Raw genomic sequence first — 55,786 nt, 5'->3', positions numbered from 1 at the left:
GGAGACATAGGTAACCCGCGGGTTGTTGATGATCTCCATGGTTTGCTCGGAGCGTCGTGAAGCCTCCCCGTCTCCTAGAACGGCCTCACCTAGCGGATTGAGGTTGAGTTGCTGCCCCTTGGAGGCGGCATCCTCCAGCAGCGCGTTGAGCGCGGGGCCCTCCGAGTTCAGCACCAGGTGCGACACCATGTGCTTGAGGCGCTTACGCGCCAGGGGCATGACGACGCCCGGAGCAACGTGGCTGGCCAGCGACCCCAGCCCCATCATCCCGCGGTTCAGCGAGCCGAGGAAAGCCGGCGGGGTTGGCATCTTGCGCAGCTCGGCGGCTGCCACGCCGTTGTCTTCAGGGCGGGCAACCCGGTCGACGAAGTCCATGGTGAAGGCAACGCCTCCGGGCTCGCGCAGGAGGCCGGAAAGCTGCTCTGTGGCTGAATTATTGGCGGAGTCGTCAGTGTGGTTCAGCCATTCGCGGCCCAGGCGGACGGATGGCTCGACAAGGTGATCAAGGGACATGTGTGGATCTCTCCTTCCAGGAACAAGAATGCGGGGCTTAGATCTTTGGTTCCTGGACCGGCGGGCGATCACCATGCGGCCGGGTGCGACGCAGCGCGCCAAACTGAGATTCCTCAACGATGAGCGCTCCCGGTTGGTAGAGCACACACGAACTCAGCATGGTGGGTGAGCTCCTTTACCTAATACATGCACCCCTGTGGTCAGTTACACCCCATACTTTGACTGTAAGACGCATCACATAGCAAGAAGTTTTAGAGGCCCTCTGTACGCAAATACCCCCGATACCGCTTATGAACAGCCAGTATCAGGGGTGTTTAGGGGGTAAATCTTACGGCGTGACAGCACCCACGAGAAGGCTAAGCGGTCGTGATCGAGTCTCCTGCACCCATCCGCTGCGCTAGTCGACGCTTCTGCGGCTCAATCACATACTTAGGATCCTTCGTGGATTCCAGTCCGGCCTCCAGCACTCCGAATCGGGTAAGGCAGGAAGCCCCGAGGAGTGCAGCGCCCGACAGCGCGGCGATCACGCGGTTCTTGCCACCTACCGCAGCTGCCACGCCGCCACCGATGACCAGGTACTCGGCCCAATGGAGAAGTTTGCCGGGTGCGCCCTGCTCATAGGGTTCGTAGGAGACCTCGTCCATCTGGCGCTGCATCGCCTTAGTGGCCGCTACGTCACCCGCTGCCCCAAGAACCGCAAACGCGCGTGCCGGGCCGGCCTGCTCGACCGGGGTCGTCAGCATCGCCAGCCCTCCGGAAGCTGCAGCCGCCGAGGAGACGAAGAGGAACGGTAGGTGACGACGCGCCTCATTCCAGGCCGGCACCGAAGTATCACCGAACAGCACCGCGGTGTAGACCGCGAGCGGGGCGCCCAAAACGCCATTAACGGCTGCCATCGGAGTGGAGGCAGCGTGCACCACCGTACGAACAGCATCCGGCAGGGGGAATCGGCGATCGGTGACCTCGTCAAGCTCGGCTGCGGCAGCGGCCACGGAGGTCGCCCCGAAGGTAGCCAACAGCCAGGAACCCCAGCTCATCGGCGAGGATGCCTTGAGCACGCGGAACATGTTAAGCGCGCGTAGGGGTCGGCCCAAGTCCTTGATCAGTGCCAGAGACCCCACGCCGGCCGCCGCCGCTGCGCTCATGCGGGTATTGCGACGCAGCTCATCTCGTCCCGTGGCCTCTGCACCTACGCTCAGCAAGGCCGATCCACCAGCGACTCCGCCCAAGAACAGGTACACCGCGATGGGCCACTCCCATGGCGGAGCCTTAACCACGGGCTTGCCGTAGTAGGACTCGAACTCGATGTTCGGGACCATCCGCTCTTCCCGGGAGCCATCCTGTGCTCCCGCTCCCCGACGACGACGCTTGGTCTTTGGCTTTGCGTCACGACGCCGCGGTTCCTGCGGTGGACGGTAGGAGTCAAAGTTCTGCGGGGGCATTAGCGACGTCCTCCCAATACAAAGCTGGTTGCTACGGCCGCCACCATTGCGGAAGCTGCCACCCCAGCGGTCTTGAGCATGCCGGGCAAATCCCGTGTGGGTACATGCGGGTCTGGCGGCAACCCGTAGACCTCCGGGTCGTCGAGAAGCAAGAAGATAGAACCGGTTCCGCCCACGCCATCAGCGCTGTTGGCACCGTACAGCCGAGCCTCGGTGCGCCCCTGCGCGTGGAGCTGACGCACGCGCTCGTGAGCACGCGCGAGCATCTCATCACGGTCGCCGAACTGAATCGACTCAGTCGGGCACGCCTTCTGGCAGGAGGGGGTCAGGCCTTCCTGCAGGCGGTCGTAACACATCGTGCACTTCTGAGCGACGCCGATGTTCTTGATCGGGGCGTGCTCGCCCGGGGTGAAGTCTTCGCCTTCGCGAGAGTCCCGCTTGAGCACTCCCCCGTCGCTGCGCCGCTCGATCACTCCGAAGGGGCAACCAGCCACGCACGTGCCACAGCCGTTGCACACGTCATCCTGAACGACGACGGTGCCGTGCTCGGTGCGGAAAAGAGCACCCGTGGGACACACATCCAGGCAACCGGCGTTGGTGCAGTGCTTGCACACGTCCGAGGACATCAACCAGCGGAACTGCTGCGTGTCACCTGGGGTGGCGGGCTCTGCTGCGGAGTCAGTGTGGGGCGTCACGCTCGGCATGCCCAGGCCCACCAGCTGCTTACCCGACTCGCGCGCAGCCGCCAGTCGCTCGGCGTTCTGCTCGATGAAGGCCACATGCCGCCACGTGCTCGCACCCAGAGCGGAGGTGTTGTCGTACGAATCACCGGTCAGACCGAAGTTGTCGGCCGGCAGTCGGTTCCACTCCTTGCAGGCCACCTCGCATGCCTTGCAGCCGATACACACGGAGGTGTCGGTGAAGAAGGCCTTGCGCTTGGTCGGTTGATAGCCAACGTGGCGCGGTGATTCTGTCAATGCATTAGACATCTACAGTTCTCCCGTCTGCTGGTCCTTGGTCTTTTCCACCTGGGCGTCATCATCAGCCGCGGGATCCGTAATCGGGCTTCCCGTCATACTGCGGTGACCGCGAGTTGCGTCTTCAGACAGCACCTGGGGCACACGCAGATTGCCAGACTCCTCGCTCAAGTTCGCGCGCCGCTGGTACTCCTTGACCATCTCCCACCGGTCCTCACCGCGTGGGCGACGACCAGCGATAATCTCGCACGCACCCACCTTGGACGCCTGGATCGAGGTGTTCGGATCCAGCGTGATTCCCAACAGGTCGTTCGGGCTATCGCCCGTGGCCGGAGAGTAAGGGCCATTACCGAAGTGGAAGGGAAGGCCAACGTTGAAGTATTCCTTCCCGTTGATCTTCATGTGCGGCATGCGCTCAGTCACCAGGACGCGCGCTTCGATCAACCCACGCGGGGAGATGATCGTTGCCCATCCAGCGTTCTCCAGACCACGCAGCTGGGCCAGGTCGGGCGAGACCTCACAGAACAGCTCCGGCTGCAGCTCGGCCAGGAATGGCAGCGCGCGCGACATTGCACCCGAGGTGTAGTGCTCAGTCAGGCGATAGGTGGTGAACACGAACGGGTAGACGTCATCACCAGGCTGGCCAGGCTCCGGGCGCGAAAGGTTTGCCGCACCCTTGAAGAACAACCTGGTCGGCGACTGCTGCTGCTCGTACAGCGCGTTGTCTACTGGGGATTCGTGCGGCTCATAGTGCGTCGGCATTGGCCCATCGACCATGCCGGTTGGCGCGAAGAGCCACCCCTTGCCATCGGGCTGCATGATGAAGGGATCGTTTCCGTCCAGAGCATCCGGGCCCACTGCACCCTTCTCCGGGTGCGTACCCGGAGCCAGGGTCGGCGGGAAGTCGACCACGTCGTTGCTCTCCCAGCGGCCTTGTTTTTCGTCCCACCAGGCGAGCTTCTTGCGCTCGGACCACGGCTTACCCTGCGGGTCCGCGGATGCGCGGTTGTACAGGATGCGCCGGTTCATCGGCCACGCCCAACCCCAGTCCAGGGCCATTTCTCCCTGCTCGGTACGCGGGGTCTTCTTGGCAGCACGGTTGATCCCACCGGCATAAACACCGGTGTAGATCCAGCAACCACCGGAGGTCGAACCGTCGCTACGCATCTGCCCGAAGCTATCGAGCAGCTGTCCCTTCTTCTCGCCGGCGAGATGGTAGCCGTTGATCTCCTTGAGCACGTCGGCGGCCAGGACCTCGCCGTGCTCGTCGAGAGCGTAATCCCAGGTCATGTTCTTCAGCGGCAGATCGCGGGGGTCGTCGGAATCCGCCACCTTGGCCTTGATGCGCTGGCCGAGCTCGTAGAAGAAGTCGAGCTCGCTCGTGGCATCGCCCGGGGCGTCCTTGGCCTTAAAGCGCCACTGCAGAAGCCGCTGCGTCTGGGTGAACGTTCCAGACTTTTCCACGTGGTTGGCCGCGGGCATGTAGAAGACCTCGGTCTCGATGTCTTCCGTCTTCAGCGCACCACTGAGGATCTCTGGAGAATCCTTCCAGAAGGTTGCCGTCTCGATCAGCTGGAAGTCGCGCACCACCATCCACTTCAGCTTGGCCAAGGCCGTGCGCTGCAGGTATCCGTGGGACTGGGCGACGGCCGGGTTTTGGCCGAAGACCATGTATCCATCCACACCACCGTCTTGCATGCGCTGGAGCGTGTGATAGGTCGACGCAGGGCCGGTCAGCTTAGGCAGCCACTCATAGCCAAAGTCGTTCTCCGGGGTCGCAGCGTCACCAAAGTAGGCCTTGAGCAGGGACACCGCGTAGGCATCTCCCTTTTGCCAGAAACCGCGCTGGTGCTTATCACCGATAGCGCCGAACCAATCCTCGATCGAGGACTCACCCACCGTAGGCATGGGGATGTAGCCCGGCAGAATGTGGAACAGCGTGGGGATGTCCGTAGAACCCTGGATGGATGCATGACCACGCAAAGCCATGATTCCTGAGCCTGGGCGTCCCACGTTGCCCATCAGCAGCTGCAAGATCGCGCAGGCACGAATGAACTGCGCGCCCAGCGTATGCTGCGTCCACCCCAGGGCGTAGGCAAACTGGGTGGTGCGCTCACGACCAGAGTTCTGGGCGATGGACTGCGCGAGGAATTCAAAGTCCTCGCGGGAGATGCCACAGGTCTCCTCGACCATCTCCGGGGTGTACCGGGAGTAGTGGCGCTTGAGCAGCTGGAACACGCAGTTGGGGTGCTCGAGCGTCTCGTCACGCTCGAACTCCCACTCGTGTGGCTCAGCGCCCTCTGCCTTCTTGTAGCTCCACGAGGACAGGTCGTACGTACCGGTTTCTTCGTTGAATCCCGAGTACAGGCCCGACAGGTCCTCGGTGTCCCGGAACTCGTCGTTCACGATCGTCGAGGCGTTGGTGTAGTTGAGCACGTAGTCCTTGAACCACAGATCGTTTTCGATCATGTACGTGATCAACGCACCGAACAGGACGACGTCGCTACCAGCGCGAATACCGATGTACTTGTCCGCAACTGCGGAGGTACGGGTGAAGCGAGGATCGACGTGAATGATGCGCGCGCCACGCTTCTTGGCTTCCATCACCCACTGGAATCCCACCGGGTGAGCTTCGGCCATGTTAGACCCCTGGATGACAATGCAGTCCGCATTTGCCATATCCTGCAGCGGCTGGGTCGCGCCGCCGCGGCCAAACGAGGACCCCAAACTGGGGACCGTGGCCGAGTGTCATATGCGCGCCTGGTTCTCCAGCTGAATCGCTCCAGCTGCGGTGAACAGCTTCTTGATCAGGTAGTTTTCCTCGTTATCGAGGGTTGCACCACCCAGGCCCGCCACGCCGAGCGTGCGGTTGACCCGGTTGCCGTCGTCGTCGGTGTCCTGCCATCCCTTACGACGTGCCTCGATGAAGCGATCAGTGATCATCTCCATCGCCGTCTCGTGATCGAGCTTGACCCATTCCGTGGACTTCGGCGCACGGTAGAGGATGTCGCTCACACGCGTATCGGAATTCACCAGCTGCTCGGAGGCCGAGCCCTTGGGGCACAGGCGACCACGCGAGATCGGGGAATCCGGATCACCCTCGATCTGGATGACCTTCTCATCCTTGACGTACACCAGCTGACCGCAGCCAACGGCGCAGTACGGGCACACACTCTTGACTACGCGGTCAGCTTCAGCGATGCGCGGGGCGAGCGTGCGAGACTTCTTTGACTTCGTAGACTCACCGCGCGCAAACGGATCCTTATTCTTGAGCTGGCGCAGAACTGGCCAGCCCAGGACGCTGTGACGAGACATACCCGTTAGCTTATAGGATGCTGGCAGCTCCCGCGCTCACTTGCCCGCCACTAGCATAATGCCAGCATAAGAGGCCTAACGCGTCGCGCGAGGCTTACCCTCCGCATAGCCGGCGGCTGACTGAACGCCTACCACGGCTCGCTCAGCGAACTCCGCGATGGAACCAGCTCCGGCGTAGGTGAAGGAAGAACGCACGCCCGACACGATGGAGTCGATGAGGTCCTCCACTCCCCCGCGGCCCGGCTGAAGGTAAATCTTGGCGCTGGAGATGCCCTCCTCGAACATCTCCCGGCGCGCCTTTTCAAAGGCCTCGGTAGCCGAGTTGCGCGACTCAACCGCGCGGTGCGATGCCATGCCAAAGGATTCCTTGTACTCGCGTCCGTCGCTATCGCGCATGAGGTCACCGGGTGACTCGTAGGTGCCGGCGAACCAGGAACCGATCATGACGTTGGAGGCACCGGCTGCCAGAGCCAGGGCCACGTCGCGCGGGTGGCGCACACCTCCGTCGGCCCACACGTGCTTGCCCAGCTTTTTGGCTTCATCGGCGCACTCCAGAACCGCGGAGAACTGCGGACGGCCCACGCCGGTCTGCATACGGGTGGTGCACATTGCGCCAGGTCCCACGCCGACCTTGATGATGTCTGCGCCAGCTTCGATGAGCTCGCGCACGCCTTCTCGGGTGACGATGTTGCCCGCGACAATCGGGACACCGAGCTCCAGAGCACGCACACGCTTGAGGGCGTCGATCATCGCGGCCTGGTGACCGTGGGCGGTGTCAATAACCAGCACGTCTGCCCCGGCCTCCACAAGGGTGCGGGCACGTCCCTCGACGTCGCCGTTGATGCCGATGGCGGCGCCGACGCGCAGGCGGTTTTCAGCGTCGACCGCCGGGGTGTACAGGCTCGAGCGCAGCGCACCGGCGCGGGTGAGAATGCCCAGCAGCGTGCCGTCTTCATCCACCACCGGGGCCAGCTTGCGCGAGGCCTTGGTCAGCCGTTCGAAGGCTTCCTTAGGTTCGAGCCCTGCCGGCAGGGTGGTCAGCTCGGTAGACATGAGCTCGCTGACCTGAGCGAAGTTGTCCACGCTGGTCAGGTCCTTATCAGAGATCATGCCTACCGGGCGATCATTCTCTGGGTTCACCACGATCGCTGCGCCATGCGCGCGCTTGTGCAGCAGGTGACGCGCATAACCGGCGGTGTGGTGAGGCTTGACGGTGATCGGGGTGTCGTACATCAGGTGGGAGCTCTTGACCTTCGCGATGGTCTCGGCCACGATCTCCGCGGGCACGTCCTGCGGGATGATGGTGATGCCGCCACGGCGTGCCACCGTTTCTGCCATGCGGCGACCAGCCACTGCGGTCATGTTGGCAACGACCAGCGGAATCGTCGTTCCGGTTCCGTCGCTAGTGTGCAGATCAACGGCCATGCGAGAGCCCACGGTCGACAACGACGGGGTCATAAAGACGTCGTCATAGGTCAGGTCGTAGGCGGGCCGGGAATCGTTGAAAAAACGCATGAGCACGATTCTACGTTGACCATTAGCATTCTCTTTCATGCTCAGCCTCTTACTCGCGACAACCTTCGGTTGCGGTGTGTTCATCGCCGCTGCGCACGTGGTCAATCGACGCTTTCTAGCTCCGCTTTACGACGTCCTGGCTAACCTCCTTGCGTTCATCTGCGCCACCGTGTCCTCGTACTTGTTGCGCGAATGGATCCCCATGGTCCTGGCTGCCACAGCTGTGGCGTGCTGGCTGCTGCTTGCCGGCAGAACCTATCGGGCCTACCGCGATGGAATTCCCGCAACCGGCCACCGCGCCTAGCTGAATATCTATGCTGGCAGGCATGAAGCTCACCCGCCGTTTTCATTCCTGCATTGAGATTTCCCAGGGAACAGACACCATCGTGATTGACCCGGGCTCCTTTGGGCCTCCCGAAAATCTGAGCTCAGTCGATGCTGTGCTGATCACGCACACTCACCCAGATCACATCGATGCCGATGCCCTGGCCAAGGCTTGCGAGGACAACCCCGAGCTGCAGGTTTATGGACCAACAGACCTCTCTGAGCTCACCTCTGTGCCGTTTACCACGGTTTCTGACGGCATGACTTTCGCGGTTGGCAGCATCTCCGTGCGGGTTGTGGAGCATCCTCACGCAACCGTAACGAGCTCCAAAGCCTTGCCGCCCAACTTTGGGTTCATCTTCGACGAGCGCATTTTCCACCCCGGCGACGCTTTTCCCGCGCTGCCGGGCATGGAGCTGACGTGCGTTCCCGTTAGCGCCCCGTGGCTTCGCATGACGGACGTGGAGGACTTTCTGCAGGCCAACCTTCCTCGGACTTTCGTGGGCGTCCACGATGGCATTGATAATGGGAACGGCAGGAAGCTTCGGCGGGGATTGCTCCAGGCATTGGCCGATGAGTATGGAGTCGCCTATCTACCACTCGAACCCGACCAGGCGGTGGAGGTCTAAATGACCGAACGCACCCCTGATGGTCGTTACATCGTGGTCAATGGGCGTCGATGGCGTGCGAGCGACCCAGACATTCCTCAGAGCCTGAATTCGCAGCTCGTCAAAGAACTCATGCGGGCACGTCGAGCTGTCAAGGACCGCGGGGATGAGGCCCGCTTCCTGGTCAATGATGCCAAGTTTGCCCTTGGCGAGCGCGGGGAACCGTGGTGGGAGGCCACCCCAGATGGGCAACGCACCCGGTTGAGAGCAGCAATTCTGACGCTGCTACGCCACCGGAATCCCAAAACGATCTGCCCGTCCGAGGCAGCCCGAGTGGTGGGCGGGGATGACGGCTTCCGCCCACTTATGGACATGGCCCGGGAAGTAGCAGCCGAACTTGCCGCAGAGTCACTCATTGAGGTCCAGCAGAAGGGCGAGGTAGTGGATGCGTCCGCTGCCAAGGGGCCAATCCGGCTCGCGCCCGGCCCCCAGCTAGAGCGTTAACTCCTCCTTGGCAGGCCCGCGGGTGCGGCGCCACCAGCGGATGGTCAGCGCTGCGACCAGCACCACGAAGATGATGGCGAGCAGTGGCCACCACTGCCCCGCCATCGCAGAAATCAACGCGGCCCACGCAGCAAATCCGATTGTGCTGTAGATAGTGGCCCACGCTGCCACACCAGGCAGTTGAGCAATGGTGAAAACGCTGTAGCGCATCATTGTCAGCCCGGCTGCGACCAAGATCGCTGTTTGCAAGCCCACGGTGAGGTAACACAGTGAGACCGCCAGCGGTCCGACTCGATGGAGAATCTGTCGGCCGCGCGAGTTCCCCTCGGCTTGGAGCCATTCTGCGGTGCGCTGCCACCACTTCGGCCCCTGGGACTTGCGCCCGACCGCGCTTCCCACGGCCAGCCGCGCCAAGCCATAGGTGGCCTGGCCACGGAGGAATCCGACTACAAAGAGCAGACCCCAGGCAGCCCAGAAGGGATAGCCGTTAACCAATTCATCCATAGGCTTACATCTTTACACCGGCAAGCACATGTGCCTGACCGGCGGATCCATCTAGTTGGGCAAATACTGCTTGGTTAAAGCGGAACCCGTCTGCGGCGGCGTGCAGGATCGCGTCGCGCTGGGAAGCGGAAAGTTCCAGCGCATCCAGGCGGTCGCGGTAGGCGTCTTTGAACACTTTGGGCTTAGGAATGTCAGCAAACCGGTAGAAGTTCAACACCTCGTCGGTGGCGCCGTAGTGGCGCTTGAGCATGGTGGCAATGATCTGGCCACCAGAGAGGTCGCCGAGGTAGCGAACATAGTGATGGCCTACCAGCTCTGCGTCCGTGGCTACTTCCAGGGCGCGGACATACTCCTGGGTAGCGGGGAGGACTGGTACGGATCCATCAAGTTGGGTTACGTCTTGCTGGAGTGCGAAGAGACGTCGCAAAGCGGGATCATCTACTGCCTGCACCAGCGGACTGGCGGCGAGCTCGTCGAGGCGCTGCTCCATCGCGGTATACACCGGAAGCAGCTGCTGGGCGAGCGCGGACCAGGAGCCCAGGCACGCGCCCCCGGAAACGAGATCAGACATGAACGTGGACTGTTCGGCTTCTTCGTGAGCCTGAGCAGTGCTTTCTTTGAGGGCCCGCGCGAGCGAGTATTCCATAGTCACACACCCCTTGAGATCAACTTAGGTTAGGTTGCCCTAACCCTACGTGGATCGAAAAAGTTTCCCATCAACCAAAAAGTTGATTTGGGGGGCTAACATCACAGTGACGTCCGACGTTAAAACCATTAGACTCTCACAAAGTACTGTGACTGTCTGCCGTGCTTCCCCAACCCCCGATAGAAGAGGAAACGTATGTCTCGTCTGCCCCGCACTCTTGCGGTTCTCGCCGCCTCCGCAATGGTGGCCACCGGTGTCGCTGCTGCTCCCCTAGCCTCGGCCGCCTCGCATGGTGCAGTCGTAGTGGGCGATTCGATCCCCGCCAATCCCACCTTTGTGGACTACTTCGGTGGCAAGGGGTCCTCTGTACCGGGTGCACGCACCAACAACGCAGGTTGCGGTGCTGATGGGGAATTCCCCCGCAACTTCGGGGCTGCAGCTGGCATGCCCACCTCGGATTACTCCTGCCCCGGCGCTTCGTACCTCACCGGTGGGCAGCACGTAAAGGACCTGCTGGGCCGCGCCGCTGCGCAGGGTGATCTCAACCCCTCTACTCGCGAGGTCGTGCTCTTCGCCGGCGCCAACGACGTCTGGCCAAAGGTGCTTAACGGCGGTTCCCTGCCCGATGCCCAGAACGCACTCAAGGGTGCGATCGTGGACGCAGTCAATACCGCGCGCCACTTCGCTCCGAACGCTGAAGTCAAGGTCGTGGGCTACCCAGAGATCGCCCCCAACGGCTCCGTGTGCCCGATGCGCCTGGCTCCGGGCAGCTCCGCTCCGGTACCGGCTCAGGTGGTCACCGACATTGAGAACGCGGTCCAGTGGGCCGCTGTTGATGCAGCTCGCGAGACCGGCGCCACCTTTGTGGACTCCAAGCCGGTCACTCGCGGCCATGGCATCTGCGGCGAGCAGCCGTGGATGGCCGGCATCATCGACGCTGGCATGAATTACAACATCCCGCTGCACATGTCGCTGGACGGCATTCGCGCGGTCGGACACAACGCGGGCGCAGCCTAAGCCCCCGCCCCGCCCGCGCTCTTCGACTTACTAAGCGCGGGCGTGCTTTGCAGAAGTGGCCTTTCCCCAGGTGATGCGACGCCACACTCGCTCCAAGGGCCCCTGGCCGAAGTTGCGTAGCCAGATCGTGGAGATTGCCCACTGGATGCCCAGCAGGACGATGCATCCGAGCCACACAATCATGGTTTGCGTGCTGTTTAGGCTGATGAAGTCATCCATCGACAACGTGAATCGAATGGCGATGGGGTTAGCACCCACCCAGAAATGGGTCAGATGCATGACAATTCCGATCGCGGAGAGAACGATCGTGGCGCTCACATAGTTGGTCAGAGCCATTCGCCCCAAGGGAGTGAAGAAGGCAACCAGCGCGCGACGCAACGGAGTATGCAGCAGCGTGGCCATCAGGCCAATGTAGGCAGCGGCCGTAAAGAATCCTGCAACCGCAGAAGATGTGGAAAAGCCGGCATTGAGCGGATCCCTCATCTGCCACATAATCATGGGGACTGCGATTACCGCGGCCACGGCGGTCAGCAGCAATCCAAATCGGGGGCTATCTTCCAACAGCTCGAGGAAGTTAGTGTGCGCCAAGCCAAAACCGAGCGCGAAGAGTCCAGGAATGAGCGCCATTCCGCCCGACTCTAGGCCGAGAATCAAGAGTACGGCACCCAAAACGATCGGTACCGGAATCTGTAGTCGTTCCGGGAGGAATGTCAACGGCACCAGCACGATGAACCCGAAGATCGCATATGGGAGCAAAGCCTCTCCTGGATAGATGGCCGTATGAACCAGACCCAAAACCAGAAGTGCACCGAGACGGCGCACCAGCGCCCCACGGGGGTTAGCCAAACCTCGTCGCTGCGCTGATCGGACAACCAACGCAAAGCTGATTCCGAAGAGGAATGAAAAGACTGGGAAGAAGCGCTGCTGGATCAGCAGGTTCAACCAGACGTGCGCTGATGTCTGCCCTCCTGCGAAGACGCCCAAAAGCGTAAATACGTTAGTGAGAAGAATGCCGCTCAGTGCAAAGCCGCGAATGACATCGAGACTGACGAGCCTAGTAGGGGTGTTGCTCATGGCCACTATTTTTAGTGAATTCACAGACACAAGTCCAGCCAAAATGCCTGCTTAGGGGATATTTCCGGGTCGCCCCTGAGTGCGCGGGGCCGGCACTGTCAGGGGTCTCCCTGAGAGCACTAAGCCCCAACCAATTGTTAGGAAATTGAAAGCGAAGATGCCTTTCAGGAAGCCAGCTCGCTCGCTAGCCTAGGTTAGGCATACGACCCACCCGAAAGGACGTGATTGCGGTGTACGACCAGTACCCGTCCCATCCCGAGCAGCCTGGACAGTACCCGGCCGCGCCACCCGTACATCGCAAGCCGGAGGTCTTCGAGTCCATCGGAGCAGGATTCAAACTAGCTCTACGCAACAAGCTGCTGTGCATTGGCGCAGTCTTGGGATTTGTCCTGGCATTTTCCCTGATCATATTTGGGATCGGGTTCTTCTTCGCGTGGAAGAGCGGCGGAAATTCCGCGGAAGTAGGCACCGCGGAGTACCAAACCACGCTGAACATAGTCTCCACAGTAATCACGCTGCTCTTTAGCCTTCTGTACCCATTCGCCTACTACGGAGCAGTGCGTATCGTGGACGCAAACGGCAAGATCGACGGCGGCGAGCCCTTCCGCCCGCCGCATTTCAAGGACACCCTGCTGGCGTCTCTTACGCTGACAGTTCTTAGCATCGTGATTACTGGCCCTCTTGCCTTCACCGGCCCCAGCAAGTTAATTGCCCTGCAGATAGTGTCGTTTGTGCTAACGATCGCGCTGTTCTTCCTTTACCCATTCATCGCTTTCTGGCCTTACGCCGCTAGCGCTGGCTATGGATTCCAGGGCGGATTGAAGGAATCGATCGCAATCGGCAAGCGCCACTACTTCCCCATTTTGGGACTGGCCATCATGCTTGCACTGATCACTTTCGCCATGACGATTCTCGGTATTATCACTCTGGTGCTATGGCTGGTGACCATTCCGCTCGCAATGTCCGTCACCTGGATCGCCTACGCCTACTTCTTCCGAGCAGCCAGCACTCCGCGTCAGGCCATCACCCCGTTGAGCTAAAGTCTCAAACGCCCGCACAAGACCGCCACCCCGCGGCCACCCGGGGTTAGGCGGTCTTTTTTGCTGCACGCATAATTCAAGGAGTTGAAAGGACTCCTCAGTGTCTAAGAAAGATTCCCGTCCAATAAGTCGTCGCCATCTGCTCGGCGTCGCAGCCGGAACCTGCCTTGGTGCAGGTCTGACTGCCTGCGTCTCCCGCGGTTCACAAACACCCGCAGAAACGGCGGCGCCGCCGGCGTCACCTGATGCTCCGCAATCGTCGACAAGCCCGACCCCTCCACCGCCGCCACCCACGCCGCAGGAAATGGTGGCGGATCTGCACGGGCGAGCACCCGCTGCGTGGGGTTTGGACATCGCGGGGATCGAGACGCACGTGCGCACCACCCCAGGCGTGCGCACTCTTGCACTCACGTTCGATGCTTGCGGCGGACCGCACGGTTCTGGGGTCGATCACACGCTTCTCGACGCCCTGCGGTCTACCCAGACGCCCGCCACCCTGTTTATTAATCAGCGATGGGTAAAGGCGAATCCTGAACTCACCCGAGAGTTGGTGGCTGACCCGCTGTTCTCTATTCAAAATCACGGCACCAGCCACAAGCCCTTGTCAGTAACCGGGCAAGCTGCCTACGGCATTGCTGGCACTGAGTCGCTGGATGCAGCGCTTGAGGAAGTAGTGGGCAACCGCGACCTCCTGCAGTCCGAGTACGGAAACCACTGCACGTGGTTCCGCTCCGGTACGGCGCACTACGACGACGTAGCCATTGAAATGTGCCGCCGCATTGGCGTGAGGATCGCGGGATTTGCCACCAACATGGACGGTGGCGCGACGTTTACCCAGCAGCAGGTGACATCCAACCTGATGAGCGCTCCCGATGGAGCAATCCTCATCGCGCACATGAATCAGCCCTCCGCCGGCACCGGAGCCGGTGTAGCTGCCGCCTTAGGGCCGTTGCATGCCCAGGGTGTGCGGTTCGTGCACTTGGGGTAGTTCCGCTAGGACTCAATTATCGCCTTTAGGCGCCCCAAGTCCTCCCGGACTGCGCGACAATCGCGCTCAAAGTCTTCGTCGCTCATGCCTCGCTGGCGGATAGTAAAGACCACCTCAGCACCGCTAGGGTGAGCTATAACGCGCAAGGGGTTTGTGACGGTTTCACCCGTGGGCAGAATGACGTCGTGGTCGATCACTCCCAAGTCGTTGCTCGGCACGAATCTGACGCGCACCTCCCCCATCGGCGAAGATACCACCAGGTCATCGCCGTCGTAGCGGACCTCGTCCTCTGCAAGCCCATGAGCCCACAGGCTCAAATTCTTCGGACGCGAAGCGAAGTCGTAGACGCGTTTCGGGTCAGTGTGAATGACGCAGCTGATGTGGCGGCTTGGGTTAATGGCCATGCGTTGAGCGTAGCAATGCTCTTCCCCTCACCCGCACACAGAAAAAGGGACATCCTCACGAATGCCCCTTCTTTTAGACGTGCTATTCGGCCCGGAAAATTAGACGTTAAACCGGAACTCCACCACGTCGCCGTCAGCCATGACGTAGTCTTTGCCCTCCTGGCGCACCTTGCCGGCGGCCTTGGCCTCGGCCATGGAGCCGGCGACGTCGAGGTCGGCAAACGAGACGATCTCGGCCTTGATAAAGCCTTTCTCAAAGTCGGTGTGGATCACGCCGGCTGCCTGCGGAGCAGTGTCGCCCTGGTGGATGGTCCAGGCACGCGACTCCTTCGGCCCGGCCGTCAGATAGGTCTGCAGACCGAGCGTCGCAAAGCCAGCCTTCGCCAGGGAGTGCAGGCCCGGCTCGGTCTGTCCCACGGACTCCAGCAGCTCCTGCGCCTCCTCTTCATCGAGCTCCAGGAGCTCGGTTTCGGTCTGCGCGTCGAGGAAGACGCAGTCGGCCGGAGCAACGAGCTGGCGCAGCTCCTCCTTCTTGGCTTCGTCGGTCAGCACGGCCTCATCGGAGTTGAAGACGTAGAGGAAGGGCTTGGCCGTCATCAGGTGGAGGTCGCGCAGTAGGCCAAGGTCGGCGTCGCTGCCGAAGAGGGTGCGGTCATCCTCCAGGATAGCCTGGGCCTTCTTCACCTCCTCGACAACGGCACCGAGCTCCTTGTCCTTGCGCGCTTCCTTCTCCAGGCGCGGCAGGGCCTTTTCCAGAGTCTGCAGGTCGGCCAGGATCAGCTCGGCGTTAATCGTGGCGATGTCCGCGCTGGGGTCGACCTTGCCGTCCACGTGGACCACATTGTCGTCGCCAAACGCACGAACGACCTGGCAGATGGCGTCTGCCTCACGGATGTTAGCCAGGAAGGCGTTACCCATGCCCTCGCCCTCGGAGGCACCGCGGACGATGCCGGCGATGTCAACGAAGGAGACGGTGGCCGGCAGGATGCGCTCGGAGCCGAAGATCTCCGCCAGGCGGGTCAGGCGGGCATCCGGAAGCTCAACGAGGCCAACGTTCGGCTCGATGGTGGCAAACGGGTAGTTGGCCGCCAGCACATCGTTACGGGTCAGGGCATTGAACAGGGTGGACTTGCCCACGTTGGGCAGGCCGACGATTCCAAGAGTAAGGCTCACAACCCGCAATGGTAACCCATAAGGTTTTTACGGCACTATGGATGCGTGACTAATCCACACGAGGACTCGCCACAGGCGACAGAGACGGAGCAGGAAGTATCCGCTAACCCCGAGCAGGTAGGCGGTTCGACCGCCGCCAGCCACGAAGAGGACGTGGCCAAGCTGGCCTTGGCGGATCCGGACAACGACCAGATCGACCGCTCGATCGTTATCGGTAACTGGCTCAAACATCTATCTATGTGGTCGCTGCGATTGATCATTATCGCCGTGGCCGGTTATGCGCTGTGGCAGATGATGGGAACGCTGTGGGGCGGCCTCTTCCCACTCATCCTCGCACTGATTGTCTGCACTGTTCTCGCCCCGATGGCGACCGCGCTGCGCCGAATCGGCTTGCCCGCGGCGTTCGCAGCCATCGTGTCGATCTTGTCGTTCTTTGGCGTGCTCGGAGCGGTGGTGTGGTTCATCGCCCCGGACATCATTGGTCAGTCGCGCGTTCTCTACCTCCAGCTTTTCGAGGGCATCCAGCGGCTACAGCTGTGGGCCCAGGGCCCGCCGCTGAACCTGGACTCCAGCGACCTGACTCAGGCGGTTAATGACGCCGTCGCCTGGATCCAGCAGCGCGCCGGAGACATCGCGGGTGGGGTGGTCACTGGCATCTCGACGGCTACCTCGTGGATCATCACTTTCTTCACCATCCTGGTGCTGAGCGTTTTCTTCCTCAAGGACGGCCACCACTTCCTGCCTTTCTTGCGCGGAGTGATGGGTCGCCGTGCCGGATGGCACGCCACCGAGGTGCTCACCCGCTCCTGGGAAACCCTCGGCGGATACATCCGCGCGCAGGCAATTGTCTCGGCCATCGACGCCATCGTCATCGGCATTGGTCTCTACTTCATCGGCGTACCCATGGCCTTCACCCTGGCAGTGATCACGTTCCTAGCCGGCTTCATCCCGCTCGTGGGTGCCGTGGCCGCCGGCGCACTTGCAGTCATCGTGGCACTTGTATCCCTCGGAGTTACCGAGGCCTTGCTGGCACTGGCCGTGGTCATCGCGGTACAGCAGCTAGAGGGCAATATTCTCTCTCCCCTCTTGCAGTCCCGCGCCATGAGCCTGCATCCGGTGATCGTGCTGGTCTCCGTCGTCGTCGGCGGTGGACTCTTCGGACTGGCTGGCGCCTTCCTCGCCGTGCCGGTAGCCGCTGTCATCGCCGTGGTGCTGCGCTACCTGTCCGAAATGACCGCCCTGCAGGCCGGGGAGAAGCGTTCCGACGAAATCGACTTCTCCACGCCTGAAGGTCGCGCGATCGGTCGGCTCAGCGACGAGCAGGGCAAGCGATTGCGCGCACAGTGGCGTGAGTGGGAACCGCTTATCGACGCCCCTGAGAAGCCAGCTAAAAAGCCCGCCAAGAGAGACTTCATCGAACGCTTGCTCGAAGCCCGTCGATAAGCGCGCCCACCCCGTGTGAGACCGTAGGGGCATGACTCCCCTTCTCACCGGATTCCTGGCACTCGTGCTGGGCGTGCTCATCGGCTGGCTGGCGCGTGGTCAACGCACCGAACCCGCCCCCGATGTTTCTGCCCAGCTCGGCCCCATTCGCGATGCTGTCAATCAGCTCGGTGGCCAGCTCACCCAGCTGGAAAAGGGACAAGCCACCACTCAGGCGTCCCTGGTGAGTCAGGTCCAGGCAATGACGCGGACTTCGCATCGCTTGACGGACCGCACCGACAAGCTGGTCAACGCCCTGCGCTCCCCCAACGTGCGCGGCCGCTGGGGAGAAATGCAGCTCGAGCGCGTTGTGGAACTCGGAGGCATGCAGCGTCACTGTGACTTTTCCTCCCAGGTCAGCACCAAGCTCGGGGATAAGGTCGTCCGGCCAGACATGGTCATAAATCTCGCCGGCAATCGACAGATCGTCGTAGACGCCAAAACGCCTTTCTCTGCCTACCTCGATGCGATGGAGACGGAGGATCCCGAAGAACACGCCGCGTTCCTGCGCCGCCATGCCCACTTGCTGCGCACCCACATCGGCAACTTGGCACACAAGGACTACACCTCCGCGTTCTACCCCACCCCAGAGTTTGTGGTGGCCTTCGTGCCCGCCGACCCGTTCCTGGACGCCGCGCTCAGCGTGGACCCCGAGTTGCTGGATTATGCGTACTCCCGCGGGGTGGTCGTCGCCACGCCGTCTTCATTGTTCGCCCTGTTGCGCACCGTGGCTCTGGGCTGGCGCCAGGAAGACATCACCGAACAAGTCCGAGAAATCCAACACCTCGGGCGCCAGCTGCAAAAACGCCTCAAGATTTTCGGCGAACACTATGCGCGCATCGGCCACCACCTGGAAAAGACCGTCGAGTCCTTCAACGCATCCCTGGGGTCCTTGGACTCTCGGGTGTTGGTTACTGCCCGTCGGCTGGCAGAGATCAACGCTGATCCTCGCGGGTTGCCCCCAGCGCCCGAGTCCGTGTCTGTTCGACCGCGAGCACTCCCCGTCGATCTGGAGTACGCGCCAGACACATCCGCACGCAATGGGGATTTTGAAAGGTTCACCGACTAAACTTCCCCTCCGTGTCCACTTCCACCGCGCGCAGCAACCGCCCCTACAAGAGCTTGCCTGGCCTTCCCACCGGGATGGCCCTGGGGTGTTTGCTCGCTGGAACGATCACCGCGCTGCTTCTCAGCCTGCTCATAGGGCACCTGGGCTGGCTCTTCTGCACGGTCATCGGAGTGGTAGCGCTTCTGGTTTCTTTGACGGTTAATGCGCGCGGCCTGTTTCTCACCGTGGCTAGCTTCCCGCTGTTTTTCGCGCTGGGCGCCGTGGCCACCTCATGGGCACTCATCCAGCGCCAGGGTGGGCAGCCGCTATCCCGGACCACCATCGTCACGGCAATCTTCCCGATCACCCAGCTTTTTCCGTGGCTCGCTGGTCTCACCATCGGGTGCATCATCATCGCTGTGGTTCGCTACCGGCTGCTGCGCAACCGCTCGATCCGCCTAGAGCGAGCTGCGGCCCGACGTCGTGCGCATACCGCGGCCGCGGATCGCACTAATCGCGCGCTTTCTGCCAACGCACGGCGCCGCACAAACCAGGTCACCGTGGAAGAGCTGCTCTCTCGCAATCGCAAGGCGGAAGAAACTCCTCGCCAGCGCCCACCCCGTCGCAGTTCTCACCACCACTACGAGCGCTAGCAAAGACAAGCTCCCCCTACCAGGCTTTCTGTTCGCCGGGTAGAGGGAGTTTCTTTTGCCTTGACAGCTCTAGGCCTTATCCCCGCGGCGGGGACGCAGATCGCGCGGCAGAGCAAAGTTAATCGTCTCGGTCGTGGTGGTTACTTCCTCCACGTCGGTGAAGCCACGCTCGGCCAGGTAGTCCACGACCTCGCGAACCAGGATCTCGGGTACGGAGGCGCCTGAGGTCACGCCGACCGTCGATACGCCGTCCAACCAGGATTCATCGATTTGGGATGCGTAATCCACCAAGTATGAGGCCTGCGAGCCGTGATCCAAAGCGACCTCGACCAGGCGCTTGGAGTTCGACGAGTTCTGGGAACCCACCACAATCACCAGCTCGCAATCGGCGGCGATCTTTTTCACTGCGGTCTGTCGGTTCTGGGTGGCGTAGCAGATGTCATCGGACGGCGGATCTTGCAGGTGCGGGAAGCGCTTCTTCAGCTTGGCCACGATCTCCAGGGTCTCGTCCACCGAGAGCGTGGTCTGGGACAGCCACACCAACTTCTCGTCCTGCAATGACTCCGGCAGGTTATCGACGCTTTCCACACCGTCGACCAGGTAGGTCACGTTCGGGGCCTCACCAGAAGTGCCCTCGACCTCCTCGTGGCCCTCATGGCCAACGAGCAGGATGTGGTAGCCGTCCCGATCAAAACGCGTGGCCTCGCGGTGCACCTTGGTCACCAGCGGGCAGGTGGCATCGATGGTCTGGAGGTTGCGGGTATCTGCCAAATCGCGCACGGCAGGAGACACACCGTGGGCGGAGAAAACCAGGTGCGCACCCTCGGGCACCTCGTCGGCCTCGTCGACGAAAATCACGCCCTTCTTCGACAGCGTCTCCACCACGTACTTGTTGTGCACGATCTCTTTGCGCACGTAGATCGGTTCGCCGTACTTTTCCAGGGTTCGCTCTACGGTCTCCACTGCTCGGTCGACGCCGGCGCAGTAACCGCGCGGAGCAGCCAGGAGGACTTTCTTTTCGCCTTCAGCCATGGAACCCAGCGTAACTAAGTGCCGTCTAAAACAATAGACTGGCATCCGCCCACCCCGCTCGCGCTGGGAAACTTATAAGGAGTACGACATCGTGGCAGCGTCCAACACCGTGGAGACAGCCTGGCCTGTCCGCAAGGTCAACGAGTCCATCAAGGGATGGATCGATCGGCTTGGCATGCTGTGGGTGGAGGGCCAGCTGACCCAGATCAACGTGAAGTCGACCTGGCGATTTAGCTACCTCACTCTGCGCGATCCGGAGGAAGAAAAGTCGCTGCAGCTGACCTGCCCCACGAGCTTGATTCGCTCCCTGCCCACGCCACTTAAGGACGGCGACCGGGTCGTAGTGCTGGGCAAGCCCTCGTTCTATACCGGCCGCGGCAGCCTCTCTCTGGCGGTTGAGGAGATCCGACACGTCGGCATCGGCGAGCTACTCGCCCGTATCGAGGCGTTGCGTAACCAGCTCTCCCGTGAGGGGCTTTTCGACCCCGCCCGTAAAAAGCCACTGCCCTACCTGCCCACCCGCGTTGGCCTCATCACCGGACGCGGCTCGCACGCCGAGCGCGACGTCATCGAGGTCGCTCGTAACCGGTGGCCGGGGGTCGAATTCGAGGTCGTCAATACGGCAGTTCAGGGACCTAAGGCCGTCCCGGAGATCGTCAAGGCAATTTCGCTTCTCGACGATCACCCCAACGTGGATGTCATCATCATCGCCAGAGGTGGTGGATCCGTCGAAGATCTTCTGCCCTTTTCCGAAGAATCTCTGCAAAGGGCTGTAGCTGCAGCTCATACCCCGATCGTCTCCGCCATTGGCCACGAACCCGACAGCCCCGTGTTGGACAATGTGGCCGATGTGCGCGCCGCGACCCCTACGGATGCCGCCAAGCGGGTGGTCCCGGATGCGGCGCAGGAGCTAGCGCTGCTAGCTGAAGGCCGCCAGCGCATGTCCTCTGCGCTGTACGGCTGGGTGCATCGTGAGCGCCAGCAGTTGGAACAGATCCGTTCCCGCCCTGCCCTGGCCGACCCGTTGCGCCCAATTACCCAGGGGCGCGAAGAAGTCGAGCGCGCACGGACGTCGCTACGCCGCGACATCAACTATGTGCTTAATACCGAGTCCTCGCGAGTTTCTGGCCTGCGTGCCCAGGTTTCGGCTCTTGGGCCAGCCGCCACCCTGGCCCGCGGTTACTCCGTGGTCCAGGTTCTGCCCCGTGACCGAACCGATCCCGAGGTGGTGACCTCCATCGATCAGGCGCCACCGGGATCCCAGCTGCGCATTCGCGTCGGCGACGGATCCATCACCGCCGCCAGCATCGCAACCACCCCCGCCAAGTAAGACCCTTTCAGACTTTTAGGAGCACAGCATGAGCGAGAACACCGTCGGAACAGGAACGCTAAAGGATGACGCCCTCACCCCGCCGGAGGAGATGAACTACGAGCAAGCCCGCAATGAGCTCGTGGAAACGGTGCGCATCCTCGAGCTCGGGCAGATGAGCTTGGACGAGTCCCTCGCCTACTGGGAACGAGGCGAGGCCCTGGCCAAGCGGTGTGAGGACCTGCTGGCCGGAGCCGCCAAGAAGGTGGAATCCGTGGTGGGTAAGCAGGAGGACTAGAACTCCGCTACGTTACCGCTGCCGCCAAACAGCCAGGCCACCACGATCGCTCCGGGGTCGATAACACCCTGGGAAGCCTCACCGACGTAGGAAGCGCGGCCTTTAGAAGCCACCAAGTCACGCGTGGATCGAGCACCTTGTGCAGCAGCCTCATAGAGAACATCGAGGTCGTTGGATTGGGTATCCGCTGCGGGGGCGAGGGCATCGATAAGCGTGTTATCCCCCACGCGCGCACCGCCGAGTTCGGTGATGGCCTCTACCGCGTTGCGTAATCCCACGGAGCGTGAATCCTCCCGCGAGAGTTCGTCGAAGAGCGTTCCTAGAACCGCACCCGACGTACCACCCGCACGAACAAGGAACCGGCGGGCCAGGGCCTGTGCCACATCCTTGTCGCTACCCCGAATGGGCAGCTCAATTCCGCCCAGCGCTGCTTGCATGTTGTGGCCAAAATCGCCATCACCGGCCTGACGGTCTAAAGCCGTCAGGTCATCGACCGCTCCGAGCACACGCTCGACAAAGGCGCTGAGCCACTCATTGACCTCTCCGTCATGCGGCATTTCGTCATCGATGGCAATGCTGGCGTCCACCAGCTCTGGGTCTTTGACCAGGTGGGGCCAGGCCGGTGCGGTGGTGGGGGCGTCGAGAAGCTCCAGGCGCTCCGCCGTTGCCTCCATGACGCTCAAGCTGACCCCGTGCATATCCACTGCGGTGACCAGATCCCCGAGCACGGCGCGGCGCACCACCAGCCCGCGCTCTGCGAGCTGCTGCAGTGCCGCGTTGAATACCAGTCCCGTCTCTAGCGTTGTGGTGGAACCAAGACCGCCCACAGCAAGGACAACCTCGCGCGCATCCGGGGTGACGAGGCGCTCTAGCAGCCGTGCCACTACCTCGGAGGCCTGTGCGGCATCAGCGCGCTCGACTCCGCGCTCGCCGTGAATACCCACCCCCATCTCGGCCTTGCCCTCAGGAAGGTCGAAGGTGGTCACCCCAGTGGTGGGCAGATGCCCAGGGGCAAAGGCCACCGACATAGAGCGCGTGGCATCAGCGGCTTCCTGCGCAATACGGGCAACGGTGTCGACGTCGTCGCCGCGCCCGGCGCTCGCACCTGCGATCTTTTCCACGAGAACCGTGCCGAGGATGCCGCGTCGACCGGGGCCGTCGGCGGAGTCCGTAGCCACATCATCAGCCACAACGACGGTGCGTACCTCTGCCTCAACCTGGCGCGCGGCCACTGAGAAGTTCATCATGTCGCCGGTGTAGTTCTTGACCACGTGAACGACACCGCTACCGGCGTCCACCGCGCGCGTCGCCTCGGCGATCTGCACCGCGTTGGGCGAGGTGAACACGTTTCCAGGAACAGCGGCGGTGAGCATGCCCTCGCCGACGAATCCCAGGTGCAGCGGTTCATGTCCCGAGCCGCCGCCGGAGACCACCGAGACGTGCCCTGCCTTTGCCGGACGGGAAGCAAACCCAGCGCGATTCCACTGCGCGCACGGGTGGGCGGTGATGAGTCCGGACAGCGCCTCGCGCAGGAAATTGTCCGGGTTGTTCTTAAAGGTGGAGTAGGCCATGGCCTACAGGCTAGCCCCGCAGGGCGGCACTCATCAGGGTCTTGAACTCCTCTGCAGAAGCGGCACCGGTTATGAGGAAGGTGGTCTCACCGTGCTGCGCTGCCCAAATATCGCGCACGTCCTTCTCTTTGGAGCTAAAGATCTGCACGTCGGTGCCGTCGATGACCTCGGTAGAGGTGTGTTCGCGCAGCTCGTTGTCGGTTCCCTCTACTGCCTTCTCCAGCGGCACGTCGGTCTGGGTGAGCTGCAGGTATCCCTCATCAGCGGTGACGTAACCCACCACGGGGGCTGGCTTACGATCCACGGAGGTGCGCCGGGCGGAGTTGGGAACCCACCCTTCCGGGGTCTCCGGGATGACGACGGGGAAGTCGGCAGCGCGCGACTCGAGCTCGAGGAAGGACCGCGCATCGACTTCCTGGACGGGACCATTTTCCGGGGCTCCAGGATTAAACGAGCACATGCCGGTGGGGATGACCACCAACAACATCATCAACACGATGATCGCCGCAGAGATCACCATGTCCTTGCCGCCCTGGAAGATACGGGGTTTTTGCTCACTAGCCACGGCGATCAGTATGACACGCTTGCGCCCTCTACCCCCGCGGGGGCAGAAAACGGGCTTCGCTGCCACAATGTAAGCGTTGAATTGTCCGTTCTAGGAGGACCCTGACTCATGTCAACCGTTGAACAACCTGATCGCAATCTAGCGATGGAGCTCGTCCGAGTTACAGAGGCTGCAGCCCTGGCTTCGGGCCGCTGGGTAGGCCGTGGTGAAAAGGAAAAGGGCGATGGCGCGGCTGTCGACGCCATGCGCAGCCTGATCAATTCCGTGGACATGAACGGCGTGGTCGTCATCGGTGAGGGCGAGAAGGACAAGGCCCCCATGCTGTTCAATGGCGAGCGCGTCGGTACCGGCATCGGCGCAGAGGTCGACATCGCCGTAGACCCGGTGGACGGCACCACCCTCATGGCCGAGGGTCGTCCGAACGCCATCGCGGTCATCGCTGCAGCTGAGCGCGGTTCGATGTACGACCCGTCTGCAGTGTTCTATATGAACAAGATTGCCGTGGGCCCGGAGGCCGCCGGCCACATCGATATTGAGGCCCCGGTCAAGCACAACATTCAGGCGGTGGCCAAGGCCAAGAGCATTGACCCGTCCGAGGTCGTCGTCGTGGTGCTCGACCGCCCTCGCCACATCGATCTCATCCGCGACATCCGCGAGGCAGGCGCCAAGGTTCGCCTGATCTCCGATGGTGACGTTGCCGGTGCCGTAGCAGCTGCTCAGGATGCCGGCATGAACTCGGTGGACATGTGCATGGGCGTAGGTGGCACCCCAGAGGGCATCATCGCTGCCTGCGCGCTCAAGGCGATGGGTGGCGAGATTCAGGGTGTGCTGGCTCCGCGTAACGACGAAGAAGCAGCCAAGGCACGCAACGCCGGCCACGAACTCGGCCGAGTGCTGGGCATCGACGACCTGGTGCGTTCCGACAACACCTACTTCGCCGCGACGGGCGTAACCAATGGCGACATGCTGCGTGGAGTGACCTACCGTGCCTCGGGTGCGACCACTCGCTCCCTGGTGATGCGTTCCAAGTCAGGAACGGTGCGCTACATCGAGTCGCGCCATCAGCTGTCCAAGCTCCAGCAGTACTCCGTGGTGGACTACACCAACCCGTCGGACTAGCCCGGCGTTAAAATTGCGACCAGAACAACGCTTAACTTTTTCAGGAAGGCTTCACTCGTGACTGATCAGGAATACCGCATCGAGCATGACACGATGGGCGAGGTTAAGGTGCCGGCACAGGCCCTGTGGCGCGCACAGACTCAGCGCGCAGTCAACAACTTCCCCATCTCCGGCCGCGGCCTCGAGGCTGCGCAGATTCGCGCACTGGGCCTGCTCAAGGCCGCGTGCGCGCAGGTGAACAAGGACTCCGGCGCGCTGGACGCCGAGAAGGCCGACGCCATCATCGCCGCCGCCAAGGAGATCGGCGACAACAAGCACGACGACCAGTTCCCCATCGACGTGTTCCAGACCGGTTCTGGCACCTCGTCGAACATGAACACCAACGAGGTCATTGCATCCCTGGCAAAGGCCAACGGCGTTGAGGTCCACCCCAACGACCACGTAAACATGGGCCAGTCCTCTAACGACACCTTCCCCACCGCGACGCATGTCGCAGCTACCGAGGCTGCGGTCAACGACCTCATCCCGGGTCTGAAGGTTCTGCACGAAACCCTCAGCCGCAAGGCTGAGGAGTTCTCCGACGTGGTCAAGGCCGGCCGCACTCACCTCATGGACGCTGTCCCGGTCACGCTGGGCCAGGAGTTCAGCGGATACGCACGCCAGATCGAGCTGGGCATCCAGCGCGTCGAGGCGACGCTGCCGCGCCTGGGTGAGCTGGCCATCGGCGGCACTGCAGCCGGCACCGGCCTGAACACCTCCGCGGACTTCGGCGCGAAGGTAACCGAAGAGCTGAAGAAGCTCACCGGCATCTCCGAGCTCTCTGAGGCTCAGAATCACTTCGAGGCGCAGGCTGCCCGCGACGCGCTCGTGGAGTACTCCGGCGCCATGCGCACTGTGGCCGTGTCGGTGTACAAGATCGCTAACGACATCCGCCTGATGGGTTCCGGCCCGCTCACCGGCCTGGCCGAGATTCACATCCCCGACCTGCAGCCGGGTTCCTCGATCATGCCGGGCAAGGTCAACCCGGTTCTGCCGGAGTCTGCCACCCAGGTCGCTGCACAGGTCATCGGCAACGACGCTGCCGTTGCCTTCGGCGGCTCCCAGGGCCACCTGGAGCTCAACGTGTTCATCCCGATGATGGCGCGCAACGTTCTTGAGTCCACTCGCCTGCTGGCTAACACCGCCCGCGTGCTTGCCGAAAACTGCATCGACGGCATCCAGGCCAATGCCGAGCGCATGAAGCAGTACGCCGAGTCCTCCACCTCGATCGTGACCCCGCTGAACTCCGCGATTGGCTACGAGAACGCAGCCAAGGCTGCCAAGCACGCCCTCAACGAGCGCATCACCGTGCGCGAGGCTGTCATCGACCTCGGCTTCGTAGATGGAGAGAAGCTCACTGAGGAGGAGCTGGACAAGCGTCTCGACGTTCTCTCTATGGCAAATACTGATCGCAACCGCGGTTAGTCTCCGCCGTCCCACGGCACAAGAAGTGGACCCCTGGTGGGGTCCACTTCTTGTATTGCCCGCTCTTCTCCATTGGGCATCGTTCAACAATCACAGGTAACACCAGACGGTGACTCACCTCACTAGCCTGCACTTATGCACACCATGCAAATTTGCACACCGTGCACATAAGGTCTAGCGTGGCTCGGGTGTCAGACGAGAATTCACTCCGCGAAGCCAAGCGGCGCGCCACCCTGACTGCGATCGTGGACCACGCCACCCTGCTCGGAATCGAGCATGGGGTCGAGGCGGTCACTATCGAGGACATTTGCCGCGCAGCTGGCATTTCCCGACGCACCTTTTTCAACTACGTCTCCAGCAAAGAGGAGGCCATCCTGGGTCCTCCCATGTTGCCGCCCAACGAGGAAGCGATTTCCTCCTTTGTAGACATGGCACACGCAGATAGCCTGCGCGCCCTCCTCGATCTCTTCGACCATGCCGTTGAGTCGTCGCTAACCGCCGACCTCGACATCGATCGGGCAACAATTTACCGTCGACGAGCCGAGATCTTCGCCAAAGAACCGAAAGTCCTACACGAGGCCACCCATCGCACCTTTGCGCTCAAGCGCGCCGGCCAGGACGCCTACACGAGGTTTTTGAAGAAGCACCCCTACTATCGGCGCTGCCCTGAGATCTCCGAGCACGCCGAGGCCGAACTGGCCGTCGCGCTGACTGCCTCTGCCTGGCGCATCGGGCTGCACCGGTGGATCGACCAGCCGAATTCTCCTATTGAAGACATCCCCCACTTTTCCCATGCCGCTCTGAGCGACTTGCTACGTATGAAGGAGACTCAACAGTGACTATCCCCTCTCCCACCGAGCAGAGACAAAAGCTGCCGGTGATTTTCGCGGCGTTGATGACCACGATGCTCATGAGCTCGCTTGGCCAGATGATCTTCGCCACCGCCCTGCCCACCATCGTCGGCGAACTCGGCGGCGTGGACCACATGAGCTGGGTTATCTCGGTGTTCCTGGCTGGCATGACCATTGCCATGCCGATCTCTGGAAAGGTCGGCGACCTGGTTGGCCGCAAGTGGATCTACGTCGGATCCATTGGCATGTTCGTCCTCGGTTCCGCCATTGGTGGTTTTGCCAACTCGATGGGAATGCTCATCTTCGGGCGCGCTGTCCAGGGACTGGCTGCCGGCTCCATGATGATCAATTCTCAGGCCATCATCGCCGAGGTCACCACCGCCCGCGAGCGCGGCAAGTTCATGGGCATGATGGGCGCCGTTTTCGGGTTGAGCTCAGTTCTGGGCCCGGTACTCGGTGGCTGGTTCACCGACGGCCCCGGCTGGCGCTGGGGCATGTGGATGAACATTCCGCTTGGCCTGCTGGCGATGACCGTGGCCACGCTCGTTCTGCGCCTGCGCACCGGTAGCGCCCAGTGGCGTCGCTTCGACTGGCTAGGAACCGCGCTCATGGCGCTGACCACCTCCAGCTTGATCCTGCTGACTACCTGGGGCGGCACCGAGTATGCGTGGACCTCCAGTACCATCCTCGGCCTGGGCGTGGCTGTCATCGTGGGTGCGCTGCTGTTCATCATCGTCGAGAAGCGCGCTCAGGACCCGCTCATCCCCATGGGGTTGTTCCGCAACCGCAACATGGCGCTGACCACCGCATCCGGCGTCGTGGTGGGACTGGCCATGGTGGGCGTGCTCGCGTACACCCCCACCTACCTGCAGATGGTGCACCGCCTCACCCCCACGACCGCTGGCCTGATGATGATCCCGATGATGGTCGGCATGATCGGCACCTCCACGACCGTGGGCATCATCATCTCGCGCACCGGAAACTACAAGTTTTACCCGATTGTGGGCATGGTCATCGTGGCAGCGACGCTTGGCGCCCTGAGCACTCTGACCCCGCAGACCACGCTGACCGTGGTGGGCATCATGTTTTTCTTCTTCGGCCTGGGGTTGGGCATGGTCATGCAGGTGCTCGTTCTCATCGTGCAGAATTCCTTCCCTATCCGATTGGTCGGCACGGCAACGGCCACCAACAACTTCTTCCGCCAGATCGGTTCCTCGCTGGGCGCCTCGGTCGTCGGCTCGATGTTCATTTCCAACATGCACGACCGCATGGCCGAGTACCTTCCGGAGGCCTTTGCCAAGATGGGTCCGGCCGGCGCCGAGCTCGCGCAGAAGTTTGCTGGCCAGACTGGTTCCTCGAACAGGTTGACCCCGGCAGCCGTCAACGAGCTACCGGGGCCAGTGCGAGACGCTGTCGTCTCGGCTTATAACGACGGGCTCACGCCCATCTTCCTCATGATGGTTCCCCTGGCGCTGCTCGCGGCAGCCCTGTTGCTACCGCTGCGCCAGGATCGGCTGAAGGAGACGATCTCCTAGGAGTGCTCAGGCTTGGGCAGGAGCTTCTCGTACACCGCGGTGTCACGCCACTGCCCAGCCATCTCGCCGTAGGTCATCTTGGCCAGGTGGCGGTACACACCGACCTTCTCAAACCCACGCGACTCATGCAGCTTGATGGACCCGGTGTTCTCCGGGAAGATCCATGCGTGGATGGCCCACTTGTGCAGGTCCTGGCAAACCTCAATGAGCTTGTCCAGCAGTGCTGAGGAGACCCCTCGTCCCCGGGCATCCGGGTGGACGTAGATGGAGTCCTCGACGACGCCGTGGAAAACCGAGCGTGACGACGCAGGAGCTGCCGACACCCAGCCGATGACCTTCGAGTCGTCATCGTTTTCAACAGCCACAAACACCGAAGCCATGATCTTGGCGTTGGTGAACTGCTCCCAGGTCGGAGCCTGGGTCTCGTACGTCGCGTGGCCGCTTTCGAGGCCCATTTCATAGATCGCGCGGACCTGCGCATAGTCATCCGGGCGGATGGGGCGCAGCGTGAATGTCGCTTCAGGCATAAGGATAATCTTCTGTGATGAGCGTCAGTCGCGCAAACTCTCGCTAGCGCGCGTCTTCCAACAAGTCGGTGACCAGCTCCGCGATCGCCGAGCGCTCGGAGCGCTGCAGCGTAATGTGCGCGAACAGGCTATGCCCCTTGAGCTTCTCGATCACGGCTTGAATGCCGTCGTGACGCCCTACGCGCAGGTTATCGCGCTGGGCTACGTCGTGTGTAAGCACCACCCGCGACCCTCTACCCAAGCGGGAGAGCACTGTAAGCAACACATTGCGCTCCAGGGACTGGGCCTCGTCCACGATGACGAATGCGTCGTGCAGGCTGCGCCCCCGAATGTGGGTCAGGGGAAGAACCTCGATGAGTTCGCGGTCGAGCACCTCGTCCATGACGTTGTCGGATACGAGCCCCTCCAACGTGTCGTATACCGCCTGCGCCCACGGGTTCATCTTCTCGCTCTCGCCGCCGGGCAAGTAACCCAGGTCCTGGCCTCCCACGGCGTAAAGCGGGCGGAACACCACGATGCGCCGATGCTCTCCGCGTTCCAGCACGGCCTCGAGGCCGGCACACAGCGCGAGGGCTGACTTACCCGTACCGGCGCGACCTCCGACCGAGACGATGCCAACCTCGTTGTCGAGAAGCAGATCAAGCGCGATGCGCTGTTCCGCCGAACGACCGGTCAGCCCAAAGGCATTACGGTCTCCGCGCACGAGTGCGACTTCCCCATCGCGCTCGACACGTGCCAATGCTGATTGTCCCGCAGGCCCTGTCAGAGTCAGGCCACAGTGAATCGGCAGATCGCTGACGAGCTCCCCTAGGTTGGCGCGACCGGTGTTGTACAGCTCGGCAATCTGCAGACCACTAATCGTCAGCGCCCGCATGCCCGTATACCCAGTAAGCACAACGTCCTGGGCGTGGTACTCATCCGCCTCGAGGCCCACCGCGCCTGCTTTGACGCGCAACGGCACATCCTTAGTTACCAGGACTGTGCGCACTCCCTCACGCTGCAGATTAAGGGCACACGCCAGGATGCGGTGATCCCCCTCCGGGCCCCGGAAAGCAACAGGCAGGACGGATTGATCTTGGTGGTTAAGCTCCACACGCAAATGACCGCCTTCGATACTCGCCGGTACTGGCGAGTCGAGGCGGCCGTAGGTGGAGCGCAGGTCCTCCAGCAGGCGCAGTGCCTGCCGGGCGAACCATCCGAGTTCCGGATGGTGTCTTTTGCCTTCCAGCTCCGAGATCACCACTAGCGGGAGAACCACATCGTGCTCGGCGAACTTTGTCACCGCCCACGGGTCTGACAGTAGGACGGAGGTGTCGAGGACGTAGGTGGTTGTGGTGGAGGTCGGAACGGACGATTCGGCAGTGCGCGTGGAGGTATAACCCATGTCGCAGTTTCCCCTTGTGCCTTGCGGCGGTTGCGGTAGAACGAAGTGGTCTTTCCGCCACCCAAGGCTAGGCAGGCAAGGTGGAAACTACATGGTTGTAAGATGAACTTACGGTTACGCTGCTACTTCTTCTGGATGTCGGCGGAGTACTCGCCGCCCTGACCATCGTTGGTCCACACGATGGTGCCGTTCTGGAAGGACTGGTCCCAGCCGTTCTCGATAACGTTCTCCGGAGCCGTCGGCAGGCCGATCTCAGCGTCCAGGCCGCCCTCGCTCATCCAGGTCTCGTTGATCTTGCCCACGACCGGAACCGCACCAATGGCGTCGGCGTAGACGATCTGGTCACCGTTGGCGTAGGTAGCCAGGAAGCCCTTCTCGCCCTCCTGAATGGTCTCCGGCTTGCCCCAGTTGCCTTCCTCGTTGGCAATGGCGGTTGCCAGGTCAGCCGGAACCAGGGTGGTCTTGCCGTCGGCGGTGGCGACCTCCTCGGTTGCGCCCTCCTTGCCAGCGGACTCGGAAGCCTTTGCGGACTCGGTGGCCTCCTTGGCCTTGTCCTTGGCTCCACCAGCAGCATCGCCAGCAGCGGAGGTGGCGGACGAAGCGGCGTCGCCAGCCTTGTTGGCGGCTTCATCGGCCTCGGAGCAAGCAACGGCACCGAAGGCAACGGTCAGAGCAGCGGCACCGGCAACAACGCGACGGGTGATGGACTTCATGATTATTAATTCCTTTCTTGACGACGATCTGTCGTGGTTCGCCATTATGCATGCCCCAATCAATGCATTGCCAGGAACTTATTAAAAGGTGACCAACTTGTTACCTTCGCTTATTGTTTCGCGCTTGGCGACGTTGCTTCTTTGCAGCCGCTTTCTCTCGAGCTGTCCTTTTCGGGGTTGAGCTGCGAGAAGAGCGAACGGTTCGGCCCTTGGTGATGCCCACAAAGTCCTGGATCGCATCGCAATCAGCGTCCTTATAAAACGCCACCGCAATGCTCGTGGCAGTGGCCTCGCCCGCATACCCCAAGTGCGTCACTCGGTTCTTGCTCAGCGCCTTGAGCACTGGGCGCGGGCCAAAGGCCACACCAACATTTGCGGCCACGACCTGCAGCGCCGTACGCAGCTCTTCCATATCCAGGCTCTCGCTGCGATAGTTCACAATCTCATCTGCCACGTCCGCGGCGGCAACGGCTTCACCGACTTCCGCGTAGACAGACTCCTTGGGCACTGCGATTCCCGGCTCTTCTTCGTAGAGCCGAATGAGGTGGAAAGAATCGTCGATACGCGCATCCGGCAACCGCACCAACGCGACGTCTACCTCACGGGCAATGAGTGCGGCCGCCGGATCATCCATCCCTGTGGCGTGAAGCGGGCCGTGATCGGTTCCCTCGGCGTAGCGACGCAACCACTTATCCGGGGCGACTCCGATAGCAAAACCGAGTCTGAGCATGCGCTCGATCCTACAGGGTCGCCTGCTAGAGTTTGGGCCCATGAGCACTGAACAAGCCCCGTCGAGCACCGCAATGAAGCCCATGACGGCCGCCAAGAAGTTGGGGATCTACCTCCCCGCTACCCCGGAGGAATTCCGCGGTGGGGCTGTCACCCACGCCCAGCTGCGCGACCTTCAGGAAAACCCGCCGGAGTGGCTGACCAACTTGCGCCTTAACGGGCCCCACCCGCGCCCTGTGGTTGCCCAGAAGCTCGGAATTACTATCACCGCTCTCAAGCGCAACAACCTCGATGAGGCCCTGACCACCGAGCAGATCAAGGCCCTCCTAGAGGATCAGCCCAAGTGGCTGCGCGAGGCGCGCCTCTCGCTGGCACAACAGCGCAGCGAGTCCCAGCCAGACTCCACCGAGGCGGCTGGCGACTCCGAGGACTAGCGCGAAAAATCCACTACGTGCTCACCATTGATGTGCACGTGGGCATGGCAGCCGTCGACAAGCGAGAGATGCGTTGCCACCTCGTTACCCTGCGCATGCGCGGTAAACGTGATGCGCTGGTTCTCTACCTCCGCGACTTGTAGGGTCGCCTCCGCCAACCAGGGATGCGCCCGCCGCAGACGAATGAGCTGCGTGTAGAGCTCTGCCAGATCACCTGCGGCGTCCAGATCGTCCAATGCTGGGCGCACCGGGTCATCGGCTTCAGCACCCTGGCCACGCACGCCTAAAGCCGCACGCTCATCGCCGTAATAGACACTCGGCAGACCCGGCAGAGTGAACAGCGCTACCGCTGCCAACGCGGCTTTCGGCTCCCCGACGACCGAGGCAATCCGGTTGACGTCGTGATTACCGATGAAGGTCTGCATAATCGCGCGGGAGGAAAACTCCGCGTGACGCCCGAGGGCATGCTCAAGTTCGAAGAAATTCTCGTCCTTGAGCGAGGACCAGATGGCCTTCCACAGCTCATACTGAGTGACCGCATCGATACCGGTCCCTGAGGCCAGCTCTGCATAATCCCCGTGGATCATCTCCCCAAGGAAGATGGCCTCCGGGAACTTCTCGCGCACCCGCCAGGTCACCCGGGCCCAGAAGTCACGCGGAACGGCATACGCGACGTCCAAACGCCAACCAGCGATGCCGCGCTCAAGCCAGTGGCACATGATCTCCACCACGGCATCCTCAACACGCGGGTCGCTGTGATCGAGCTCGGCGAGACTGCCGTCGCCTTCCCAACCCACGGGGTTGCCCTGATCATCGCGCTTGATCGGGCCGTTCTGGCTCACCCAGGCGTGCTCGACGGCCACGTGATTGAACACCCCGTCGAGGATGACAGCCACCCCTTGATAGGAGCACGCGCTGACAAACTCGTCGAACACGGCATCATCGCCGAGGCGGTCGTCGATGCGGAAGTGATCGAGCGTGTCGTAACCATGCGCCACGGACTGAAAGACCGGACCGAGCAAGATTCCGGTGTAGCCAGACTCTGCGGCCAGACTCACCCAGGGCAGCAGAGCACGCAGGCGATCACCTGGGGTACGCTCCTCGCGAATAGGGGCTCCACAGGCAGCCAGCGGATAGACATGCCACCAGATGTGCTCGGCGGTGCGCATTAGTTGAGCTTCCACTCCTCGAGGTCCTCGTACAGCGGGTACTGCTCGGCCAGCGCGCGGACGCGAGCGCGCAGGCTGTCCACGTCAGCGTTCTTGCCGGCTGCCAGCGCAGTACCGATGATGTCTGCCACCTCGGTGAACGCTTGGGCATCGAAACCGCGGGTGGCCAGCGCCGGGGTGCCGATGCGCAGGCCGGAGGAAACTGCCGGCGGACGCGGGTCGTTGGGAACGGCGTTGCGGTTGACAGTGATGCCCACCTGGTGCAGCAGATCCTCTGCCTGCTGCCCGTCCATCTCCGAGTTGCGCAGGTCAGCCAGCACGAGGTGGACGTCGGTGCCACCGGTCAGCACGTCCACACCGGCAGCCTTGGTGTCCTGAGCGGTCAAGCGCTCAGCCAGGATGCGTGCGCCCTCGAGCACGCGCTCCTGACGCTGCACAAACTCCTGGCTCGCGGCGATCTTCAGCGCTACTGCCTTGGCGGCGATGACGTGCATTAGCGGGCCACCCTGCTGCCCGGGGAAGACTGCCGAGTTCAGGGCCTTGGCGTAGTCCTGCTTGGCCAGGATCATGCCGGAACGCGGTCCACCAATGGTCTTGTGGATGGTGGTGGACACGACGTCGGAATGCGGGACCGGCGATGGGTGCAGGCCCGCAGCCACCAGGCCGGCGAAGTGTGCCATGTCGGTCCACAGGTAGGCGCCGATCTCGTCGGCGATCGAACGGAAGGCCGCGAAGTCGATCGTGCGCGGGTAGGCAGACCAGCCCGCGATAATGACCTTCGGGCGCTCCGCCAGGGCGATCTCGCGGACCTTGTCCATGTCGATGCGCATGGTCTCAGGATCGACCTCGTAGGCGACCACGTCGTAGAGACGGCCAGAGAAGTTGATCTTCATGCCGTGGGTCAGGTGCCCACCATGAGCCAGCGACAGACCCATGATCTTGTCACCCGGGCGCACCAGCGCGTGAAGAACCGCCGCGTTAGCCTGAGCGCCGGAGTGCGGCTGGACGTTGACGTACTCCGCACCGAAGAGATCCTTGGCGCGGTTGCGGGCGAGGTCCTCCACAACATCCACGTGCTCGCAGCCGCCGTAGTAGCGACGCCCGGGGTAACCCTCGGCGTACTTATTCGTCAGCACAGAGCCCTGCGCCTGCAGAACAGCGCGAGGAACGAAGTTCTCAGAGGCAATCATCTCGAGCGTTTCGCGCTGGCGGGCCAGCTCCGCCTGGATTGCCGCGTGAACCTCGGGGTCAAAATCTCCCAACGGCTGAAGGAACGAGGAGTCGGCAGTAGTCATGAAACGAAAATTCCCTTTCGAAAGAGGCTGCGCCAGATCGGCTCGAATGTGGTGCCAGTTTAGTCGTTAAGTCTCGGGGGTGAGGTGTAAACCACCTGAGGAGCGCAATGACACAATAGAACCCATGGCAGTTCAGGAATCCGTCGCCGCTGCAGCCGAAAGCGCACACAAGGTGCGCTCCCCCTACGTCTCCTTGGACCGGCAAACGTGGCGCAGCCTTCGCAATTCCATGCCCCAGGTGCTCACCGAGGATGAAGTGGTCGCGCTGCGAGGTCTCGGAGAAAACCTCGACCTCGACGAGGTTGCCGACGTCTACCTCCCTCTCTCGCGTCTGATCCACCTCCGCGTTAGTGCCCATCAGCAGCTCACGGGTGCAACGGAGACATTCCTCGGCGAGGACCCTGGGCACGTTCCGTTCGTGATCGGGGTGGCGGGATCTGTGGCCGTGGGCAAATCCACGACGGCCCGATTGCTGCAAGTACTACTCCAGCGGTGGGATTCACACCCTCGGGTCGACCTAGTGACCACCGACGGATTCCTCTACCCCACTGAGGAGCTCAAGAGGCGGCGTCTTCTTGAACGCAAGGGCTTTCCCGAGTCGTACGATCGCCGCGCATTGCTGCGTTTTGTCACGGATGTGAAGTCGGGGAAGGCGCGTGTCGACGCCCCGATCTACTCTCACAACAGCTACGACATCATTCCCGGTGCTGCACAAAGCGTCGAGCAACCGGACATCTTGATCATCGAGGGCCTCAACGTGCTCCAAACCGGCCCTACCCTCATGGTCTCCGACCTGATCGACTTTTCCATCTACGTTGACGCCCGGACTGAAGACATCGAGTCCTGGTACATCGAACGGTTCCGCCAGCTGCGAAATACCGCCTTCAAGCGCCCCGGAGCCCACTTTGGCTGGCTCGCGGATGTCGGTGACGAAGAAGCTATTGCCTTTGCTCGAGACGTCTGGCAATCCATCAACCTGCCGAACTTGGTGGAGAACATCGCACCCACCAAAATTCGGGCTTCCTTAGTTCTGCGCAAGGACGCCAATCACCAGGTCAATGGCGTGCGCATGCGCAAGCTTTAGCGCAGGGTGACGTCCGCGCCTGCGCCCTCATCTGCTGGCACCTCGGAGACGCCGAATACGAAGTCGTCCCCGTGCTTGTCGATGCCCCGCATCACACCCTTGCGGATTGCCTCCCGGCTATAGGCGCGACGAATGATCACCGGATCGTTAGCCAGATCCTTAGCCCAGGAGATGGCCATGCCAAACATGATCACCACAAACGGCACAGAGGCCGAAACCATGATGGATTGCAGCCCAGACAGGGCGTTCTGACCGCCGGCGAGAAGTAGCGCCAGAGCGATCAAGCCCAGGGCCAGACCCCAAATGACCGTGATCGGGGTGGAAGGGTTGCTGCGGCCTGACTGGGACATCGAGCCCAAGACGTTGGTGGTGGAGTCACCGGCAGTGGTGAAGAAGATGATGATCGCGGCCAGCGTGACCACGTGCATGAGCGTGCTCAATGGCAGGTTGTCGAAGAGATCAAACATGACGTTTTCTCCGGCCCCCACAATCGGCAGATCCATTCCCTCCAAGGTCTGCCAGATTGCTGTCCCTCCGAACACGATGTACCAGAGCGCCGAGATCGCAGCCGGGGCGAAGATGGTCACGGTGACGTATTCGCGCAGGGTGCGACCCTTAGAGATCTTGGCCACGAACATGCCGACGAAGGGCGACCAGGAGATCCACCAGGCCCAGTAGAGCATGGTCCAGGCGGTGACAAACTCCTTCTCTACGTCACCCTGAGAGGGCGAGACGGCGAAGAAGTCGGGAATAGCCCCGAGGAACGTGACCAGCGAGGTGGGGATGAGGTCCAGGATGAACACCGTGGGGCCAAGGACGAGAACGAACAGTGCCATGAAGGCAACCAACGCCATGTTGGCGTTGGACAGGATGCGAATGCCCGTCTTCACGCCAGATACTGCCGAGAACGTGAAAATCACCGTGAGGATGGAAATGATCGCCACCACGGTTCCATCGCCCGAGAGGTCCTTACCCGTCAGGATCGAAGTACCGGTTTGCACCTGCAACGCTCCGATTCCCAAGGACGTGGCGGTACCGAACAGGGTCACCAGCACTGCAAAGACATCGATAATCTTTCCGACCGGGTGGTTGGGAGCGTGCGGAAATACAGGTTCGAAGATGGATGAAATTAGCGGTAGGCGTCCACGTCGAAAAGCGGAGTACGCAATCGCGCCGCCAACAAAGGAATACACCACCCACGGGAAGGACGCCTGGTGCAGAATGCTCTGCGCCACAGCCGGATCTACGGCGCTGACCGTTCCAGCCTCCGCATCAGTGCCGGTAAATGCGGGCGGAAGGGTCTGGAAGTGGATCAGCGGCTCCATCGGTCCGTAGAAGATGAGGCCAATTCCCAGGCCCGCGGCGAACAGCATCGACACCCAGGAGAAGGTGGAAAACTCGGGGCGGGTGTCATCTGCGCCCAGGCGAATGGATCCGGTTGGTCCATAGCCGATGACCAGCATGAAGATGGTGGCGCCTAGGATCGCCAGCGTGAATAGCCAACCCAGGTGAGAGACCACCCACGACTGCAAGTTCACACCGACGGTGTTGACCTGATCGGGTGCAAGGAAAGCCCACATCACCACCGCGAGGCTGATGATCAGCGCCATCGCAAATACCAGCTTGTTGGTGGGATAGGAGCGATCGGTTGTGTCCACGTCGATGCCCTGGGCTAGGGCCGGGTGAATCGAACGCTCGCCGGAGACGGCTTTTCTTACTCGGTTTCGGTGTCTTTTGATTACCACGTCTTGTTCTTCCATCGCTATGTAGTGTGCGCTGGGAAGACGCAGTAATCAAGAAATGGTGTGTTTTACTTTCCGAACCGCCGAGAACGCTGCGAGTAGTCGCGGATGGCGCGCAGGAAGTCGATACGACGGAAGGCCGGCCAGTAGGTATCGGTGAACCAGATTTCCGAGTATGCGGCCTGCCAGAGCAAGAAACCGGACAAGCGCTGCTCCCCCGACGTGCGAATCACCAAGTCAGGATCAGGCTGACCGGAGGTGTACAGGTGCGCGTTAATGCTTTCGACGGTGATGGAGTCCGCGATAGCCTCGCAATCCAGCCCGGCGCTCGCGCTGTTGCGAACCACCTCGCGTGCGGCATCCACAATCTCCTGGCGTCCGCCGTAACCGACTGCCACGTTGACCACCACACCTGTGTTGGCCTCGGTGCGCTTTTCTGCCTCCCGCATGGAGGCAGCGAACTCGTCGGGCAGCATGTCCAGGTGACCAACGAGCCGGACTCGGCAGTTGCTATCAGATTCCGCCAACTCCGTGACTACGCCCGAGATGATCTCAAACAGCAACTCCAGCTCATCGCTTGAACGCGAGAGGTTCTCCGTCGACAGCAGGTAACAGGTGACCACCTCCACGTCGGTGTCCGCGCACCAGGAGACCAGCTCGGCCACCTTGCGCGCACCGATTCGGTGCCCGTGGCTCACATCAGTAAAACCGGCCTCACGCGCCCACCGGCGGTTGCCGTCGACGATGACTGCCACGTGCTTGGGCTGGGCAGCACCCTTAATCTCGGAGGCAAGCCGAGCCTCGTAAAGCGGGTACAGCAGGCGAGGCAGGAGTTGAAAACGCATCAGAAAAACGACTTCTTTCGGCGATCCAGAACTCCGGCCTCCGCCATGGCTTTGTCCACTGCCTCGGCATCAAACGGGTCCAGGCCGTGGGCCTCGGCGAACATACGGCGACGGCGAAAGCGCGAGTTACGGCGGTGGAACGCCCAGCCGATGATCATCACGGCGACCGCCAACAACACGAGGATGAGCAAGCCGATGGGAGACGCCTTGCCAAACTCCGGACCCACCGGGCCGTCAGAGGGCGCCTGCGCCAAGATAAACGTGGTCCACATGTTTTAGTTCTCCTCGGTAATGCCGGCGAATAGGTCGGTCTCCGGCAGTGTGCTTTCAACCCTTGATTGGGCCAACTCGAACTCCTCGGTCGGCCACAGTCGCTGCTGCGCCTCGACCGAGCTGGCCAGAAACGCGCCGGCCGGGTCGATCTGGGTGGCGTGCGCACGCAGCGCAGCTTCGCGCTGCCCAAAATAGTCGGCGGCATGCACCTGGGTGGTCACCCGCGACATGATGTCGTTCTTTTCAGGATCCCAGCGCTGCATGATCGACTCGTAGGGGCTCATCTTGCCGGTGGCCAGGAGTTCGTCGTGAAGCAACTGCATCCTCTGGAAGACGAAGCCATGCGAGTAGTACAACTTCTGTGGAGCCCACGGCTGCCCGAGCTCTGGCTTGTAGTCGGAGCCTGCCTTGTCCCACGCGATCATCGACGCAGCGTGGACCTGGAGATGATCGGGGTGCGGGTATCCCCCGTTCTCGTCGTACGTGATGATCACGTGCGGGCGCAGCTGCCGGATGTGACGAATGAGCACGTCGGCTACTTCTTCGGCAGGCTGCGTCGCAAAGCACCCTTCGGGCAGCGGCTCTCCCTCACCAGGCAAGCCGGAATCTTCGTACCCCAGCCAGTGATGGTTGATGCCCAAGGCGGCTGCAGCCTGTGCCATTTCTTCCCGGCGAACCTCGTTGATCTTTTCCTTGATCCCCGGCTTGTCCATGGCCGGGTTGAGGATGTCGCCTCGCTCTCCTCCGGTGCAGGTAATCACGGTGACGTCGTGTCCCTGCGCGGCATACATCGCAGTGGTTGCCGCGCCCTTCGACGACTCATCGTCGGGGTGAGCGTGAATGGCTAGAAGGCGCATGCGGACAGTCTAGTAAACTGCCAGGCATGTCAACGCGCCCACCCAGCCGCTACGGATCCGAACAAGGAACGTGGGCAGGCAAAGCCATCGCCGTTATCGCCGTGATCTTCGCTTTGGTCGCCGCGGTCTTTCTCTACCGCTACGTTACGCAGCGCGCGAACACTCCCGTCGAGGTCTCCATGGTGACTCAGGAGCGTATCGACGACAGCACTTTGCGCGTCTGGGTAGACATCACCCGCAAGGACCCTGCGCAAGAGTCTTATTGCATTGTCACGGCGTTGAACTACCAGATGGCCGAGGTTGGACGCCGAGAGATCATCATGCCCACCGGCGGCGAAAAGGTCACGCGAGTTGCGGCCGACATCCCAACGCGGGATGTTCCAGTCGCCGGCGGTGTTTACGGTTGTTCAACCGGTCTAGAGCCGTACATGGACGTAGATAACCGAGTGACCACACTCTGATAAATTAGGCCACTAGCTAGCGCTAGTTAGTGCTGATTGAACCGCAAAAGGTAGGGAGTTTTACCTATGGCTGAGCCCCAGAAGCAGTACATCACTCCGGAGATGAAGACCAAGCTCGAGACCGAGCTGCAGGAGCTGATTGACCACCGTCCCGTCATCGCCGCTGAGATCAATGAGCGCCGCGAAGAGGGCGACCTCAAGGAGAATGCTGGTTACGACGCCGCTCGCGAGCAGCAGGACCAGGAAGAAGCCCGCATTAAGCAGATCTCCGAGATCCTGCAGAACTCCACCACCGAGCGCTCCGGCGTGGTCGAGGGTGTGGCCCAGATCGGTTCTGTGGTTCACGTCTACTACAACGGTGACGAGTCGCAGAAGGAGACCTTCCTCATCGGCACCCGTGCCGCCTCCAGCGACAATAAGGATCTGGAGACCTACTCCGAGCAGTCCCCGCTGGGCGCTGCCGTGCTGGGAGCCAAGGAGGGTGAGACTCGTTCGTACTCCGCACCGAACGGCAACACCTTGACCGTGACCATTGTCTCGGCCGCACCGTACGATTCGGCCAAGGCTGCTACTCCCCGCAGCGATTCCTAATTACATATTCAAAGGAGCTGAGTTCTTCCCATGAAGCGTCGTCTTACTGCCATCGTTGCTGCAGGCGCCCTGCTCACCGCGTGCCACCCGCCGCACCAGCAGCCTTCTAGCGAGAAGGTGCAAACTGCCACCGAGCAGGTCCACGCCCCGGTCTCTTCCGAGACCGCAAACGTCAAGTTCATTGACTGCGTTGGCGAGCCCACCACCAAGCCACACGAGGTCTCCACGGATTGCGCCAACCCGGCCTCCAAGGTGACCAACATCGAGTGGTCCCAGTGGTCGCGTAACGCCGCGCAGGGCAAGGGCACCGGCCCGGACGGCGCCCCGGCTACCGTCAAGCTCAGCGCTCCCACCCAGACCGGCGAGTCGACCGTCTACTCCACTGTTGAGGTCAACGGCGAAGTCGTCTCCGGCTAGACTGCGCGCAAGAGAAATGACCCCGTCGCCTTTTCAGGCGGCGGGGTCATTTGTGGTTAATGATCCGCTAGTTGCGGTTGAAGTAGCTCAGCAGGCGCAGGATCTCGGTGTAGAGCCAGACCAGAGTCACGGCCAGGCCGAGGGCAACGCCCCAGGCCATCTTCGACGGCGCGCCCTGGCGCACCAGGCGATCGGCCACGTCAAAGTCCTGCAGGAAGCTCAAAGCTGCCAGCACGATGCATACCAGCGAGAAAACGATGGCCAGCGGGCCGCCATCGCGCAGCGGGTTCATGTCGGTAAACAGCGCCAGCAGCAAGTTACCCAGGGCGAGCACGGCCACGCCGATGATCGCGCCGGTCATGATACGGGTGAACTTAGGAGTCACTCGGATCGCGCCGGTCTTGTACACGAACAGCATGCCCAAGAACACGCCGATGGTGCCCAGGATAGCCTGACCGATCAGTGCACCGGCGTCGGCGCCGCCGATCAATGCGCCCGACAGCAGCAGCGAAATGCCGCCAACGAAAAGCCCCTCGAAGGCCGCGTAGATCAAAGTGGTCGCTGCACCGGTCTTGCGGCCAAAGGCGCTGACCAGGACGGTGATAAAGCCACCAATACCGCCGATAGCAGTCAAGATCAGTGCCAGACCCGGGTTAACTAGGGACAGGCCGAAGGTCACCAGGGCGAAGACAATGATCACGCCGAGGGTGATGCCAGTCTTGGTAACAACGTCGTCGACGGTCATCGGACGCTCGGCCTGCACCGGCGCCTGGTACTGCTGGGGGTTCTGGAATGTGTCATAGCTCCCGGAGGCCGGGAGGTTGTTCAATACCGGGTTACTACTCCGCATAATTACCTCTCTTTGTTGTCACTACACATGCACAACGGATCGGGTCAGAATTTTGTTCCCGGTGGCAAGGACGGCGTCGACAAGCACCGCCAGAACTATGACCAAGACGGCCGCGGCTAGGGTGAGCGCATAGTCGTTGGTCTTGAGGCCGGCGAAGAGGAATCGCCCCAGTCCTACGTCTGCGGTGTAGGCGGCCAGCGTGGTCGTGGAGACCACCTGCATGACGGCCGAGCGCAGCCCTCCCATGATGACAGGGGCGGCCAAGGGGATCTCGACCTGGGAAATCACCTGGGATTCTCGCATGCCTACCGCGCGCGCAGCCGACACGGTCTCCTCATCCACGCCGGCCACCCCCGCATAGGCGCCGGCCAATAGCGACGGGATCGCCAGGATGACCAGGGCAACAATGGGAGCGACCAAACCAATGCCCACTAAGAGAGCGACCAGCGTAATCACTCCGAGTGAAGGAATAGACCGCATCACTCCGGCAAAGCCAGCCACAGCGGCTTGACCACGGCGCCGGTGGCCGACTGCGATGCCCAACGGCCAGGCGATAACGGCCGCGATGACCACCGCCAGCGCCGAAACTCCCAAATGCTGGCCTGCGCGGTGCAGGATGTCGGTGGTGTTGGCAGGGTCGAAAAGCCACGCGAACATCTCCGAGATTGTGTTCATGAGCGCTCCCAAGGAGTCAGTGCACGTCCTACGAGGATCAGAACGAGGTCGACGGCGACGGCCAGGACGGCTGTCAAGACGATGCCCGTGAGCACCTCAGCGATGATCGCCCGGGAGAATCCATCCGTCAGCAACGTGCCCAGCGATGTGATGCCTACCAAGGCGCCGATGGTGGCCAATGAGATTGTGGACACCGCGACCACGCGAGCACCCGAAATCAACACCGGAACTGCCAGGGGCAGATCGACTTTGCGTAGAATTTGACCCCGGCTCATTCCAGTTGCGCGGGCGCTGAGGCGAACATTGCTATCGACGGCTCCGAAAGCATCCGCTGCGGTACGCACCATGAGGGCAATTCCGTAGATCGACAAAGCCACCACGATGGTCACCGGGGAACGCAGCGGCGTACCGATGATCGCCGGAATGACCACCAGCAGCGGCAACGCGGGAATCGTGTAGGTCAGCGCCAACAAGGTCGACAGTGGCCCGCCGATGCGCGGTCGCCGCGCTGCCACATATCCAACAGGGATAGAGACCACAATGGCGATGAGGATCGCGGGAATCACCAAAGCCAGATGAGTCAGGGTGAGCTCAGCGATGAGCCCCAGGTTGTTCTTCAGCCAAGTCACGGAGCCAACTTCCCTACTACCCGCCCAGCGTCATCGACTACGACTTGCCCCTCAACGCGCAAGTTCGAGCGCGCCCCGAGGAAACCTTCGACGAATTCGTCAGCAGGCTGTGCCACCAGTCGATCCGGGGTATCCCGTTGAGCGATGACTCCTCCCGGGCGCAACACGACGATCTCATCCCCCAGGCTCAGTGCCTCATCGACGTCATGCGTAACAAAGAGCACTGTTTTGTTCAGATCTCGCTGCAGACGGGCCGTTTCTTCTTGCAAGACCTTCCGTTGAATCGGATCCACCGCACCGAAGGGCTCGTCCATGAGCAAAATATTGGGATCCGGGGCCAGCGCGCGCGCAACACCGACGCGCTGACGTTGCCCACCCGACAGCTGAGACGGGTACCGCCTACCGACGCTCGGGTCCAGACCCACAACATCAAGCAGATCGCGAGCTTTCGCTCGGGCTTCGCTTTTCGACGCTCCGTTGAGCCGTAGCACCGTCGCTACATTGTCCTCGACAGTCCAGTGCGGCATAAGCCCACCGGATTGCATGACATAGCCGATCTTGCGACGCAGCTCGACGGGATCGACCGAGGCGACGTCGGTGTCGTCGATAAGCACCCGCCCCGCGCTGGGATCAACCATCCTATTGACCATCCGCAGAAGCGTCGTCTTGCCGCTTCCGGAGGACCCCAGCAGAACCGTGGTGGTGCCAGAGGGAATCTCAAAAGACACGTTTTCTACGGCGACATGCTCTCCGTAGTGCTTAGCGACGCCCTCAAACGTAATACTCATCGGCTCGCCAACCATTCCTTGGCAATCGTCTCCGCGTTCTTCTGCTCATTCACACTCTGGGAGTTGAGCTTGAGCAAAGTCGCCTGATCAAGCCGGGCATTGACGTCGTTGAGGATCTCCACGGCCTTCGGATCGAGGTCCTTGGTGGCAAGCGGCACAACGTGGGAAGAAATGATGAGGTTTTTCGGGTCCTCGAGGGCGCGGAGCTGGCCATCTTCGAGGGCTGGCGAGGCAGTGTAGATGTTGGCCACGTCGACGTCGCCCGCCTGCAAGGCCTTCACCGTCAGAGGCCCACCGGAGTCCTCGATGGGAGTGAACTCTACATCCACTCCGTAGACCTCCTTGAGCTGCTTCGGGCCAAACGGACGCTTCTCGATCTCCGAATTCGCACCAAGCTTGAGATTCTCTCGCCCCGCCAAATCTCCGATTGCTCGCGCCGGGTCATCCCCCCGCACCACAAAAGCATCTTGGTCCGTTGCCGCAGCCTGGTCGAGCACCTGCATGTCGCCCGGCACCGCCTGAGCTAGCGCCTCATAGACATCCTGGCTCTCGCGGGCGGTGGTGTCTGGCTCATAGTGCTGAAGCAGCGCGCCGGAGTACTCCGGGATCAGGTCGATTGCACCGCGCTCGATCTCGGGGAGGTAGACCTCGCGCTGGCCGGTGCGGTAATCCCTTTCGATTGAGAACCCACCCTCCTCGAGAGCCTGAGCATAAATCTCGGCAATGATCTCGTTGGAGTAATAATCCTGCGAACCGATTGTGATCGCATCAGACTCACTCGACGCGACGGAGTCAGCGTTACACGCGGTGAGGAAGATTCCGGGAAGTGCAAGGGCAGCTAAGCAACGTTTCATTCTCGCCAGCATAGCTACGCTGTGGGATCCCTGCGTGCCCCCAGTGGGACTCGAACCCACACTGAATCGATTTTAAGTCGACTGCCTCTGCCGATTGGGCTATAGGGGCTATCGGCTGCTTAGGCCAACGATTGAACAATACCGTCTAGGATGTCCATCTCCGAAATGACAAAGGAATCGGCTTTTCCAACCCGCTCGGCCATGTCCATGATGCCCTCGACCACTACTGCGCCGCCCGCAATTACATCCGCTCGACCGGGGTGAACCACCGGGTTCGAGGCGCGCACGGTCGAAGAGGAATTGATGAGATGGCTCGTCGAAAGGCGAAGCGCGTCGAAACGCAGATGCGACCCGTGAATCTCAGCGCGGTCGTAGCGTTCCAATCCCTGGGCGAGTGCGGAGAGAGTGGTAAAGGTGCCGGCGACGCCGACGAAGGTCTTTGCCCTTTCGACGGGGACGATGCGCTCCACCTCCGCCATGCGCTCGGCGACATAATCGCGAGCGATTTCCACTTCGGTAGCGGTCGGTGGGTCTGAGCGCATGATCCGTTCGGTCAGGCGCACGCACCCCATCTGTGCGGAGTGGGATCCGTAGATCGTCCCATCGACCTCGCCGACGATGAACTCCGTGGAACCTCCGCCGAGATCGATGACACACACCGGCCCCATCGAAGCGTCGAGATCCGAAACCGCACCTGCAAACGACAGTGCAGCCTCCTCCTCACCGGAGATGACCTCGGCGCGCACGCCCAGCAGCTGTTCGGTCATCGCGAAGAAATCCTCGCGATTCTCGGCATCGCGCGTGGCAGACGTCGCGACCATGCGAACCTTGGACACGCCCTCGAAATCCATAATCTCGGTGTAACGCTCCAGGCAGGCGCGTGTTCGAGCCAGGGCTGCACCATCGAGTCGCCCGGTAGCATCAACGCCCTCGCCCAAACGAACGATCTCGTTGAGCCGGGTGACTTCGCGGCCATCGTCAGAGATCAGGAGGCGAAGAGAGTTCGTACCACAGTCGAGTGCGGCAACGCGGGTCATAGCTCGTCAAACTCCTCGAGGTCGATACCCAAATCCCCTATCGACGGCCAATCCTGCGGAATCGCCGTCCCCCGCAACTTGCCGTGATCCGCAGCCATCGCAACTGCCTCGGTGCCCAAGCGAACGCGCTCCGGCCCCTCGGCCAAGGCATAGGCGATAAGCACATGCAGGCACTTGACACGATCGGGCATACCGCCACCCGAGAAATCCGTGCCCAGGTCTTCGATAGCGTTGCGCTCGGCGAGGAAGTGCTCATGGGCGCGTCGATAGTCCTCGCGCAAGGCCTCATCCTCGGCGAGGCGCGACTCCATCCACTTCATAACCTGCCCCACCTCGAGACGAGAAGCCTCAGCCGTCAAGCGCGGGTCGGTGAGGTAGTAGAGGGTGGGGAAAGGGGTGCCGTCGTCAAGCCGCGGCGCCGTCTTAACCACTGCGGGAGCCCCATCGGGAGTGCGGTAAGCAATGGAGAGAACGCCCCGCGGCGCCCTCCCCAATTGCTTCTCGACGATCTGAAGATCCGCTGAATCGACACTCATGCCGATTACTGTACCGGCAGGTGCATCTCCGCTGCCGGTGAGGGCTGCGTGGCGACCGAATCCCACAGCACCTCAAACCACTTCGGCTGGACCGAAGCGTCCTGCGACGACGTAGTCGCCTGGGACTCCGGCTGCAACCGCGGATCGATGATCCGCCACGCCGTCTCACCTGACTCCACGACGCCGAAGCGGCGACGCGCCTCCTGCTCGATATACGAGTCGTCCCGGTACTTATCGAGCTCACTCTGCAAACGGTCTTTCTCCGCCTGCTTCGCGACGATCGACTCCTCCAGCCGGGCAATCTCCGCACGGCCTTGGAAGTAGTTCTTCACCGGGACGAGAATCGTCAACAGGATGAGGATCACCACCAGGCCGATGACGGCCCAGGAGGCCATGCCGAGTTGCGGCATCCCCTTTCGACGCGTCGATCGGGCCGGCGCGCTAGAACGCGCCGACACAGGAACCCGTGTTCTTGCCATTAGGCCTTAAAACGCGGGAAAGCGGAACGCCCCGCGTACACGGCGGCGTCGCCCAGCTCCTGCTCGATGCGCAGCAGCTGGTTGTACTTGGCCACGCGCTCGGAGCGAGCCGGAGCACCCGTCTTGATCTGACCGCAGTTCAGAGCGACAGCCAGGTCGGCGATCGTGGTGTCCTCGGTCTCGCCGGAGCGGTGAGACATCATCGTGCGGTAGCCGTTGCGGTGCGCGAGGTCGACCGCATCGAAGGTCTCGGTCAGGGTACCGATCTGGTTGACCTTGACCAGCAGTGCGTTGGCAGCCTTCTTCTCGATGCCCTCGGCGAGACGCTTCGGGTTGGTGACGAAGAAGTCGTCGCCCACGATCTGCACCTTGTCACCGATCTCGGCGGTGAGCTTGGTGTAGCCCTCCCAGTCGTCCTCCTGCAGCGGATCCTCGATGGAGACGATCGGGTACTCCTCGATCAGCTTCGAGTAGACAGCGATCATCTCCTCAGCAGAGTGCTGGCCGCCCTCGAAGTTGTACACGCCGTTCTCGAAGAACTCGGAGGAAGCGACGTCGAGAGCCAAAGCGATATCCTTGCCCGGCTCGAAACCAGCAGCCTTGATGGCCTCGATGATCAGGTCGAGGGCAGCCTTGGTGCTATCGACGGACGGGGCGAATCCGCCCTCGTCGCCAAGCCCCGTCGAAAGGCCCTTGTCCTTAATGACCTTCTTGAGCTGGTGGTAAACCTGAGCGCCAGCGCGCAGGGCCTCAGCGAAGGAATCAAAACCGATCGGGGCGATCATGAACTCCTGGACGTCGACGCCGGAGTCAGCGTGAGCACCGCCGTTCACGATGTTCATCATCGGAACCGGCAGGACGTGCGCGTTCGGTCCGCCCACGTAGCGGTACAGCGGCAGCTCAGCAGACTCGGCAGCAGCCTTGGCGGCAGCCATAGACACGCCGAGGATGGCGTTGGCGCCGAGACGAGACTTGTTCTCCGTGCCATCCAGCTCGATGAGAGCCTGGTCGATCAGACGCTGATCGTCGGCCTCGAAGCCGGCAAGCTCATCAGCGATCTCTTCGTTCACGTTCTCAACGGCCTTGGTGACGCCCTTGCCCAGGTAGCGGTCTCCACCGTCGCGAAGCTCGTGTGCCTCATGGACACCCGTCGATGCGCCCGACGGAACTCCAGCAACGCCACGGGCACCATCATCGAGGAAAACCTCCGCCTCAACGGTGGGGTTACCGCGGGAATCCAGAATCTCGCGAGCGAAAACGTGAATGATGTCAGCCACAGGTGCGGCCCTCCCATGCTTTAGGAAACGGGTTTGACTCTGCCCATCTTACGCGGGCTGCCCCAAAGCGTAAGAAGCCGCCGCGTCACGAACATCAATCAGATACTGCTGCGACCTGTTATAAGAGAGCACACCCTGCGTCCACCCCTCCGGAGTGGACAAATCGCGATTATTCTCACACAAATGCTTGGCCGCCCCGAGGGCCGCGTCATCGATTTGGTGAGGATCTGCAAACCCATCACCGCTCGCGTCCAAGCCATAACGATGCCACGAATCAGGAATGAACTGCATCGGGCCAACTGCTCGGTCGAACTGCGGATCGTTATCAAACTGCCCGTGGTCAGTGTCGGGGATCTCCGCCACTCCGGACGAGCCGTCGAGAGCGATACCGATGATTGGAGGCGTTACGACGCCATTCTCGTCGATATGCGCCGAATCGAAAAGCTTGCCCGTGTAGGTGCCATGACGAGTCTCGACCTGGCCAATTCCGGCCAACGTAGTCCAGGCGAGATGACATTGCGGCCAGGCGTCCTGGGCGATCAGGGCGGCGTTGCCGTAGGCGCGGAGTGCGGGCTCTGGAATCCCTGTCGACGCGGCGATAGGCTCAGCCCAGAATCCAAGTTTGTCGGAGGTTCGACCGGCTGTATGCACGTCGATAGGCGGCACTGGCTCACCTGCAGCGGGCGGAACGTTGTCAGGAACAGGCTGACGAGTCTTGACCGGCGACGAACCGTCCGAGGTGGCGATCGCCCACGCGACGAAAGCGATCACCAAAATCATCATCAGGAGCACTCCCCCGCATCCGCACCCTAGCCAGCGCGCTGCCCCCTTATTCATGCTCAGAGACCACTCCTTCGGCACGTTTGCCCTTAGCCCACAATTTCTCTTGAGTGAACGTGTCTACCACTTCGGAAGTTCCGTCGAAAAGATACGGGGCCCGCGAATGCATCTTGTCGACGAAGCTTTGAGCCACATCGTCGAAGTCGAAATCCTCGGCGATTTCGGCGTGGAACAGGATTTGGAGGAGAAGGTCTCCGAGTTCCTTGCGGACGACCTCCGCGCTTTCGCCCCGGTCGATAGCCTCTGCGAATTCCTGTGTTTCTTCTTGCAGGAACGGAAGGAGTGAGCGATGCGTTTGGGCTGCCTCCCATTCGCCTATCGACCGAGCTCTAGCCATGATCTGACGGGCTTCACCGATAGGGTCGGAAAGGCTCGGCGCACGGAATACCTTTCGTCCGGTCGATGCGTCCGATTCGTCAAAGGTCACCAAGGTCCCCACCCCGTCATCGACACCATCGATGACGTCGATGAGTTTCCACCGCACAGATACCGGGACATCGACAGCGAAATCTACAGGCGTCGGCAAACACCCGATGGCCTCCAACGGGATCATCGTCGGCCAACGGGGGTCAAGTAGAAGGACGGTCATGGCCTAGGAGTCTAGAGCCAAGGCGCGTGCAGTCATCCTGCGGATAGGGTGGCGGTTAATTTCCGGGGGTCGGCCATCGGGTGGAATGTGGACGATGGCACCGGCGTCACCTTTAACCATTCGCCCATGTCTGGGCGGGGCCTGCGGGTTGTCGTCGTTGCGACCATTATGCGTCGGGCACAACATCACTAGGTTGTTTAAGTTCGTTTCCCCACCCTGCGAATATGCGGTGAGGTGGTGTGGTTGGCATTCATCGGCGGGAGTTGTGCACCCAGGCCAGTCGCAGAGTATCGACGAGCCACGAAGGAGAGTCCTCTGCTTGTCGTTTGCCAGTCGTCGAGAGCGGTAGAGGTTGACGGGCCCATCGACGGGATCCCAGATTCCTACCAAGTGATGATCCGCCATCAACTGCTTGACCAGCTGAGCGCCGGTCATCATGGTGCCATCGCTGAGCGCAAAGTAGGACTCACTGCCGGCATGGTTATGCAGTTTCGCCCATTCGCCTAGCGAGATCACAACGAGCGGTGTCACGGGGCGCTCGCCGTTCGTCGGGGTACTCGACATGTGGTGGACGAACGCATCGGCCATAGCTTGTTCGTATGTCAGAGTCGGACTAGCTTTGCGCAGTTTCTGAGCGGTGGCTAACAGGTTCGCGTGGATGTTAGCCATGGTGCGCTCGGGCAACGAGATCGTGATGTGGCGCAAGCCCGACGCATCAGTGTTCTTGCCGCCTTTGAGTGCCCGCTTCTTGCGGGTGTGTTCGTCGGCATTCGGGACCTGTTCATTCCGCCGCCGCACGATATCTGCGGCTTCCCGCGCGATGTCATCGACGGTGCCCGTGAGGCTGCATAGCTCTTGTCTGAGTGCCCACGTGTCTCCGTCGAGAAGCTTTCCGACGTTCCTTTCGACCACCATCAATCCAGCAATCGACATGCCTGCCGAGCGGGCGGCTTCACGGCAGGCGCGCTGCTTTTTGATCGCTCGTGTCTTGCCCACGTAGATGTCGGTGAGCGCTAGCCACTTCCCCGCTATCGACGAGGGCTGGCCTAGTGCCACCAGGTCGACACGGCTGAGCTGGGCGTCGGCGATGGCCTCGAGGAGCTCGATGCCTCCGCTCGCTAGTGCTTTCAGCGCGTCGATAGGGTTCATGGCCACTCACGCTAAAAAGCCACCACCCCACCCAACGAGGAAGGGGCTGTGGATTTGTCTCCCCCGGAGATCTTTTCCACAGCCCCAGCTAGATCTAGCGACGCTTGTTCAGCTGATCCTTGACGGCCCCGGTAACCTTGTCCACCTGCTCGGCGCGGTCGGGTCCGAGCCGCTTTTTGGCTTCGTCGCCGATCTTGTCGACGGCTCCGCTGGCACGCTCAGCGTTCTTGGGGTCGTTGAGGGTACGGGAGATGGTCTGCACAAGTTTGGTCACGATGTTCATCGTCGTCGTGTTTCCTTTCGTCGGGGTTTTTCGCGCACCGAGAATACCTGTTCCGAGGCGTGCTCTGGGGAAATGGTTACGCGGTCGACGTCGAAGAGATCAGCGAGGAAGTTGGCAATCCATTGGAGCAGAGCGTCGTCGCGAAGCGTGGGAGCTCCCGCGCCTCGCCCCTCGCGTGGGAACGGCACGTTGACGGCTTGTGCAGCGGCACGGTATGTGGCACCGGGCGCGAGTCGTTTGAGGCGGACTTGCTTGGAATCGGGTAGCTCAACGGGGTTGAGCTTGATGCGGGTGCCTTGTACTTGGATGTTTCCCACACCGGCGGCCCTGGCGACGAAGCGGAGCCGGGCGACGGAAAGCAGGCGTTGTACGGGTTCGGGCACGGGGCCGTAGCGGTCGGTCATCTCCTCGACGACCGCTTGCAGATCCTTTTCAGCCGAGGCAGAGGCGATCTTGCGGTAGATCTCCAGGCGCAGGCGTTCGGAGTTGATGTAGGACTCGGGAATGTGGGCGTCGACAGGCAAGTCGATGCGGATTTCCTTGGGCGCGGAGTCGGTGACTACGGGGGTCTCGCCCTTGGCCAATGCTTTGTAGGTTTCCACGGCTTCCCCGACCAGCCGCACGTACAGGTCGAAGCCGACTCCGGCAATGTGTCCGGACTGCTGAGCACCCAGCACGTTGCCGGCGCCGCGCATTTCTAGGTCTTTCATCGCCACGGCCATGCCTGCACCCAGGTCGTTGTTTTGGGCGATAGTGGCCAAGCGGTCATAGGAGTTCTCAGTGAGGGTGACTCCCTTGGGGTACAGGAAGTAGGCGTACCCACGTTCCCGAGAACGGCCCACGCGCCCGCGCAGCTGGTGTAGCTGGCTGAGTCCCATGTGGTGAGCGCTATCGACGATGAGGGTGTTGGCGTTGGCGATGTCCAGGCCGGTCTCGACGATGGTGGTGCACACCAGAACGTCGTATTCGCGATCCCAGAATCCTTGCACGGTGCGCTCGAGTTGCTCCTCGCCCATCTGCCCGTGGGCAACAACAACGCGAGCCTCTGGCACGAGGGCGCGCAGATTCCGGGCAATCTTATCGATGTCGGCGACCTTGTTGTGCACGTAGAAGACCTGACCGTCGCGCAGCAGCTCACGCCGGATCGCGGCGGCTACCTGCTTTTCCTCATAGGCTCCCACGTAGGTGAGCACGGGGTGGCGATCCTCGGGAGGTGTGAGCATGGTGGTCATCTCCCGAATCCCGGACATGGACATCTCCAGGGTTCGCGGGATCGGGGTCGCAGACATGGTGAGCACGTCGACGGCCGCCTTGAGCGCCTTGATGTGTTCCTTGTGCTCAACGCCGAAGCGTTGTTCCTCGTCGACGATGATCAGCCCGAGGTTTTTCCAGGCCACACCGGTCTGCAAGAGGCGGTGTGTGCCCACCACGATGTCCACGGAGCCGTCGGCAAGCCCAGAGAGAATGGCCTTGGACTCAGAAGCGGAGGTGAATCGTGACAGCTCACGAATCTCAACGCCGAAGCCGTCCATGCGCTGACTGAAGGTCTTAAAGTGCTGCTGGGCGAGCAGGGTGGTCGGCACGAGGACGGCCACCTGCGTTCCGTCCTGCACGGCCTTGAACGCCGCGCGCACAGCCACCTCGGTCTTGCCGTATCCCACATCGCCGACGATCACCCGGTCCATGGGAACGTTGGCCTCCATGTCGGCCTTAACGGCCTCGATGGCGTTCATCTGATCTTCGGTCTCGACGAAAGGGAAGTTCTCTTCCATCTCGTGCTGCCACGGTGAATCCGGGGCGAAGGCGTGGCCTGGGGCGGACTGGCGCTTGGCGTAGAGCTCGACCAGCTCGCCGGCAATCTCGCGTACGGCCGCGCGAGCCTTCTTCTTGGTGTTCTTCCAGTCAGAGCCACCCATCTTGGATAGGGTCGGGGACTCGCCGCCTGTGTACTTGCTCAGCAGGTCCAGGGACTCCATGGGGACCCAGAGCTGGTCGGCCGGCTGCCCGCGTTTCGACGCCGCGTATTCCAGCACAACGTATTCCCGGCGCGAGGTTTCATCGCCGGCGTGGATGGTGCGTTCGGCCATCTTGATGAACTTGCCGATGCCGTGAGTCTCGTGCACCACAAAGTCCCCGGTCTTGAGTGCGAGTGGGTCGACTTTGGTGCGCCGCTTGGCGGGGCGTCGTTTAGCGCCAGCGATGTCTCCCACCCTGTTGCCGGTCAAGGCAGTCTCGGTGACCACCACCAGCGGCAGGCGCGGCATGGCCACCCCAGCGTGGCTGAGCGCCTGATACAGCGTCATCTCGCCGGGGCTGGGCTCCCACCCGGGGCTCGCGACGTGCGCGGGAATTCCGGCCTCACGGAACCGCTCCGTCATCCGTTTGATGGCAGCGGACGTGGGCGCGATGTAGGCGGCCTTTCCGCCATCCGCGATGTGCATTTTCAGGGTGTTCATCATCACCCCGATGGCCTTGAGATCACCACGCGGGGCGGGCCCGGCCTCATATTCCAGCGGCAGCGCATCTTCGCCGAGCATGCCGGGGGCGGCCAGGCTCCACACGGGGCGTTTGGCCACCTCGAAGGACTCAAAGGAGCGGAAGCTGCTGGGGCTCAGGTCGAGTCCCTCGACTGCCAGCGGGCCTTCGGCGCCCATTGCGGCGGCTTCCCAACCGGCCGCGAGGAACTCAGCATCGGTTGCCTGCAAATCCTCGATGCGCCGTCGGATCTTTTCCGGATCGCAGAGGATGAGGTGGCCGCCTGTGGGAAGGAAAGTATCCAACCCCACCAGTTCCCCGTCGGCGAGGACGGGCATCAACGCCTCCATCCCATCGGCGGGGATCTGTTGGCCGACCTTGTTCAGCAGCTCGGCCAGCGCAGCATTGCCGGAATAGGTGACGGCTAGTTCGCGCGCACGGTGCGCAATCGCCTCGGTGATAGGCAGCTCGCGCGCCGGATACACTGAGACGGCTTCAGTCACGATGTCGGGGAAGGCGCGCTGGTCAGCGACTGCAAACTGGCGGATCTCGGTAATTTCGTCGCCGAAGAACTCCACACGCATCGGGTTGGATTCCGTAGTGGGAAAGATGTCCAGGATGCCGCCTCGCACCGCGAACTCGCCGCGCTTAGCCACCATGTCCACATGCGAGTAGGCCCGAAACGTTAGCTCACGCGTGAGCTCACCCAGGTCATGCTCCTCGCCTTCGGCCAGAACGATGGGTTTTCTGCCCTCGACTTCCGCCAGGACTGGCTGCGACAGCCCGCGAGCAGAGGTGACCACGACTGAATAGTCGCCGAAGTTGTGCAGCACCTGGGCGCGTCGGCCCACCACGTCCGCGCCCGGCGACAAGCGCTCGTGCGGCAGCGTCTCCCAGGCCGGGAAGTGGGCCACACGCGACTCCCCCAGCATGGGTGCCAGCTGTGCCACGAGGTCTTCTGCTTCGCGCGAATTTGCGGTCACCACCAGCAGCGGTGCGCGCTGCGCAAGCACTCCGATAGCCCAGGGACGCGCCTCGTCGATGCACGTCACGTTGAGGCGATCGCTTCCGACGTGAGTAACCAGCCCCTTCATCGCAGGGTCGCTGGCAATGGTGCTTAGGAGTCCGGCGAGCATGTCACGCGCCACTAGTTTTCCTCTTCCTCGGCAAAGCGCCGCAGCTTGGGGGTACTTTCCATTCCAGACAGGCCGTTCCAGCACAGATTGACAATGTGGGCCGCCACGGCGTGCTTATCCATGGTTCGGTCGTCGAGCCACCACTGGGACGTCATGGAGATCGCCCCGACCAACGCTTGACCATAGAGAACCGCCAACTCCGGCGCGAACCCGCGGTGTTCGAAGGCCTTGCCCAGGATGTGTGCGACCTGGCCCACCGCCATGTTGAGGAAGGTGGCATAGCTGCGCGACTCCCCCGGTGCCTGATCGCGCACGAGGATGATGAACCCGTCGGTTTCTTCTTCGACATAGGTCAGCAGTGCGACGACGGCTCGTTCGATGCGTTCGCGCCATCGACCGTCGCCAAGCGAATCCGTGATCACGGACTCCAGCGCTTGCATCTCCCTATCGACGACGACGGCGTACAAACCCTCCTTCCCGCCGAAGTGTTCATAGACCACCGGCTTGGACACCCCTGCGCGGGCTGCGACTTCTTCCACGCTCGCACCGGCAAAACCGCGTTCGGCAAAGACAGAACGCCCGATGCTTATGAGCTGCTCTCGGCGTTCTTTCCCGCTCATCCTCTGTCGTGCCATACCCCTTAGAGTAGCCAGGGCACACAATGCGATAGACTGTCGAGTCAGTTCCCCATGGTGTA

Annotated in this window: 59 protein-coding genes and 1 tRNA gene (1 of these 60 cut by a window edge); 20 read left to right on the top strand and 40 right to left on the bottom strand. The window is 61.8% G+C overall.

All coding sequences use genetic code 11. From position 1 onward, the window contains the following. From FHE74_RS00865 to FHE74_RS00840, 6 genes are all read right to left on the bottom strand, one after another. A protein-coding gene (locus FHE74_RS00865; protein ID WP_139464526.1) for a proline dehydrogenase family protein crosses the window boundary here: on the bottom strand, positions 1–513 show its start. 2,829 nt of this gene lie to the left of the window's left edge; 513 of the gene's 3,342 nt are visible here — the first part of the coding sequence; it begins with the start codon at positions 511–513; its stop codon lies off the left edge, out of view. 37 nt (positions 514–550) lie between these two features. Continuing rightward, positions 551–673, bottom strand: coding sequence for a hypothetical protein (locus FHE74_RS10790; RefSeq protein ID WP_281279378.1), 123 nt, complete (start codon positions 671–673; stop codon positions 551–553). Positions 674–869: 196 nt separating this feature from the next. Further along, on the bottom strand, positions 870–1,955 hold the full coding sequence (gene nrfD, locus FHE74_RS00860; RefSeq protein ID WP_139464525.1) for an NrfD/PsrC family molybdoenzyme membrane anchor subunit: 1,086 nt from the start codon (positions 1,953–1,955) through the stop codon (positions 870–872). Beyond that, entirely contained in the window at positions 1,955–2,944 is a 990-nt protein-coding gene (locus FHE74_RS00855) for a 4Fe-4S dicluster domain-containing protein (RefSeq protein WP_139464524.1), read from the bottom strand. Before FHE74_RS00855 ends, nrfD begins: the two co-directional genes overlap by 1 nt. Then, a complete protein-coding gene (fdnG, locus tag FHE74_RS00850) occupies positions 2,945–6,247 on the bottom strand; it encodes a formate dehydrogenase-N subunit alpha (RefSeq protein WP_246049082.1) in 3,303 nt (1,100 codons plus the stop codon). Between the two features lie 75 nt (positions 6,248–6,322). Next, on the bottom strand, positions 6,323–7,762 hold the full coding sequence (locus tag FHE74_RS00840; RefSeq protein WP_139464521.1) for a GuaB1 family IMP dehydrogenase-related protein: 1,440 nt from the start codon (positions 7,760–7,762) through the stop codon (positions 6,323–6,325). A 37-nt stretch (positions 7,763–7,799) separates the two neighbouring features. On the opposite strand from FHE74_RS00840, the gene FHE74_RS00835 reads away from it, so the two are divergent. Genes FHE74_RS00835 through FHE74_RS00825 form a run of 3 tightly spaced genes read left to right on the top strand, consistent with a single transcriptional unit; the run spans position 7,800 to position 9,198 of the window. Then, entirely contained in the window at positions 7,800–8,066 is a 267-nt protein-coding gene (locus FHE74_RS00835; RefSeq protein WP_139464520.1) for a hypothetical protein, read from the top strand. A gap of 22 nt (positions 8,067–8,088) precedes the next feature. Continuing rightward, positions 8,089–8,715: an MBL fold metallo-hydrolase gene (locus tag FHE74_RS00830; protein ID WP_139464519.1), complete on the top strand. Its 627-nt coding sequence runs from the start codon at positions 8,089–8,091 to the stop codon at positions 8,713–8,715. After that, entirely contained in the window at positions 8,716–9,198 is a 483-nt protein-coding gene (locus FHE74_RS00825; protein WP_139464518.1) for a DUF3253 domain-containing protein, read from the top strand. Here FHE74_RS00825 and FHE74_RS00820 read toward each other — a convergent pair. Both FHE74_RS00820 and FHE74_RS00815 read right to left on the bottom strand, forming a co-directional pair. Continuing rightward, on the bottom strand, positions 9,187–9,702 hold the full coding sequence (locus tag FHE74_RS00820; protein ID WP_180339634.1) for a DedA family protein: 516 nt from the start codon (positions 9,700–9,702) through the stop codon (positions 9,187–9,189). The genes FHE74_RS00825 and FHE74_RS00820 overlap by 12 nt on opposite strands. Before the next feature lie 4 nt (positions 9,703–9,706). Beyond that, positions 9,707–10,348: a biliverdin-producing heme oxygenase gene (locus tag FHE74_RS00815; RefSeq protein ID WP_139464517.1), complete on the bottom strand. Its 642-nt coding sequence runs from the start codon at positions 10,346–10,348 to the stop codon at positions 9,707–9,709. A gap of 195 nt (positions 10,349–10,543) precedes the next feature. Here FHE74_RS00815 and FHE74_RS00810 point away from each other — a divergent pair, with 195 nt between their 5' ends. Further along, positions 10,544–11,365: a GDSL-type esterase/lipase family protein gene (locus FHE74_RS00810; protein WP_139464516.1), complete on the top strand. Its 822-nt coding sequence runs from the start codon at positions 10,544–10,546 to the stop codon at positions 11,363–11,365. A 30-nt stretch (positions 11,366–11,395) separates the two neighbouring features. On the opposite strand, the gene FHE74_RS00805 is transcribed toward FHE74_RS00810, so the two are convergent. After that, on the bottom strand, positions 11,396–12,439 hold the full coding sequence (locus FHE74_RS00805; RefSeq protein ID WP_139464515.1) for a DUF418 domain-containing protein: 1,044 nt from the start codon (positions 12,437–12,439) through the stop codon (positions 11,396–11,398). A 221-nt stretch (positions 12,440–12,660) separates the two neighbouring features. Here FHE74_RS00805 and FHE74_RS00800 point away from each other — a divergent pair, with 221 nt between their 5' ends. Together FHE74_RS00800 and FHE74_RS00795 are read left to right on the top strand one after the other, a co-directional pair. Then, positions 12,661–13,479: a hypothetical protein gene (locus FHE74_RS00800; protein ID WP_139464514.1), complete on the top strand. Its 819-nt coding sequence runs from the start codon at positions 12,661–12,663 to the stop codon at positions 13,477–13,479. 100 nt (positions 13,480–13,579) lie between these two features. After that, the gene (locus FHE74_RS00795) at positions 13,580–14,467 is read left to right on the top strand and encodes a polysaccharide deacetylase family protein (RefSeq protein ID WP_246049081.1); all 888 of its coding nucleotides are present in this window, start codon (positions 13,580–13,582) and stop codon (positions 14,465–14,467) included. 5 nt (positions 14,468–14,472) lie between these two features. On the opposite strand, the gene FHE74_RS00790 is transcribed toward FHE74_RS00795, so the two are convergent. Then, complete coding sequence (locus FHE74_RS00790; protein ID WP_180339633.1) at positions 14,473–14,871, bottom strand: SRPBCC family protein; 399 nt, start codon at positions 14,869–14,871, stop codon at positions 14,473–14,475. A gap of 99 nt (positions 14,872–14,970) precedes the next feature. Then, the gene (ychF, locus tag FHE74_RS00785; protein WP_139464513.1) at positions 14,971–16,044 is read right to left on the bottom strand and encodes a redox-regulated ATPase YchF; all 1,074 of its coding nucleotides are present in this window, start codon (positions 16,042–16,044) and stop codon (positions 14,971–14,973) included. A 45-nt stretch (positions 16,045–16,089) separates the two neighbouring features. On the opposite strand from ychF, the gene FHE74_RS00780 reads away from it, so the two are divergent. Genes FHE74_RS00780 through FHE74_RS00770 form a run of 3 tightly spaced genes read left to right on the top strand, consistent with a single transcriptional unit; the run spans position 16,090 to position 19,227 of the window. Further along, on the top strand, positions 16,090–17,487 hold the full coding sequence (locus FHE74_RS00780; RefSeq protein WP_425456306.1) for an AI-2E family transporter: 1,398 nt from the start codon (positions 16,090–16,092) through the stop codon (positions 17,485–17,487). 31 nt (positions 17,488–17,518) lie between these two features. Further along, positions 17,519–18,595: a DNA recombination protein RmuC gene (locus tag FHE74_RS00775; RefSeq protein WP_139464512.1), complete on the top strand. Its 1,077-nt coding sequence runs from the start codon at positions 17,519–17,521 to the stop codon at positions 18,593–18,595. An 11-nt stretch (positions 18,596–18,606) separates the two neighbouring features. Further along, on the top strand, positions 18,607–19,227 hold the full coding sequence (locus FHE74_RS00770; protein WP_139464511.1) for a DUF6542 domain-containing protein: 621 nt from the start codon (positions 18,607–18,609) through the stop codon (positions 19,225–19,227). Positions 19,228–19,296: 69 nt separating this feature from the next. On the opposite strand, the gene FHE74_RS00765 is transcribed toward FHE74_RS00770, so the two are convergent. Beyond that, the gene (locus FHE74_RS00765; protein WP_139464510.1) at positions 19,297–20,259 is read right to left on the bottom strand and encodes a 4-hydroxy-3-methylbut-2-enyl diphosphate reductase; all 963 of its coding nucleotides are present in this window, start codon (positions 20,257–20,259) and stop codon (positions 19,297–19,299) included. Between the two features lie 91 nt (positions 20,260–20,350). Here FHE74_RS00765 and xseA point away from each other — a divergent pair, with 91 nt between their 5' ends. Next, a complete protein-coding gene (gene xseA / locus FHE74_RS00760; protein WP_425456304.1) occupies positions 20,351–21,589 on the top strand; it encodes an exodeoxyribonuclease VII large subunit in 1,239 nt (412 codons plus the stop codon). Between the two features lie 28 nt (positions 21,590–21,617). Continuing rightward, entirely contained in the window at positions 21,618–21,866 is a 249-nt protein-coding gene (locus FHE74_RS00755) for an exodeoxyribonuclease VII small subunit (protein WP_139464508.1), read from the top strand. Here the strand turns inward: FHE74_RS00755 and FHE74_RS00750 are convergent. Continuing rightward, positions 21,863–23,437, bottom strand: coding sequence for a dihydroxyacetone kinase family protein (locus tag FHE74_RS00750; protein ID WP_139464507.1), 1,575 nt, complete (start codon positions 23,435–23,437; stop codon positions 21,863–21,865). The genes FHE74_RS00755 and FHE74_RS00750 overlap by 4 nt on opposite strands. A gap of 10 nt (positions 23,438–23,447) precedes the next feature. Then, the gene (locus FHE74_RS00745; protein ID WP_139464506.1) at positions 23,448–24,002 is read right to left on the bottom strand and encodes a DUF4245 domain-containing protein; all 555 of its coding nucleotides are present in this window, start codon (positions 24,000–24,002) and stop codon (positions 23,448–23,450) included. Positions 24,003–24,110: 108 nt separating this feature from the next. Between FHE74_RS00745 and glpX the strand changes: the two genes are divergently transcribed. From glpX to FHE74_RS00725, 4 genes are all read left to right on the top strand, one after another. Then, entirely contained in the window at positions 24,111–25,121 is a 1,011-nt protein-coding gene (gene glpX / locus FHE74_RS00740; RefSeq protein WP_139464505.1) for a class II fructose-bisphosphatase, read from the top strand. Between the two features lie 57 nt (positions 25,122–25,178). Continuing rightward, the gene (locus tag FHE74_RS00735; RefSeq protein ID WP_139464504.1) at positions 25,179–26,585 is read left to right on the top strand and encodes a class II fumarate hydratase; all 1,407 of its coding nucleotides are present in this window, start codon (positions 25,179–25,181) and stop codon (positions 26,583–26,585) included. Between the two features lie 188 nt (positions 26,586–26,773). Beyond that, complete coding sequence (locus tag FHE74_RS00730; RefSeq protein WP_246049079.1) at positions 26,774–27,424, top strand: TetR/AcrR family transcriptional regulator; 651 nt, start codon at positions 26,774–26,776, stop codon at positions 27,422–27,424. Between the two features lie 56 nt (positions 27,425–27,480). After that, positions 27,481–28,971: an MDR family MFS transporter gene (locus FHE74_RS00725; protein ID WP_139464580.1), complete on the top strand. Its 1,491-nt coding sequence runs from the start codon at positions 27,481–27,483 to the stop codon at positions 28,969–28,971. On the opposite strand, the gene FHE74_RS00720 is transcribed toward FHE74_RS00725, so the two are convergent. The 4 genes from FHE74_RS00720 to FHE74_RS00705 form a co-directional block, all read right to left on the bottom strand. Beyond that, positions 28,968–29,498, bottom strand: a complete 531-nt coding sequence (locus FHE74_RS00720; RefSeq protein ID WP_139464502.1) for a GNAT family N-acetyltransferase — start codon at positions 29,496–29,498, stop codon at positions 28,968–28,970. The genes FHE74_RS00725 and FHE74_RS00720 overlap by 4 nt on opposite strands. Before the next feature lie 43 nt (positions 29,499–29,541). Beyond that, entirely contained in the window at positions 29,542–30,882 is a 1,341-nt protein-coding gene (phoH2, locus tag FHE74_RS00715; RefSeq protein WP_139464501.1) for an RNA 5'-3' helicase PhoH2, read from the bottom strand. Between the two features lie 122 nt (positions 30,883–31,004). Next, positions 31,005–31,595 (bottom strand): LGFP repeat-containing protein, encoded by a 591-nt coding sequence (locus FHE74_RS00710; RefSeq protein ID WP_139464500.1) that lies wholly within the window; start codon positions 31,593–31,595, stop codon positions 31,005–31,007. A 100-nt stretch (positions 31,596–31,695) separates the two neighbouring features. Continuing rightward, positions 31,696–32,325, bottom strand: a complete 630-nt coding sequence (locus tag FHE74_RS00705) for a type 2 periplasmic-binding domain-containing protein (protein WP_139464499.1) — start codon at positions 32,323–32,325, stop codon at positions 31,696–31,698. Positions 32,326–32,365: 40 nt separating this feature from the next. Here FHE74_RS00705 and FHE74_RS00700 point away from each other — a divergent pair, with 40 nt between their 5' ends. Further along, positions 32,366–32,758, top strand: coding sequence for a DUF5997 family protein (locus tag FHE74_RS00700; RefSeq protein WP_139464498.1), 393 nt, complete (start codon positions 32,366–32,368; stop codon positions 32,756–32,758). On the opposite strand, the gene FHE74_RS00695 is transcribed toward FHE74_RS00700, so the two are convergent. Then, a complete protein-coding gene (locus tag FHE74_RS00695) occupies positions 32,755–33,942 on the bottom strand; it encodes an alpha-amylase family glycosyl hydrolase (protein ID WP_246049077.1) in 1,188 nt (395 codons plus the stop codon). The two genes, FHE74_RS00700 and FHE74_RS00695, sit on opposite strands and share 4 nt — an antisense overlap. Beyond that, the gene (glyA, locus tag FHE74_RS00690) at positions 33,927–35,222 is read right to left on the bottom strand and encodes a serine hydroxymethyltransferase (protein WP_139464497.1); all 1,296 of its coding nucleotides are present in this window, start codon (positions 35,220–35,222) and stop codon (positions 33,927–33,929) included. The genes FHE74_RS00695 and glyA overlap by 16 nt, the downstream gene beginning before the upstream one ends. Positions 35,223–35,346: 124 nt before the next feature. Between glyA and coaA the strand changes: the two genes are divergently transcribed. Next, complete coding sequence (coaA, locus tag FHE74_RS00685; protein ID WP_139464496.1) at positions 35,347–36,306, top strand: type I pantothenate kinase; 960 nt, start codon at positions 35,347–35,349, stop codon at positions 36,304–36,306. Here coaA and FHE74_RS00680 read toward each other — a convergent pair. The 4 genes from FHE74_RS00680 to mca are packed head-to-tail and all read right to left on the bottom strand — an operon-like array spanning position 36,303 to position 40,023. Further along, positions 36,303–38,066 (bottom strand): BCCT family transporter, encoded by a 1,764-nt coding sequence (locus tag FHE74_RS00680; RefSeq protein WP_139464495.1) that lies wholly within the window; start codon positions 38,064–38,066, stop codon positions 36,303–36,305. The two genes, coaA and FHE74_RS00680, sit on opposite strands and share 4 nt — an antisense overlap. A gap of 50 nt (positions 38,067–38,116) precedes the next feature. Continuing rightward, positions 38,117–38,893: an isoprenyl transferase gene (locus FHE74_RS00675; protein ID WP_139464494.1), complete on the bottom strand. Its 777-nt coding sequence runs from the start codon at positions 38,891–38,893 to the stop codon at positions 38,117–38,119. Beyond that, positions 38,893–39,165, bottom strand: coding sequence for a hypothetical protein (locus FHE74_RS00670; protein WP_139464493.1), 273 nt, complete (start codon positions 39,163–39,165; stop codon positions 38,893–38,895). Before FHE74_RS00670 ends, FHE74_RS00675 begins: the two co-directional genes overlap by 1 nt. Before the next feature lie 3 nt (positions 39,166–39,168). After that, a complete protein-coding gene (gene mca / locus FHE74_RS00665) occupies positions 39,169–40,023 on the bottom strand; it encodes a mycothiol conjugate amidase Mca (protein WP_139464492.1) in 855 nt (284 codons plus the stop codon). Positions 40,024–40,049: 26 nt separating this feature from the next. Here mca and FHE74_RS00660 point away from each other — a divergent pair, with 26 nt between their 5' ends. From FHE74_RS00660 to FHE74_RS00650, 3 genes are all read left to right on the top strand, one after another. Next, positions 40,050–40,484, top strand: coding sequence for a DUF4307 domain-containing protein (locus FHE74_RS00660; protein ID WP_139464491.1), 435 nt, complete (start codon positions 40,050–40,052; stop codon positions 40,482–40,484). 66 nt (positions 40,485–40,550) lie between these two features. Continuing rightward, complete coding sequence (greA, locus tag FHE74_RS00655; RefSeq protein ID WP_139464490.1) at positions 40,551–41,075, top strand: transcription elongation factor GreA; 525 nt, start codon at positions 40,551–40,553, stop codon at positions 41,073–41,075. Positions 41,076–41,105: 30 nt separating this feature from the next. Continuing rightward, positions 41,106–41,492: a hypothetical protein gene (locus FHE74_RS00650; RefSeq protein WP_139464489.1), complete on the top strand. Its 387-nt coding sequence runs from the start codon at positions 41,106–41,108 to the stop codon at positions 41,490–41,492. 67 nt (positions 41,493–41,559) lie between these two features. Here the strand turns inward: FHE74_RS00650 and FHE74_RS00645 are convergent, their stop codons facing one another. From FHE74_RS00645 to FHE74_RS00570, 16 genes are all read right to left on the bottom strand, one after another. Beyond that, entirely contained in the window at positions 41,560–42,342 is a 783-nt protein-coding gene (locus tag FHE74_RS00645; protein WP_139464488.1) for a Bax inhibitor-1/YccA family protein, read from the bottom strand. Between the two features lie 21 nt (positions 42,343–42,363). Further along, positions 42,364–43,017: an ABC transporter permease gene (locus FHE74_RS00640; RefSeq protein ID WP_139464487.1), complete on the bottom strand. Its 654-nt coding sequence runs from the start codon at positions 43,015–43,017 to the stop codon at positions 42,364–42,366. Beyond that, complete coding sequence (locus tag FHE74_RS00635) at positions 43,014–43,646, bottom strand: ABC transporter permease (RefSeq protein ID WP_139464486.1); 633 nt, start codon at positions 43,644–43,646, stop codon at positions 43,014–43,016. Before FHE74_RS00635 ends, FHE74_RS00640 begins: the two co-directional genes overlap by 4 nt. Next, positions 43,643–44,434 (bottom strand): ABC transporter ATP-binding protein, encoded by a 792-nt coding sequence (locus tag FHE74_RS00630; RefSeq protein ID WP_139464485.1) that lies wholly within the window; start codon positions 44,432–44,434, stop codon positions 43,643–43,645. Before FHE74_RS00630 ends, FHE74_RS00635 begins: the two co-directional genes overlap by 4 nt. Next, positions 44,431–45,288 carry an ABC transporter substrate-binding protein gene (locus FHE74_RS00625; protein ID WP_139464484.1) on the bottom strand — a complete coding sequence of 286 codons (858 nt, stop codon included), beginning with the start codon at positions 45,286–45,288 and terminating at the stop codon, positions 44,431–44,433. Before FHE74_RS00625 ends, FHE74_RS00630 begins: the two co-directional genes overlap by 4 nt. Before the next feature lie 35 nt (positions 45,289–45,323). Then, positions 45,324–45,397: transfer RNA gene (locus FHE74_RS00620), tRNA-Leu, on the bottom strand. A gap of 10 nt (positions 45,398–45,407) precedes the next feature. Beyond that, on the bottom strand, positions 45,408–46,325 hold the full coding sequence (locus FHE74_RS00615) for a Ppx/GppA phosphatase family protein (protein ID WP_139464483.1): 918 nt from the start codon (positions 46,323–46,325) through the stop codon (positions 45,408–45,410). Next, positions 46,322–46,861 carry a DUF501 domain-containing protein gene (locus FHE74_RS00610; RefSeq protein WP_139464482.1) on the bottom strand — a complete coding sequence of 180 codons (540 nt, stop codon included), beginning with the start codon at positions 46,859–46,861 and terminating at the stop codon, positions 46,322–46,324. The genes FHE74_RS00615 and FHE74_RS00610 overlap by 4 nt, the downstream gene beginning before the upstream one ends. Positions 46,862–46,866: 5 nt before the next feature. Beyond that, a complete protein-coding gene (locus FHE74_RS00605; RefSeq protein ID WP_246049075.1) occupies positions 46,867–47,271 on the bottom strand; it encodes a septum formation initiator family protein in 405 nt (134 codons plus the stop codon). A 68-nt stretch (positions 47,272–47,339) separates the two neighbouring features. Then, positions 47,340–48,617, bottom strand: a complete 1,278-nt coding sequence (gene eno / locus FHE74_RS00600; RefSeq protein WP_139464480.1) for a phosphopyruvate hydratase — start codon at positions 48,615–48,617, stop codon at positions 47,340–47,342. 48 nt (positions 48,618–48,665) lie between these two features. Beyond that, positions 48,666–49,454 (bottom strand): lytic transglycosylase domain-containing protein, encoded by a 789-nt coding sequence (locus tag FHE74_RS00595; protein WP_139464479.1) that lies wholly within the window; start codon positions 49,452–49,454, stop codon positions 48,666–48,668. Continuing rightward, complete coding sequence (locus tag FHE74_RS00590; protein ID WP_139464478.1) at positions 49,447–50,046, bottom strand: MazG nucleotide pyrophosphohydrolase domain-containing protein; 600 nt, start codon at positions 50,044–50,046, stop codon at positions 49,447–49,449. Before FHE74_RS00590 ends, FHE74_RS00595 begins: the two co-directional genes overlap by 8 nt. Before the next feature lie 3 nt (positions 50,047–50,049). After that, entirely contained in the window at positions 50,050–51,195 is a 1,146-nt protein-coding gene (locus FHE74_RS00585) for an HNH endonuclease signature motif containing protein (protein ID WP_139464477.1), read from the bottom strand. Between the two features lie 94 nt (positions 51,196–51,289). Next, positions 51,290–51,478 (bottom strand): antitoxin, encoded by a 189-nt coding sequence (locus FHE74_RS00580; RefSeq protein ID WP_139464476.1) that lies wholly within the window; start codon positions 51,476–51,478, stop codon positions 51,290–51,292. Beyond that, positions 51,475–55,089, bottom strand: a complete 3,615-nt coding sequence (gene mfd, locus FHE74_RS00575) for a transcription-repair coupling factor (RefSeq protein WP_139464578.1) — start codon at positions 55,087–55,089, stop codon at positions 51,475–51,477. Before mfd ends, FHE74_RS00580 begins: the two co-directional genes overlap by 4 nt. A gap of 11 nt (positions 55,090–55,100) precedes the next feature. Then, on the bottom strand, positions 55,101–55,724 hold the full coding sequence (locus FHE74_RS00570) for a TetR/AcrR family transcriptional regulator (RefSeq protein WP_139464475.1): 624 nt from the start codon (positions 55,722–55,724) through the stop codon (positions 55,101–55,103). Positions 55,725–55,786 lie beyond the last annotated feature (62 nt).

Origin of the sequence: Corynebacterium tapiri, assembly GCF_006334925.1 — a bacterium.
In the GTDB taxonomy this organism is placed as follows: domain Bacteria; phylum Actinomycetota; class Actinomycetes; order Mycobacteriales; family Mycobacteriaceae; genus Corynebacterium; species Corynebacterium tapiri.
This window is presented reverse-complemented; position numbering and strand designations above follow the sequence as displayed.

Coding starts and splice junctions, on each gene's coding strand:
- FHE74_RS10790 (WP_281279378.1), bottom strand. CDS start 673: ATGCTGAGTTCGTGTGTGCTCTACCAACCGGGAGCGCTCATCGTTGAG.
- nrfD (WP_139464525.1), bottom strand. CDS start 1,955: ATGCCCCCGCAGAACTTTGACTCCTACCGTCCACCGCAGGAACCGCGG.
- FHE74_RS00855 (WP_139464524.1), bottom strand. CDS start 2,944: ATGTCTAATGCATTGACAGAATCACCGCGCCACGTTGGCTATCAACCG.
- FHE74_RS00840 (WP_139464521.1), bottom strand. CDS start 7,762: ATGCGTTTTTTCAACGATTCCCGGCCCGCCTACGACCTGACCTATGAC.
- FHE74_RS00835 (WP_139464520.1), top strand. CDS start 7,800: ATGCTCAGCCTCTTACTCGCGACAACCTTCGGTTGCGGTGTGTTCATC.
- FHE74_RS00830 (WP_139464519.1), top strand. CDS start 8,089: ATGAAGCTCACCCGCCGTTTTCATTCCTGCATTGAGATTTCCCAGGGA.
- FHE74_RS00825 (WP_139464518.1), top strand. CDS start 8,716: ATGACCGAACGCACCCCTGATGGTCGTTACATCGTGGTCAATGGGCGT.
- FHE74_RS00820 (WP_180339634.1), bottom strand. CDS start 9,702: ATGGATGAATTGGTTAACGGCTATCCCTTCTGGGCTGCCTGGGGTCTG.
- FHE74_RS00815 (WP_139464517.1), bottom strand. CDS start 10,348: ATGGAATACTCGCTCGCGCGGGCCCTCAAAGAAAGCACTGCTCAGGCT.
- FHE74_RS00810 (WP_139464516.1), top strand. CDS start 10,544: ATGTCTCGTCTGCCCCGCACTCTTGCGGTTCTCGCCGCCTCCGCAATG.
- FHE74_RS00805 (WP_139464515.1), bottom strand. CDS start 12,439: ATGAGCAACACCCCTACTAGGCTCGTCAGTCTCGATGTCATTCGCGGC.
- FHE74_RS00790 (WP_180339633.1), bottom strand. CDS start 14,871: ATGGCCATTAACCCAAGCCGCCACATCAGCTGCGTCATTCACACTGAC.
- FHE74_RS00775 (WP_139464512.1), top strand. CDS start 17,519: ATGACTCCCCTTCTCACCGGATTCCTGGCACTCGTGCTGGGCGTGCTC.
- FHE74_RS00765 (WP_139464510.1), bottom strand. CDS start 20,259: ATGGCTGAAGGCGAAAAGAAAGTCCTCCTGGCTGCTCCGCGCGGTTAC.
- FHE74_RS00755 (WP_139464508.1), top strand. CDS start 21,618: ATGAGCGAGAACACCGTCGGAACAGGAACGCTAAAGGATGACGCCCTC.
- FHE74_RS00750 (WP_139464507.1), bottom strand. CDS start 23,437: ATGGCCTACTCCACCTTTAAGAACAACCCGGACAATTTCCTGCGCGAG.
- glpX (WP_139464505.1), top strand. CDS start 24,111: ATGTCAACCGTTGAACAACCTGATCGCAATCTAGCGATGGAGCTCGTC.
- FHE74_RS00725 (WP_139464580.1), top strand. CDS start 27,481: ATGACCACGATGCTCATGAGCTCGCTTGGCCAGATGATCTTCGCCACC.
- FHE74_RS00720 (WP_139464502.1), bottom strand. CDS start 29,498: ATGCCTGAAGCGACATTCACGCTGCGCCCCATCCGCCCGGATGACTAT.
- phoH2 (WP_139464501.1), bottom strand. CDS start 30,882: ATGGGTTATACCTCCACGCGCACTGCCGAATCGTCCGTTCCGACCTCC.
- FHE74_RS00710 (WP_139464500.1), bottom strand. CDS start 31,595: ATGAAGTCCATCACCCGTCGCGTTGTTGCCGGTGCCGCTGCTCTGACC.
- FHE74_RS00705 (WP_139464499.1), bottom strand. CDS start 32,325: ATGCTCAGACTCGGTTTTGCTATCGGAGTCGCCCCGGATAAGTGGTTG.
- FHE74_RS00700 (WP_139464498.1), top strand. CDS start 32,366: ATGAGCACTGAACAAGCCCCGTCGAGCACCGCAATGAAGCCCATGACG.
- glyA (WP_139464497.1), bottom strand. CDS start 35,222: ATGACTACTGCCGACTCCTCGTTCCTTCAGCCGTTGGGAGATTTTGAC.
- coaA (WP_139464496.1), top strand. CDS start 35,347: ATGGCAGTTCAGGAATCCGTCGCCGCTGCAGCCGAAAGCGCACACAAG.
- FHE74_RS00680 (WP_139464495.1), bottom strand. CDS start 38,066: ATGGAAGAACAAGACGTGGTAATCAAAAGACACCGAAACCGAGTAAGA.
- FHE74_RS00675 (WP_139464494.1), bottom strand. CDS start 38,893: ATGCGTTTTCAACTCCTGCCTCGCCTGCTGTACCCGCTTTACGAGGCT.
- FHE74_RS00670 (WP_139464493.1), bottom strand. CDS start 39,165: ATGTGGACCACGTTTATCTTGGCGCAGGCGCCCTCTGACGGCCCGGTG.
- mca (WP_139464492.1), bottom strand. CDS start 40,023: ATGCGCCTTCTAGCCATTCACGCTCACCCCGACGATGAGTCGTCGAAG.
- FHE74_RS00660 (WP_139464491.1), top strand. CDS start 40,050: ATGTCAACGCGCCCACCCAGCCGCTACGGATCCGAACAAGGAACGTGG.
- greA (WP_139464490.1), top strand. CDS start 40,551: ATGGCTGAGCCCCAGAAGCAGTACATCACTCCGGAGATGAAGACCAAG.
- FHE74_RS00650 (WP_139464489.1), top strand. CDS start 41,106: ATGAAGCGTCGTCTTACTGCCATCGTTGCTGCAGGCGCCCTGCTCACC.
- FHE74_RS00645 (WP_139464488.1), bottom strand. CDS start 42,342: ATGCGGAGTAGTAACCCGGTATTGAACAACCTCCCGGCCTCCGGGAGC.
- FHE74_RS00640 (WP_139464487.1), bottom strand. CDS start 43,017: ATGAACACAATCTCGGAGATGTTCGCGTGGCTTTTCGACCCTGCCAAC.
- FHE74_RS00630 (WP_139464485.1), bottom strand. CDS start 44,434: ATGAGTATTACGTTTGAGGGCGTCGCTAAGCACTACGGAGAGCATGTC.
- FHE74_RS00625 (WP_139464484.1), bottom strand. CDS start 45,288: ATGAAACGTTGCTTAGCTGCCCTTGCACTTCCCGGAATCTTCCTCACC.
- FHE74_RS00615 (WP_139464483.1), bottom strand. CDS start 46,325: ATGACCCGCGTTGCCGCACTCGACTGTGGTACGAACTCTCTTCGCCTC.
- FHE74_RS00610 (WP_139464482.1), bottom strand. CDS start 46,861: ATGAGTGTCGATTCAGCGGATCTTCAGATCGTCGAGAAGCAATTGGGG.
- FHE74_RS00605 (WP_246049075.1), bottom strand. CDS start 47,271: ATGCCGCAACTCGGCATGGCCTCCTGGGCCGTCATCGGCCTGGTGGTG.
- FHE74_RS00595 (WP_139464479.1), bottom strand. CDS start 49,454: ATGAATAAGGGGGCAGCGCGCTGGCTAGGGTGCGGATGCGGGGGAGTG.
- FHE74_RS00590 (WP_139464478.1), bottom strand. CDS start 50,046: ATGACCGTCCTTCTACTTGACCCCCGTTGGCCGACGATGATCCCGTTG.
- FHE74_RS00585 (WP_139464477.1), bottom strand. CDS start 51,195: ATGAACCCTATCGACGCGCTGAAAGCACTAGCGAGCGGAGGCATCGAG.
- FHE74_RS00580 (WP_139464476.1), bottom strand. CDS start 51,478: ATGAACATCGTGACCAAACTTGTGCAGACCATCTCCCGTACCCTCAAC.
- mfd (WP_139464578.1), bottom strand. CDS start 55,089: ATGCTCGCCGGACTCCTAAGCACCATTGCCAGCGACCCTGCGATGAAG.
- FHE74_RS00570 (WP_139464475.1), bottom strand. CDS start 55,724: ATGGCACGACAGAGGATGAGCGGGAAAGAACGCCGAGAGCAGCTCATA.